Here is a 57,671-nt window from a genome sequence, read left to right on the forward strand (position 1 = left end):
CAGCCACCGTATCAAGAAATGCGCCTGGAATGACGACTATCTCATCAATGCCATCACTCATATGCGATAGCCCTGCCGTTCACGGGGAGAAGGTGCCGGCAGGCGGATGAGGGGCAGCGCGACCGCCGGTGCTCAGTTCACCGTGCGCCTTGTCCCCGGCAGATCGAGCGAGAAGGCGGGGATTGCGATGTCGAACGTCTCGCCGCGCTTGTTGCGCATCGTGTAGCGTCCGACCATGATCCCGGACGGTGTCGAGAGCGGGCAGCCGGACGTATATTGATAGCTGTCGCCGGGATTGAGCTCCGGCTGGTCGCCGACAACGCCCGGCCCGCGCACTTCCTCGACCCGGCCAGCACCATCGGTGATGTGCCAGTAGCGCGACAACAACTGCACGAACTCGTCCGACTGGTTGTCGATCGTTATCTGATAGCCCCAGACATAGCGGTTCTCCGAGGGATCCGAACGGTCCTCGAGATAGAACGGCCTGACCTGCACTTCGATGTTGCGCGTCACGGCGCGGTACATGAGCGGCTCCAAACAATCCGACGATTTTCGACGCTCCCGGTGAGCAGGTCAACGTGCGCGTCTTGTCGCGCCCAGCCTTGAAGCGCAGGTGCCGACAAAGAATGTCATTTAAGTGACACACGACAATGGTGGTGTGCACGAACCGGGCGACTCGGCGCTCTGTCGAACTGTTGAAAACGGCCATGATGCGGGCCGCCTTTCCGGAGTGACCAGATCTCGATGGAACTCACCTTCATAGCCGCCTCGCTTTCGACCGCTCTCATCTTCTCAAACGCCGCCAGCATTTCGCTTGCCGCCTCACGGCTGAAACGGCGCGGCACGATCGCCCCGCCCGCCGGCAAGTCGCAACCGGTATCGATCGTCGTCCCGTCGCGGGGCGTCGAGGCATTCACGCATGAAACGCTGGAACGCGCCTTCGCGCTCGACTGGCCACATTATGAGCTGATCTTCTGCGTCGCCCATGCGGACGACCCGGTGGTCAAACTGATAAACAGGGCGATTGCCCGGTTTTCCAAGGTGCCGGCCCGGCTGCTGATTGGCGATGACCGTGTCAGCGCCAATCCAAAGCTCAACAATTGCGTCAAGGGCTGGGAAGCGGCGCGCCACAACTGGGTCATCCTTGCCGATTCCAACGTCTTGATGCCGAGGGACTATGTCCAGCACATGATGGCGGCATGGCGGCCCGACACCGGTCTTGTCTGCTCGACGCCGATCGGTTCGCGACCCGAGGGTTTCTGGGCCGATGTCGAATGCGCCTTCCTCAACACATTGCAGGCCCGCTGGCAGTATGCCGGCGAGGCGCTCGGCCTCGGCTTTGCCCAGGGCAAGAGCATGCTATGGAACAAGCCGATGCTGAACGCCAATGGCGGCATTCGCGCGCTGGCCGCCGAGATCGCCGAGGACGCCGCCGCCACCAAGCTGGTCAACGGCCTCGGGCTGCGCGTCAATCTCGTAGCGGCGCCCTTCGAGCAGCCGCTCGGCCAGCGCACCGTTGGCGAGATCTGGTCGCGCCAGGCCCGCTGGGCGCGCCTGCGCCGCGTCACCTTTCCGCTGTTCTTCGCGCCGGAACTCCTGACCGGCGCAGCGGTGCCTCTCGCGCTGGCGCTGGTTGCGGCGGCGAGCGCGGGCGTCAGCCTCTGGGCAACCGTGATTGCCATGTTGGCGGCCTTCTACCTTCCGGAATGCGCGCTGGCCTTGTCCAAGGGCTGGCATCTGTCGCCGCGCATGGTCGCGGCGATGATCGCGCGCGACGTGATGCTCCCGTCCATCTGGGCGCGCGGCTGGCTCGGCGGCGCCGTCGACTGGCGCGGCAATGCCATGACCATCCGCACCAAGGCGGCCGAATTGGAGGAGACGCCGTCGCGCGCCTGATCGCCGCGGACGACGCTCCTAAGCAGCTTATCTAGCGGCCTGCAAAGCCTGCGCGATGTCTTCCAGCAGGTCGTCGGCGTCCTCCAGGCCGACAGACAGCCTGAGCGTGCCAGGCCCGATGCCGAGTTCGGCGCGGGCCTCGTCGCTCAAATTCTTGTGCGTCGTCGTCGCGGGATGGGTGATCAGGCTCTTGGCATCGCCGAGATTGTTCGAGATCAGCACGATGTCGAGGGCGTTCTGCAGGGCGAAGGCCGCCGGCTTGCCACCCTTGACGTCGAGGCAAATCAGCGTCGAGCCGCCCGACATCTGCTTCTTGACGATATCAGCCTGCGGGTGGTCGGCGCGGCCGGGATAGATGACGCGAGCGATCTGCGGCTGCTCGGCCAGGAAGTCGGCGATCCTGCCGGCGCTTTCCGTCTGCTGGCGCACGCGCAGCGGCAGCGTCTCGAGGCCCTTCAGCAAGGTCCAGGCATTAAACGGCGACAGGCTGGGGCCGGTGTGGCGGAAATAGTCGTGCAGGTTTTCGTCGATCCACTTCTTGTCCGATAGTATGACACCGCCCAGACAGCGGCCCTGGCCGTCAATGTGCTTGGTGGCCGAGTAGACGACGATGTGCGCGCCAAGCTGCAACGGCTTCTGCTGCAGCGGCGTAGCGAAGACGTTGTCGACGACAAGCCGCGCGCCGATCGAGTTGGCAAGCGAGGCAACGGCCGCGATGTCGACGACTTCCAGCGTCGGATTGGTCGGGCTTTCCAGGAAGAACAGCTTGGTGTTCGGCCTGACCGCCTTTTCCCAATTGGCAATGTCGGTGCCGTCGACCAAAGTCGCCTCGATGCCATAGCGCGGCGCCAGCGTCTCGACCACCCAGCGGCAGGAGCCGAACAGCGCGCGCGCCGCCACTATATGGTCGCCAGCCTTGACGCTGCACAGCAGCGCCGCCGTCACCGCCGCCATGCCCGATGCCGTGGCGCGCGCGTCCTCGGCGCCTTCCAGCGCGCACATGCGCTTTTCGAACATGTCGACGGTCGGGTTGGCGTAACGCGAATAGATGAAGCCAGGCTCTTCGCCCTTGAAGCGGGCTTCCGCCGCCTGGGCGGTCTTGTAGACATAGCCCTGGGTCAGATACATCGCCTCGGAGGTTTCGCCGAAGCCGGAACGCAGGGTTCCGCCATGCACGAGTGCCGTCTGAGGTTTCCAGTTGCGCTTCTTGGTGCTCATCGCTTTGTTCCAGACACAAAAAAACCGGCCGCGAAAGTCGCAACCGGTCCATACGGCCTTGCGGCCCGACGGTCCTTTAGCGACTTGTTTAACGTGGCTGCAAGCCGACCGGCCAAATCACCACGGGATAACGACCCTTTAGACCCGCGCCACGCTTGCGTCAATTGCCGGCTTCATTAAGAGGTTTGTACCAAGGCAGGTTCCGCAAAGTGCCCAGCGGTTTGCGGCAAGAACCTGCAACAAAGGAGACCAGTCTTGGGGCGGAGCCAGACTTTGCGGCAGACAGGCATTCTTCCCGATCAGGACATTTCGGCGCTGTTCCAGTCCGGCGCGCTGAAGTCGCCGCGTGCGCTTGATGCCGACCAGATCCAGCCGGCTAGTCTTGATCTCAGATTGGGCGAAAAGGCCTGGCGGGTGCGGGCCTCGTTCCTGCCCGGTCCCAACCACAAGGTCTCGGAAAAGCTCGATCGGCTGCAGCTGCACGAGATTAGTCTGGCCGAAGGCGCGGTTCTCGAAACCGGCTGCGTCTATATCGTGCCGCTGCTCGAAAGCCTGGCCCTGCCGGCCGACATTTCGGCCTCGGCCAATCCAAAGAGCTCGACCGGTCGCCTCGACATCTTCACCCGCGTCATGACCGACCGTGGCCACGAGTTCGACAAGATCGCCGCCGGCTACAACGGTCCGCTCTATCTCGAAGTCAGCCCGCGCACCTTCCCGATCGTTGCGCGCACCGGTTCGCGCCTGTCTCAAATCCGCTTTCGCACCGGCAACGCGCTGCTTTCAGAAGCCGAACTGCATGAATTGCACAGCGCCGAGATGCTGGTCGCCACCGAGCCGCCAAACATTTCCGGAGGCGGCATCGCGCTGTCGATTGATCTCAACGGCGACAAGGATGGGCTGGTAGGCTATCGCGGCAAGCACCACACTGGCCTCATCGATGTCGACAAGCGTGCCGCCCAGGATGTCCTCGACTTCTGGGAGCCGATCCACAAGAGCGGCGCCGGCGAACTGGTGCTCGATCCCGACGAGTTCTACATCCTCGTCAGCCAGGAGGCGGTGCATGTGCCGCCGCTCTACGCCGCCGAGATGACGCCCTTCGATCCGCTGGTCGGCGAGTTCCGTGTCCACTATGCCGGATTTTTCGATCCGGGGTTCGGCCATTCGGCGGCCGGCGGCACCGGCAGCCGCGCGGTGCTCGAAGTGCGTAGCCACGAAGTGCCGTTCATCCTCGATCATGGCCAGATTGTCGGCCGGCTGGTCTACGAACACATGCTAAAGCGCCCGCAGGCGCTTTACGGGACCGATCTCGGCTCGAACTACCAGGCACAAGGCCTGAAGCTGTCCAAACATTTCCGCCCGCGCTGAACTCCCATTACCACCGGCCGATGCTTGCCCACGGGCAAGATTTAGAGGTCGAAATGGCCTCGCCCGCCCTTCGGGCCCCACCAGGGGAGAAGGCAGAGTTGGCGCCAGTTACAGCGCCTTCACCGCCACCTTCACCGGCTTTTCGATTTCCAGCGGGTTGCGCAGCGGCAGGCCGAAATCCCCGGCCTCGATCTCGAACACGTCGCCGGCTTCGGTCGTGACGCCGTCGGCGAAGGACAGCGTGGCCGTTCCGAACATATGCACATGCACATCGCCCGGCTGGCGGAACGCCGAATACTTGAAATGGTGGTGCTCGAGATTGGCGATGGTGTGCGACATGTTCGCTTCGCCCGACAGGAACGGCTTCTCCCACATTGTCCTGCCGTCGCGCACGATGCGTGACGTGCCGCGGATGTCCGAAGGCAGGTCGCCGATCAGAATTTCGGGCCCGAACGAGGCATTGCGCAGCTTGGAGTGGGCGAGGAACAGATAGTTCACGCGTTCGGTCACATGGTCCGAGAATTCGTTCGACAGCGTGAAGCCGACACGGAATGGCGCGCCGTCATCGCCGATGACATAGATCCCGGCGATCTCTGGTTCTTCGCCGGCATCCTTGGCAAAGGCCGGTGACATGAGTGCGGCACCAGGCGCGACCGCCATGGTACCGTTGCCCTTGTAGAACCATTCCGGCTGCACGCCGACCTGGCCTTTCGCGGGCTTGCCGCCTTCCAGTCCCATGCGGAACATCTTCATGGAATCGGTAAGTTGCTCCTCGCCGTCGGTGCTGAGCTTCTTGTGCATGGAATCGCGCGTCGCGGCCGAACCGAGATGCGTTAATCCCGTGCCGGTCAGATGCAGATGCGCCGGGTCGGGGTGATTGATCGGCGACAGGAGGCGGCCCCTCTTGTAGGCGGCGTCGAGATCGACCGTCTCGCCCAGTCCCTTGCGTTCGATCAGGGCCGTCAGGCCGACGCCGGTGCGGGCGGCCTCCATCGCCAGCGAATACACGCTGCGCGCTCCGTTGATGATCCGGGTCTTCCCGCCGCTGCGGGCAACGACACGGATCGTCTCGGCGTCGTCGAGAATCTGCGAGATCAGCATGATCAGTCCTCTCTCATTTATCTGTATCCGGCTGCCAATGGGCAAACCCTGACCGGCGCGGCGCGGGAACGCGCCACGGTTGAAACGTTTCGTCCGGATTGCGTTCGCGAACCTGGTCCTTCCGCGGACTTCTTGGTGCTGACGGGCCGCCGGCAGCTTCGCGATCTAGAACCCGTATGCCTCCTAGTCCTCGCCCCAGCCCTTAAGCCTTGTTCTTGTTGTAGACGTCGAAGATGACGGCCCCGAGCAGGACCAGTCCCTTGACCACCTGCTGCCAGTCGACATTGACGCCCATGATCGACATGCCGTTGTTCATCACGCCCATGATGAAGCCGCCGACCACAGCGCCGATGACCTGGCCGACGCCGCCCATCGCCGAGGCGCCGCCGATGAAGACGGCCGCGATGACGTCGAGCTCGCTGCCGAGGCCCGCTGCCGGCACGGCCTGGCCGAGACGCGCCGCGATGATCAGGCCGCCGAGCGCCGACAGCACGCCCATATTGACGAACACCAGGAGCGTCAGGCGCTCGGTGTTGATGCCCGACAGTTGCGCCGCCTTGGCGTTGCCACCCATGGCGTAGATGCGGCGGCCAATGGTCATGCGCTTGGTGACGAAGACGAACAATGAAATCAGCACGCCCATCACCAGCAGCACGATCGGCAGGCCCCGATAAGTCGCGAACTGGAAGACCAGGAACAGCGCCAGCGCGCTGCCTACCAGGATCTTGATGACGAACAGCGTGAAAGGCTCGGCCTCATAACCGTGGCGTTCGCGCTTGCGCCGCGCCCTGAAGCCGAAATAGGCGTAGGCGAGCACCGCGATCACGCCCAGCACGATCGTCGTCATGTGCAGCGTGAGCCCGCTACCCAAAATAGTCTTGCCGGCGGCATTCACCGTCGGTGGGATCAGCGTCAGCGGGCCGATTACGTCCGGGATGAAGCCGGAACTCAATGCCTTGAAACTGTCGGGAAGCGGACCGACCGAGGAGCCACCGCCAAGCAGCGCCTGGCAAATGCCGCGGAAGATCAGCATGCCGGCGAGCGTCACGATGAAACTTGGTATGCGGTGATAGGCGATCCAGTAGCCTTGCGCCCCACCGATCAACCCACCGACGATCAGGCAGACGATCGAGACCACGAGCGGGTTGCTGAACATGCCAAGCGGCCAAATGACCATCATCATGGCGGCAAGTGCGCCGATGAAGCCGGCGACCGATCCTACGCTGAGATCGATGTAGCCGGCGACGATGACCAGCAGCATGCCGAGCGCCATCACGATGATGAACGAGTTCTGCTGCACCAGGTTGCTGAGGTTGACCGGTTTGAACAGCGTTCCCGACGTCGTGTACTGGAAGAACAGCATGATGACGATCAGCGCGATGATCAGGCCGTATTCGCGCAGGTTCGTCGTCAGCGCCGAGACGGCGATGCGAGGACCCTGCTTGACGTCCTCGGCGGTGCCGCTTTGCGGCGCGGGAGCGCTGTCTGTGCTCATGATGCTTTTCCTTCTCCGCGAACAATGGCGCGCATGATTTTTTCCTGGCTGGCGTCGCTTGCCGCCATCTCGCCGACGATGCGCCCTTCGTTCATGACATATATTCTGTCCGAGATGCCGAGCAGTTCCGGCATTTCCGATGAGATGACGATGATCGCCTTGCCCTCGGCGGCGAGGCGAGCGATGATTGTATAGATTTCGTACTTGGCACCGACGTCAATGCCGCGCGTCGGCTCGTCGAGGATCAGAACTTCCGGGTCGGCGAACAGCCATTTCGATAGCACCACCTTCTGCTGGTTGCCGCCCGAGAGATTGCCGGTCAGCTGATAGACGCTGGATGCGCGGATATTGGTCTTTTTGCGATAATCGTTGGCGACGCTCATTTCGCGCATATCGTCGATGACGCCGCCATTGGAAACGCCGGCGAGGTTGGCCAACGTCACATTGTGCTTGATGTGGTCAATGAGGTTCAGCCCATAGGTTTTGCGGTCTTCGGTGACGTAGGCGATGCCGTTCTGCACCGCCTTGCCCACTGTCGAAAGGTCCACGGGCTTGCCGTTGAGCAGCACCTCGCCGCTGATGCGCCGGCCATAGGAGCGACCGAACAGGCTCATGGCGAATTCGGTGCGGCCGGCGCCCATCAGCCCGGCGATGCCGACAACTTCGCCCTTGCGCACCTTGAGGTCGATGCTCTTGATCACTTGCCGTTCGGCATGGATCGGGTGGTAGACGGACCAGTCCTTGACCTCGAAAATGACGTCGCCGATATGAGGCTCGCGCGGCGGGTAGCGATCGTCGAGGGACCGGCCGACCATGGAGGTGATGATCCGGTCCTCGCTGATGTCCTTCCTCGGCAATGTCTCGATCGTGCGCCCGTCGCGGATGACCGTCACCTTGTCGGCGACGCGGTTCACCTCATTGAGCTTATGGGAGATCAGGATTGAGGTCATGCCCTGCCGCTTGAACTCAAGTAAAAGATCGAGCAGCGCCTGGCTGTCCTTCTCGCTGAGCGATGCCGTCGGCTCATCGAGGATCAGGAGCTTCACTTCCTTGCTGAGTGCCTTGGCGATCTCGACCAACTGCTGCTTGCCGACGCCGATATGGGTGATCAGCGTCTTGGGGTCTTCCTTGAGCCCGACTTTCTTCAAAAGCCCGGACGTGCGTGCCTCGTTGGCGTCCCAGTCGATGACGCCGTAGCTGGCGTGCTCGTTGCCGAGGAAAATGTTCTCGGCGATCGACAGCATCGGCACCAGCGCAAGTTCCTGGTGGATGATGACAATGCCCTTGTGTTCGCTGTCATGGATGCCTTTGAAATGGCATTCCTGGCCCTGAAAAATGATCTGGCCATCATAGGTCCCGGAGGGATAGACGCCCGACAGCACCTTCATCAGGGTCGACTTGCCGGCGCCATTTTCGCCGACCACGGCGTGGATCTCGCCTTCCTCTACGCTGAGGTTGACGTTCGAGAGCGCCTTCACGCCGGGGAACGTCTTGGTGATGTCGCGCATCTCCAAAATCGTCGAGGTCATCAGGACAAGCTCCTAGGAGGCCGGTAAAACCCATACCGGGGTCGCTTTCAACGAAAAGGGGCCCTGCGTTGCGCAGGACCCCTGACTTTATAACCGAAATTACTTCAGGTCTTCGGCCTTGATGTAGCCGGAGTCGACGACCAGCGCCTGGTAGTTCGACTTGTCGACTTCATGCGGCGTCAACAGGATCGAGGGAACGACCTTGACGTCGTTGTTGTAGGTCTTTTCATCGAGGCCTTCCGGCTTGCCGCCCGAGAGCACCTTGTCGACCAGCTGCACCGTGGCCTTGGCCAGTTCGCGGGTGTCCTTGAACACGGTCGAGTACTGCTCGCCCGAGATGATCAGCTTGACCGAGGCGGTCTCGGCGTCCTGGCCGGTCACGATCGGCCAGGGCTGTGCCTCCGTGCCGTACCCGACAGCGCGCAGCGAGGCGGTGATGCCGCGCGACAGGCCGTCATAGGGCGACAGGACGCCATCGACGCGGCTGCCGTCCGAGTAGTTGGCCGACAGGAGGTTGTCCATGCGTGCCTGGGCGGTTGCCGCGAGCCAGCGCAGCGTGCCGACCTTGTCCATGCCGGTCTGGCCGGACTTGATCTTGATCGAGCCGTTGTCGATCAGCGGCTGCAGGACGGAGATTGCGCCATTGTAGAAGAAGAAGGCGTTGTTGTCGTCGGGCGAGCCGCCGAACAGTTCGACGTTCCACGGCTTGGTGTTCGGGAAACGCTCCTTGAGCCCCTTGACCAGCGAATTCGCCTGGATCACGCCGACGCCGAAATTGTCGAAAGTGGTGTAATAGTCGACATTGGCGGTCTTCTTGATCAGGCGGTCATAGGCGACGACGACGACGCCCGCGTCGTTGGCCTTCTGCAGCGCATCCGACAGGGTGGTGCCGTCGATCGAGGCGATGATCAGCGCCTTCGGGCCCTTGGTGATTTCATTTTCCAGCTGGCTGAGCTGGTTGGGGATGTCGTCCTGCGCGTACTGCAGGTCGACGGTGTAGCCGAGAGCCTCGAGCTGGGATTTGACGGCGTCGCCGTCATTGATCCAGCGCTGCGAGGTCTTGGTCGGCATCAGCACGCCGACAAGACCCTTGTCGGCCGCGTGCGCCTGATAGCTCATGGCAGCGATGCCAAGGGCCGCGACGGCGGCCAGCGTTTTGATGATCTTCAACTTACTCTCCCTGGTTGATGGACGCGACACCTCGGGGCTTCGCGGGCCGCGCAGCCAGACAGGAGCGCAAACGCGCCGCTGTCGGCTTTATCGATCTCCGGTATCCTCCCAATCGGCTCCGCGATGCAGTTTCAATCGATACGATTTTGGTCGTTACCGCCCTTGCACCCCGGAACGCGCGAAGGGTGGGTCGCTTTGCCATAACTGTCAAATGCGATCTTTGGTGGTTGCTATACCGAAACCGGTATGATCTAGCATGCGAAAAGGAACCGGCGGAAGGGCTGGAAGATCATGGCGGCATTGCGCGATCCCGATGCGATTCCTGTAAGTTACGAGAAGCTCCCGGGCAATGGGGAGACACTCCTGCGCAGTGGCTTGAGCTTGCGCCACATGCGCATGATCGCCGCCCTCGACGATCACGGACGGGTGAGCGCCGCGGCCCAGGTCATGAACATCTCCCAGCCGGCCGCCTCGCGCATGATCGCCGAGATGGAGGCGGTGCTCGACGTGAAGCTGTGCGAACGGCTGCCGCGCGGCGTGACCCTCACCCCCTATGGCCAGGCGCTCGCCAGGCGGGCCCGCTCGATCCTGCTCGAGATGCGCGAAGCCGACCGCGAGATTGCCGAGCTCAAGGCCGGCAAGGGCGGTTCGGTGTTCCTCGGCGCCGTGACCGCGCCGGCGATCGAATTGGCCGTGCCGGCGATTCGCGAGATCCGCCGCATCTACCCGCGCATCGAGATCACCATGCAGGTCGAAACCTCCAATGTGCTCGCCCGCGAGCTGATCGCCTCGCGCCACGACTTCATCATCGCCCGCATTCCCGACGACCTCAATCCGCGGCTGTTCGAATCCCGCGTGATCGGCGTCGAGAAAGCCTGCCTGATCGTGCGCCGCGGCCACCCGCTCGCGAGGGGTAATGTGGTGCGTCTGGAAGACACCGCTGCCTATGACTGGGTCTTCCAGTCAGGCGGTTCGCCCTTGCGCCAGGCGATGGAGAGCAATTTCCTGAACCGCAACATCGCGCTGCCGGACCGGATCTTGAATACCAGCTCGCTGCTGCTCACGCTGGTCATGGTCGCTCAATCCGATGCCATAGCGCCGGTCTCGGTGCAGGTGGCGAAGTTCATCCAGAACCCGGACGGACTTGCCGGCGCCATCGACGTCGTCCAGACCGAGTTCGACATCGAGGTCAGGCCCTACAGCCTGATCACGGTCAGGAATCGCGTACTGTCACCGGCGGCCAAGATGCTGCATGATTTCATCCTGCGTGAAGTGGGGTGATGGAACGAGAACCACCTCCGCGCGTTCAAAACCGATCGGCATGCGCGCTGGAGCCTGTTTCGGGCGAGGGAACGAGGTGTCGGTAGTTAACAGCTCGGGAGGTTTTTATGGAACGTCGGTTGTTTCTTGCTGGAATGCTTGGCGTTGCGGGGGCGGTTGCGTTTGCAAGCGTGGCCCGACCCGGCCGCGCGCTTGCCGGTGTTCCCCAGGGCAATGGAATTCTCGATGAGTTGGACAAGCCGGATCCGGCTGTCTTCGAAGGGGATGACGAGGTCGAACTGGAGCAGGTCTCCCACCGCCGTTGGCATCGCTGGAGACATCATGGTCCCGATGGCTACTGGCGTCGGCGCCATGGACGCCGCCGCGGCTGGAGACGGGTTTGCCGCAGCTACTGGCGCCACGGACGCCGCCGCGTCCGCTGCTGGCGCGAGCGCGTCTGGCTCGGCGTCTGGCTGTAATCGCTTCTGGCTGACGTCAAAGGCGGCCACCGCAGCGTGGCCGGCCTTTGCGCGTATCTTCAGGGCTCTTCGAGCCCAAGGCGCGGCGTTGATTACCCAGTTGTAACGTGTTTGGGCCTGCATTCTGCCTTAGCCTAAGGTCGAATCGACGGAACCATATAGGCCTTTGTCCGTTGAGGCGCTGTTTAAGCGGAGCTTTGACCATGGCGGGGGACCATCAAGAAGAACGGCATTCTGCAATCGACATGACGCGGGCCGCGGATCATCGGCACGCATGAAGGGCGTCGCGATACTGACCGAAGCCCGCAGCGGCTCCGAATGGCTTGGCAGCCTCACAAACAGCACGGGATTGTTCGGCAAGTCGGCCGAGTGGCTCGACACGACCAATCTGGGGTGCAAGCCGAAATCCTTCGATGATCTGCTGTCCGCCGTGATCCATCGCGGCAGGACTGCGAACGGCACGTTCGCCGTGAAGCTGTTTCCACGGCACCTTCACTGGTCGCAGGCCAAATACGGAGCCGACTTCCTGGCGGAATGCGGCCGGCGCCATGACATGGGTCTGGTCCTGCTGGAGCGACGGGACCGTCTTCGCCAAGCGATTTCCTATTGCCGGGCAAAGGCGTCGGGCCATTGGAGAAGCACGATGGGCGGCGCGGATCTGGTTCCGCAATACGACTTCGCCGGTATCTGCCAGGCCTATTTCCTGATCGAGCAGAGCTATGCCTTCTGGGAGGCTTACCTGCGGTTGGCCGATCTGCATTACGATCGCTTTTTCTATGAGGATCTGTTGGACGATCCTCGTCCTTACGTCGCGTCGGTGGCCCGGCAGTTGTCGGTGGAAATGCCGGACGGAGAGTTCGAGACGAATTTGCGCCTGCAGCGGGACGACCTCACCGAAGATTGGGCGGAGCGGTTCCGCAACGACGTCAAATCGGAAGACCTGCTGGCGCATCTGCCCAGGAAGGTGGCGCCGCGGAATATCAACAACCTCGCCCGGTTCCTCCTCAAGAAGCAGATGCGAATCGGCCAAGCCTAGGCTCACCGACAGTGCTGCCAAATGGACGGGTTCCGCCTAGGCCAACGGACTCTTGGCTTCAGGGTGGAGCGGGTAGCGGGAATCGAACCCGCGCGTTCAGCTTGGGAAGCTGACAGGCTACCATTACATCATACCCGCGCTGCAGCCTCGTTATCATGACGGCATGGCTTGGGGCAATCGCAAACCGGTCTCACAATGCGGGCTTCGCCAGCTCACCGGTGACGGTCGGCGCCGGCTCCCTGGCCTTTGCGACATCGCCGCCGGCGGCGAAGCTCGGCCAGTATTTCGAGATGGCCAGCGTCGCGCCGGCGGAAGAGAAATGCCCATAGTCGAAATAGAGAAACTGCTTGCTAGTGGCATCCTCATAGGAACAGCCGATGGCGTCGCACAGATAGGTAAGTGGATCGATGAAGGTCGCGCCCTTGGCGAAGAGCTGCACCTGCTTGTTGATGTCGGGATCCATGGCCATCGGCCAGGATGTGTTCGCGGCGCCTTCGTGTTTAGCAAAGAAAGCGACCTTCTGGACGTCGGCGATGAACTCCGGAGACTGGCCGATGACATAGACCTTGACACCCATGTCGCGCAGGCGGTCGATCGTCGTCTGCAGTCCGTCGAAGCCCCTGGCCTGGTAGTCCGTCCATCGGCCGCTCAGGATCACCGCCTGGATCTTGGCATCGCGGATGATCGACAGCGCCCGTTCGTTGAAGCGGGTGCAGGTTGGCCTGGCGTAGGAAAAATAACTGAGGTTGGGTGGACAGCCGGCATAGGTATATTGGATGACGTTGGCCTGGATTTTCTGCGCGTTGGCCTCCAGGCCCGAAACGTAGTGAGCCGCGAAGGAATCGCCCCACAGCAGCACATTGGTGGGAAAGCCATGCGTGCGCGTGCAGTCGGCAAGGTTCCAATTCTCGATCCGGCTCGTACCCTCGTTGAAGCAGACGCCATTGCGCCAGTCGTCCACCACGATCCGTTGCGTCGAGAAATCGGGGAACCGCTGCGGAAAGCCCTTGCCGAGCACACCGGCCAGGCCGCCGACGCACAGCAGGGCGATCGCCGTCGCCGAAAAGGCAAAGATCGGCAGCGGGGCGGTGAAGGTTCGCTTCTGCCGGAAAGGCTGCTCGACATATTTCCACGAGAAGGTCGCGAGGGCGAAGCTGGCCACCGTCATCGCGACGATCGTCGGCACCGAGATGGCTTTCAGCGAGAGGTAATGGACGAAGGAATTGATCGGCCAGTGAACAAGATAGAGCGAATAGGAGATGAGGCCGACCCAGACCATCGGAGCGAATTGAAGCACACGCGTGGCGACAGGCACGGGCCGGTCCGCATGATTCTGGCCCGCGTAGATGAGCAGGGCCGTTCCGATGCAGGGAAACAGGGCATTGTAGCCGGGAAACGGATCGCTTTCCGAAATCGTGAGGAAACCGAATGCGAGCAGGGCAAAGCCTGCAAGACCGACCAGTTCCGTTGCCGTCCGGTTGGCAAGTGGCGGCGGCTTTTTCAGCATCAGCATGGCACCCAGCGCCAGCTCCCAGGCGCGTGTCGGCAAGAGGTAGAAGCCGGCGGTCGGCGCCATCGTGGTCGCCATGACCGCCAGGGCAAAACTGCCGATGGCGATCGGCAGAAGTATCGTCAACCAGCGCTTCGAGGCATACCGGTAGATCAGATACACAAGGATCGGCGCGAAGATGTAATACTGCTCCTCGACCGAAAGCGACCATGTGTGCAGCAGCGGCCGCAGTTCGGCGTCGATCGAAAAATAGTTCGTCGTCTTCCAGAAATAGATGTTCGACCAGAAGGTCGAGGCCGCAATCACGCTGAGGCTGAATTCGTGCAGATCCGACGGCAACAGGATGAACCAGGCCGCAATGCTAGCAAGCAGGATGACGAAGGTCAGTGCCGGCAGGATGCGCCGTGCACGACGCCAGTAGAAGCGTCCGATCGAGAACTGGCCGCGTTCGAGATCATCCAGCAGGCTGCCGCTGATCAGGTAGCCCGATATCACAAAGAAAATATCGACGCCGGTGAAGCCCCCGGGAATGGCGGATACGCCGAAATGGAAAAGCACCACGGGCAGCACTGCAACGGCCCGCAGACCATCGATGTCGCGCCTGTAATTCATTCGACCGGTCCGTACGCGGTGACCCGCGGTGGCCATGCGGCGCCGCCTGACATGCCCGTCATAAGGCAATCCCCATTGTGCGAAAAACCTTGGCTCGTAGGCCTCACGGACTGTGCTATGCAGCACAACTTTGCTGCAGTGCAACATCCGTGTCAAGGCGAATAGCAGGCCTTCGAACGCTGGCTACGCCGGTTTTGTGGGATCGGTGATTCAGTTGCTGGGCAGGTAGATCACGGCATAATCGTCCGCGTAGGCCCGCTTCCAGCCCAGTTCATTGAAGAAGGGGATTCGGGTGTCATCGGCCGTAAGCAATGCCCAGCCGATGGCGTATTTCTTCAACTGGGCCTCCAGCAGCGGCTTTCCGTCGCTGTGCCCCGTTGCATCATCCGTTTTCGTGAATCCGCCAAGGAACAACTGGTCCGTCCTGCCGTCGATATAAGTCTTGATGTCGTGGAAAATCAGCGTGCCGCCGAAATTGTAGGAATTCAGCACATTGCCGGACAGGTGGTGATCCCGCGCGAAAGCAAGGGCGCCGCTGGCTGATGTCGCCGGGCTCGGCGCGACCTGGTAGGCACTGCCGAGGATCGAGACCGCACCGACCAGCAAGACAGCCATCGCGCCGCAGATAGCATAGAACCGGCTGGCGAAGAGTTTTTCCAGCCCGTCGCGCTTCTCCGCCAGCCAGGCCGTGGTCGAGAGCGAAGGATATTGCTGTGCGATCTCGACCGCGATGACCAACGGAATCAGCAGGAAGGGCAGATATACAAATCGCAGATGGGCGAGATAGACATGCAAGGTGAAGACGATGAACAACGCCTTGGCCCAGCCGATCCGCGGCCTTGACACCAACAGCCCGAAAATCGCCAACAACATCGCCGCTTCCTGGAAGAGTTGCTCCTGGGCATTGAACGGGTTCCATTCCAGGATGAGCGGAACAGCCTCATTGCCATAGGCCACGGTGAGCGTGGCCAGGATGGCTTTCACGCCATAGGGATGCAGCAGGCTGACCAACGGACAGAGCAGGCCGAAAACGACCCATTTTACCAGGAGGGAGGGTTTAGAGAGACCCGCGCGCGCCAGCAGATCGAGCCCGGCAAAGGCCGCGATGATGAAGCTCAGGGTAAACGTGGCATGCAGGTTCGCCCACAATACGACTATCACGAGCAGCCACGGCGGTGGGGCTCTCTCTTCTCGCGCGGCACGAAACAGCATTGCCGTCCAGACGACGATGATCGGTAAGGTGAAGACATGGGGGCGCGCGGTATAGATCGGGGCGATCAGGAGGGCCGCGGCGAGGGCAAGCGCTATCGCCAATATCGGCTTCAGCCATGCGCTGAGGAACCATCCCATCAGGAAGACCGTCAGGCCGATCGTGGCGATGATCAGTGTGACGACGCCATTCCAGCCACCCGCGCGGTAGGCAAGGGCCAGCAAGACTTGCCCCAGCCATTCCTTGGCGATCCAGGGCTGGCCGGTAAAAGTGTGGGAATAGGGGTCGACGGTTGGAAATGTCCGGTTTTCCAGGAAATCCAGCCCGACCTTCACTTGCCACCAATTGTCGGGATCCTGCAGGATCGCGCCGGCAAAGGCCGTGAGCAGATAGGCCACGGCGCAAGCGCAGAAAAGGCAGAATATCAGCCTGATGCGTTGCGCGTCCCCGAGCGACGGCGTGGCGGTCGCGATAGCGGCGGCCTGGTTCACGTCAAGGCTCCGGGCGAACACATCCTGCCCATGCCGTTCCGTTGCATCCGGTCGACCTTCGCCTCAGCCACGCGCGGCCCTTTTCGCCATCTCCTGGAGGCGGTGGACAGGCAAATCCTGGCCTTCAGCCGCTGCCTGGCTTCGTGAGACGATCTCGTTGACGAAATAGAGCGGCCGCCGCTTCGTTTCCATGTACATACGGCCGAGATATTCGCCGAAGATGCCCAGCACCAGAAGCTGGACGCTGCCCAGGATAAGCATGATCGCGGCAAGGCTCGTCCAGCCGGGCAGAACATTGCCGACAGACCATTCCAACAGCGTATAGCCAAGCACGACCAGACCGAGCAGCCCGAACATCATTCCCAGCAGCGAGGCAAAGCGCAAAGGCACGATCGAAAAGCTGGTCATCGCGTCGACCGCCAGAAGAACCATTTTCTTCAGCGGGTAGTGGGTGGTGCCGGCAAAGCGCCGTTGCCGTTCATAAGGGAAGGCGACCTGCCTCAGCCCGATCCAGCTCACCATGCCGCGAATGAACCTGTAGCGTTCGGGCATTGCAACCAGATGGTCGAGCGCACGGCGGCTCATCAACCGGAAATCTCCGGAGTCCGACGCGATCTCGACATCGACCATCCTGCCGAGCAGACGGTAGAACATCGAAGCGGAAGCCAGCTTGAACCAGCTCTCGCCGTCGCGTTTCACCCTTTGGCCGTAGACGACGTCGAAGCCTTCATCCATCTTCGCCATCATCGCACCCAGCAGTTCGGGCGGATCCTGGAGATCGGCGTCGAGAATGAGAATGCGCTGGCCGCGGCAGAATTCCAGCCCCGCGCTCAAGGCGATCTGGTGGCCGTAATTGCGTGCAAGATCGATGGCGACCACATGGTCGTCCCTCTCGGCCAGTTCGAAAATGGCCTCGCGGGTGCCGTCGGTCGCCCCGTCGATGACGAACACGACCTCGTAGGGGAGGCCTTGCTCGTGGCATACCGCGCTGACGCGTCGATGAAGCTCCGCCACGCCGTCGCGTTCATTGTAGCAAGGCACGACGACCGACAACATGGGTGCGCGGTGCGCGCCGATTTTTCCCGTTCCCACCAAAGCCTGGCTCCCGCTTTGGAAATGGCAATAGCGGCAATTGGTTAGAAAACAGATAAGTCAGGGATCGGCGCGGCTACTGGCTGGCCGCCGCCACGCGTTTTGCGTCAACGGCCTGGGTCACGACCGAACCGGCAGTTCCATGCGGATGCGGGCACCGCGCCATGAGCCCGCCAGGATCCGGATCGTTCCCTCGTGCAGCAGCGCGATCTGTCGGGCGAGGTTCAGCCCCAACCCCGCCCCGCGCGACTGCGGCTGCAGGCGATAGAAGGGCTCGAAGACATTCTCGCGCTCTTCCACGGGAATGCCCGGACCTTCGTCGCGCACTTCGATGCCACCCGTCCTGTCGATCGCAATCGTGATGGTACCGCCGCCGCCCCCATGCTCGATGGCGTTGCGCACGAGGTTGGCGAGCGCCCGCTCGATCTGCAGCACGTTGACTTCGACGCGTGTCTTGTCGGGCGAAGGCTCGAAGGCAAGGTCGTAGCCGGCCTCGATGGCGAGCGGCGCGAAGTCGGCCGCCACCCGGCTGACGAGATCGTCGAGATCGACGATCTCGCGCTGGTCGGATGGGCCGTCGAGCAATTGGTGGTCGAGCAGTTGTTGTGCGAGGTGCGACAGGCGCTCGATATCATGCAGCAGCCGCGTGCTTTGCGGCTCCTGCCGCAGCAACTCGGCGCGTGTGCGCAGGATGGCGATCGGCGTGCGCAATTCGTGCGCCGCGTCGGTGAGGAAACGGTTGTGCCGGTCGTATCCCTGCGCGAGGCGGGCCAAAGCCTCGTTGAAAGCATGCACCAGCGGCGCGATTTCCTGCGGCACGTGTTTGACCGGCAACTGCATCGCACGGGTACCGATATCGATGCGGGCAGCCTGGCGGACGGTTTCGACAAGGCCGGCAAAGGAGCGGCGGACCACGGCCGGCGTCGTCACCAGCGTGGTGGCGCCCATGACGAGGACGATGGGCAGCAGCAGGATCGCGATGACGAGCGCAAGCGCCGGCAGGGCGCGCTCCCAATTCCTGCTGCCGTCCGGATAGCGGGCGACCTCCACCGTGGCCGAAATGTTGATCTCAAGCCCGTCGGTCTCCTGGCGCGACGACTGCGTCGCGGCAATGATCTGTACCGCGCCGGCTTTGGTCGAAGCGTTCTCGATATAGGCTTCCGGCCGCATGTCCTTGTCGGAGAATCCGATCGTGGCGTGGTCTGCTTGGCCGAGCAGGCCACCGATCTCTTTGGTGTAGACATCCGGTATCGTGCCGGAACGGACGCTCTGCCCGCTGTCGTCGCGCACGATGTACCAGACATTGGGGAAGCTCTGGCGAAACGCGGCGAGGTCTTCCGTTTCACGGACAATCAGCCTGCCGTCCTTGTCACGGTCGACGGCGTCCTTGACGGCCGCGACGGCAGCCTCGTTGTCGATAAGTAGCCTCGGATTGGCGATCCAAAGGGCTGCCGCGCACAGCACGATGAAGAGGAGCAGCGTCGCCGCCTGCAGCAGGATCAGCCGGCGGACCAGGATCCATTGCAGCGAGCGCGCGCGCACCTTCTTCACGAGGCTGCCCGCAGGAGATAGCCAAGATTGCGGATCGCCCGTATCTCGATGCCGGCGGCGACATCGTCGAGTTTGCGGCGCAGCCGCGAGACATGCGCGTCGAGCGCATTCGAGCCGATCTCGTCGTCCAGGGCGTAGACGGCCTCCTCGAGAGCGCTGCGCATGATGGTCCGGCCCGGCCGGCGGATGAGTGTTTCAAGCACCAGCCTTTCACGCCGCGGCAAATCGAGCGCCTGATCCTCGATCAGCGCCTCGCGATGGCGGAAATCATAGGTGAGGCGACCGACCATCGTCTGGTTGGCGCGCGAAGTGAACGAGCGGCGGTGCAGGGCGTGGAGCCGCGCGACGAGTTCCACCGTGGCGAAAGGCTTGACCATGTAATCGTCGGCGCCGGCATCGAGCCCGGCAACCCGGTCCTCCAACCCGCTCATCGCCGTCAGCGCGATCACCGGCACATCCAGATGCAAGGCGCGCAGGCGAGGGATCAGGCTAAGACCGTCGCCATCCGGCAGCCGGCGATCCAGCACCACGGCGTCGTGATGGCCCAGACGGGCCACCGCCTCCGCGTCGGCTAGGGTCGCGGCGTGGTCGACGATGATGTCCAGGCGCTCCAGGGCGGCCTTCAGTACGGAGGCCATTTCCGGTTCGTCCTCGATCAGCAGGACGCGCATTGGCGTTCTCCTTCGCGCGCCGCCGCAGGATTTGCGGCGCGGCGGTTCATTCGCATTCCAGCTTTGGCCGGCGGAAATTGGTGATGAACCAGCGGCCGCCGGAAGCTCGGGCATAAAAAGTGTAGAAGCATTCCTGACGCTCGATATAGCCGGGCGTTTCGGTCTCTTCATAGACAGTTCCGTGTTTTGTTTGGCGGACCTCGCCACTCGATGTCCCGGAAACCGCTGACGTAGATATCTTGCGCCACTGATAGGCGCGCTCTCCCTGGCCGAGGTCGACGATCGCCGTTGGCGGACCGTAATCCAGAACGACCGATTCGACCGGTTGTCCGACATAGTTCTTCATGATGTCGGAGGCGCAGCCCGCCAATGCGACTGCGATCGCAATGAACAATAGCTTGGACGACGGTCGGCCGGGGTGATGCGTGGACATTGCTGATTCCCATGGTGACAATTCACGCAGGGGACCTAGATTGCGAAGATTACATCGACATTGCGAAAGCATGGAATGTTCCTTGCTTCGAGCGGACGCCCGTGTCCGGCATCGACGCATCAACAACAAGATCGCGCGATGCCGTTGCGGCCATCGCGCGATTAAGGTCGGCCACTTGCCGTTCTGGTATCTAGAACCGGTAGTTGAGGCCAGCTTTCAGCTCATGACTGCCGATCGTCTCCTTGGACCTGCCAAGGGCCGATGTCGTTTCAACGCCGGGGGTGCGGACATAGTCGTACTCGACCTTGGCCGACAGGCCGCCGGCGAAGCCCTGCTCGATCCCGGCGCCGACGAGATAGCCGACCTTCCATCCGCCGCTGCTCCTCACGCCGTCGCCCCTGTCGAACCTGGTCATGGCGACGCCACCGGTTACGAACAGCAACGTCTGGTCGAAGCTCACGCCGGCCTTCGCCTTGGCCGCGCCGCGCCATTTTTCCTTGATCTTGCCGCCCCGGACATCGTGTTCGGCGCCGCCCAGATAGGAACCTTCGATCTCGGCGCCGAGGACCGCCGGGCCCATCTGCTGGTTGTAGCCGGCCTGGACGCCGCCGCTGAAGCCGTTTCGACCGGCGAACGGGTTCGGCATACCCGTGAACGCCGTGCCGCCATGGACGCCGACATAGGCGCCGCTCCACTGGAAGGCGGGGGGATCATTGTAAGCAGGCGAGAGGTCGGCGGCCATCGCCGGCCCGAGAAGGCACAGGGCGAGGGCACTCGCCGTCAGGATGATCTTTGCTTGAGGGGACACTGCATTACTCCAACACAACGCGCATCCGACACCCGATACGCTGGTTAATTGCTGAGGACCCTGGCCGTTGAGGCGGCAGGCTCCGATCGGTGTCTTTCAGGGATGGCTGCGCGGTTCTGGGGACCGGCTTTCGCCGGCTGTGGTAGGGCAGAGCGCCGCGCGGTCCGTCATCTGAAAGACGCCTGGGATCTCGCAAGTGAAAATTGCACGCACATTGCGCAAAATTGGAAAATGACGACTTTGTGCTTTATTTTCAATAAATTAAAATGAAATTGTTTACCGATATTTAAGACTTGCGGGCTTTCGCTGGCGCTCGACATCTGGCTGCGGCTTATCAGTTTCTCTGTACAGACCGTGCTGGCTTGATGGATGGCCGCCAAGCACGTATCTCTGGGCCGTGCCCATGAGTCCGGGCATCTCAATCGGGAGACGGCTTTGTCCGCACTGACGCGCTTTCTCGGCGACTCGCCGCTCAGGGTTGTCCTGAAGCTGCTGGTGGTATCCTTTCTCGTCGGCCTGGTCATGAACGCCTTCGGCTGGTCGCCCATGGATGTGTTCTACGGCATCCGGAAATTCTTCATCGATTTCTGGAATCTCGGCTTCCACGCCATCGACCGCTTCCTCGGCTATATCCTGCTTGGCGCCGCGATCGTCGTGCCGGCCTTCATCCTGCTCAGGATCGCCAACTACCGGAAGTGACGTTCAGGCGAAGCCCGAAGCGGCCTCGAACAGGATGGCGTGGCGCGCGGCAAGTGCCGGCACATCGGTGGAGTAGCCGCCGCCGATGACACCGCAGACAGGAATGCCGAGCGCCCGAAAATGGCCGATGACCATCTCGTCGCGGGCGCGCAGCCCATTGTCGGAAAGCGCCAGCCTGCCGAGCCGGTCCCCGGCATGGACGTCGACGCCTGCATTGTAGAAGACGATGTCCCAATGGGCGCGGGTGGAGAGCTCCGGCAGGATGGTATCAAGCCTTTCGACATAAGCGGCGTCGCCCGTGCCGTCGGGCAGTGCGACGTCGAGGTCCGAGGCGATCTTGCGTGTGGGGTAGTTGCGCTCGCCATGCATGGAGAAGGTGAACACGCGTGGCTCATCGCCTAGAATATCCGCCGTGCCGTCGCCCTGATGCACGTCGAGATCGACGACCAGGACCTTCTGCACCGCACCCTCTTCCAGCAGAACCAGCGAGGCGACGGCGACGTCGTTGAAGGTACAGAAGCCGGCGCCTTGCGCGCGTCGCGCATGATGGCTGCCGCCGGCGGTGTTGCAGGCAATGCCGTGACGCAAGGCAAGCCGGGCTGCCAGCACCGTGCCGCCGGTGGCAAGCTGCGCCCGCAGCGAGACGCGGGGGCCGACCGGAAAGCCGATCTCGCGTTCGATTTTTTCCGGCACGGAGCAGGAGACGACCTGGTCGACATAGGTGGCCGCATGGGCAAGCTTCAGCCACGGCGCCGGCGCGGGTTCGGCTGTGTTGAGCGCGCCGGGTCCGGCCAGGCCGCGTGCGCGCAAGGCCTCCATCAGCAGCGGATACTTGCTCATCGGAAAGCGATGGTTGGTCGCGAAGCCGGCGTCGTAGTCGGGGTGATGGACGATCTGCAGGGGCATGAGAGTGGTCCAGCGGCTTCGCGCCAGACCGGGATTTCGGTTGGCCGTCGCAGGAAGAATGATTGCGCGGTGGACGGAAAATGCGGCACATCGGCTCTCCGATCAAGCCGCAATCAGCAAGGCAGGAATCCTTGGACAAGGGTGCAATCCTAACCGACGCCAGAGCCTTTTCCGTCACCAACCGCTCGGTGCTTGCCATCGCCGTGCCGATGACGCTCGCCTATCTGACGACGCCGCTGCTCGGCCTGGTCGATACAGCCGTTGTCGGCCAGTTCGGCGATGCCGCCTTGCTTGGCGGCCTGGCGGCCGGCGCACTGGCTTTCGACGTCGTTTTCACCACCTTCAATTTTCTGCGTTCGGGCACGACCGGCCTCGTCGCCCAGGCTTTCGGGCGTGGAGACGCCCTCGAGGAACAGGCGGTGTTCTGGCGCGCCGTGCTGATCGCGGTCGTTGCCGGCGCCGTGCTGGCGGCGCTTTCGCCGCTCATCGCCGTCGGCGGCCAGTGGTTCATGGATGCCGGACCACGCGTCAGCGAGGCGATGGCCGTTTATATCAGGATCAGGCTGCTCGCCGCTCCGTTCTCGCTGATCAACTACGCCGTCCTCGGTTACGTGCTGGGGCGCGGCGAGGGCGGGCTCGGGCTTGTCCTGCAACTGGTGCTCAATGGCATCAACATCGCGCTCTGCTTCCTGCTCGGCCTTGAACTTGGCTGGGGCGTTTCCGGCGTCGCCTGGGCAACCGTCACCGGCGAATTCCTCGCCATGCTGCTTGGTCTCGCGATCGTGGTGCGCCGGTTCCGATCCAGCCCGCCCTTGCCTCGCCACCGCCTGCTCGACATGAGCGCCTTCCTGCGCATGCTGTCGCTCAACCGCGACATCATGATCCGTTCGTTCTCGCTGCTCGCCGCCTTCGCGCTGTTCACCCGCCAAGGCGCGCAGTTCGGAACGGTGACGCTCGCCGCCAATGCGGTGCTGATGAATTTCTTCCTCGTCGCCGGCTATTTCCTCGACGGTTTCGCCACCGCTGCCGAGCAACTCGCCGGCCGCGCCGTCGGCGCGCGTGCCGAGCAGCCCTTCAGGCAGGCGGTGCGGCTGACCCTGCTCTGGGGCCTTGGTCTGGCCGGTGCCGCGACGCTGGTGCTGCTCGTGGCCGGCACCAACCTGGTCGCCGTCGTGACGACGTCGCAGGATGTCCGCGCCGTAGCCGATACCTACCTGCCCTGGGCGGCGTTCACTGCGCTGAGCGGCGTCCTTGCCTTCCAGATGGACGGGGTCTTCATCGGCGCGACATGGTCGCGCGACATGCGCAACATGATGCTCCTGTCATTCCTCGTCTTTGCCGCCGCGCTGATCACGCTGGCGCCCGCCTTCGGCAATCACGGCCTGTGGGCGGCCTTGCACGTCTTCTTGCTGGTGCGGGGATTGAGCCTGCTGACGATCTTGCGGCTGCGGATGCAAACCGCATTCAGCTGAGCGGCTTCGACGCCCATCGGTCGAGATGGCTGTCGCGCAGCTCGCGCATCGAGCCGAGTTTCTCTGTCTCGGCAAAGCGGGCCATCCCCGCGACGATCCGGCCCGGCAGCGCCGGCCCGGCATAGATCATGCCGGTGTAGAGCTGCACCAGATCCGCGCCGGCGCGGACCTTTTCCAGCGCCGTCTCCGCTGAATCGACACCGCCGACACCGATGATGGCCATTTCGGGCCCGAGCAGCTTGCGCATCTTGGCCAGCACGATGGTCGAGCGCTCGAACAGTGGTTTTCCCGAAAGCCCGCCTGTCTCCCGCGCGGCGGCGCCGCTACGCAGCGCCGGACGGGAAATGGTGGTGTTGGAGACGATGACGCCGTCGATCCGCTTTTCCATGACTTCGGCGGCGATATCCTCCAACTCGGCCTCGACCAGGTCTGGGGCGATCTTGAGAAAGATCGGCGGCTGCGCGATTGCCGCGGCACGCGCGGCCATGACGCGCCACAGGAGCTCGCCGAGCTGTTCGCGCGCCTGCATGGTGCGCAGGCCAGGCGTGTTGGGTGAGGAAATGTTGACGGTGAGATAGCTGGCGTGGGGCGCGAAGCGGGCGACGCCGCGTTCATAGTCGCCGGCGCGGTCGGCGCTGTCCTTGTTCGCGCCGATATTGACGCCGACGATGCCGCCGCGCTCCTTGCGCGCGGCAAGGCGTTTTTCGGCCGTCGCGTGGCCTTCATTGTTGAAGCCCAGCCGGTTGATGACGGCTTCATCCGATGTCAGCCGGAAGATGCGTGGCTTCGGGTTGCCGGATTGCGGCAGGGGCGTGATGGTACCGACCTCGGCGAAGCCGAAACCGAGGCCAAGCAGCGCATCGGGTACTTCGGCGTTCTTGTCGTAGCCAGCCGCCATGCCAAGTGGGTTCGGGAAATCGAGACCGCAAAGGCTGACCTTCAGCCTTGTATCGCGTACCGTCCGCGCGCCAACCGGCAGGCCGCAGCGCAGCGCCGCGATCGACAGGCCGTGCGCGGTTTCCGGATCAAAGCTGAACAGCAGCTTCTGGCCGATCCGGTCGAGCACGCTCATTGGCCCTCCAGGGGTGGGAATTGGTGAGTACCGTCGGCACCGAGCGGCAGCGGCTTGATCCACAGCACGGCTTTCAGGTCGAGCACGCCGTAGAGATGCGGAAACAGCGCGCCGCCGCGCGAGACTTCGTATTTCAGCGCATCGCCCAGGCCGATCCCGTCGATGGCGACCAGCAGAAGGTCGGTCTGGCCGGAAAAATGCTTTGCCGCGGTTTCCGCAACCTGCGCTGCCGTCGAAAAATGGATGAAGCCGTCGGCGACGTCGATTGGCGCTCCGGTGAAGCGGCCATTGGCTTCGGCCTCGCGCCAAAGCGCTTGCGGAGTTATCTTGTAGATAATCTGTGACATGGTGGCGCTATAATCCGAACCAGTCGCGCGGGGAAGGCCACGCCAAGGGTCTTCCCCATTTCCGGCGCAAACATGCGATATTTCAGGCTTGGCCATGGAGGACAACATGCGTCTGCAGCACATCTTGATCCCCGCCGCGCTCGTTTCACTGGTCGCGGCCTCAGCTTATTCGGAAGAAGCCGACCGCTACCGGCTGGAAAAGTCTGATAACGGCTATGTCCGCATGGATACGCAGACCGGCGCGATGTCGATCTGCGAGGAGCATTCGGGCCAGCTCGTCTGCAAGATGGCGGCCGATGAACGCGCCGCTTACCAGGATGAGGTCGATCGCCTGCAGACCTCGATGAAGGCGATGGACGAGCGCGTCACCAAGCTGGAGAATTCGCTCTCCGCCCGCCTCGAATCGAAACTGCCGAGCGAGGAGGATTTCAACACGACGATGAGCTATATGGAGCGCTTCCTGAAGAGCTTCATGGGCATCGTCAAGGATATGGACAAGGACGGCGGCGCCCAGCTCAACTCGCAGAAGACCTGAGCGCTAGTGACGAGGGAATACGCGGCGCGCTGGCTTTGCCGCTTGAAAACAGCGCGCGGCCCCTCATAATCGTCCGACTGATCCCGCAAAAAGCAGTAAATCGGGGATTCGGGGAGGGACATCTTGCCGTCAGGCTATACTTTCGTCATCGCCGACGACCACCCGCTGTTTCGCGGCGCCCTGCGCGAGGCGCTTGCCGGCATCGGCAATGTCACCGCCATTCATGAGGCGGGCGATTTCGAAAGCGCCAAGGCGCTGGTCGTTGCCAATGAAGATGTCGATCTCGTGCTGCTGGACCTGTCGATGCCTGGCGCCAGCGGCCTCTCCGGCCTGATCTCCCTGCGCGGCATCCATCCGGCGGTGCCGCTGGTCGTGGTGTCGGCGCATGATGATCCAGCGACCATCCGGCGCGCTCTCGATCTCGGCGCCTCCGGTTTCATCTCCAAGTCGGCCAGCATGGAGGAAATCCGCGGCGCCGTGCAGTCGGTGCTTGCCGGCGATATCGCGGCACCCGTCGGCGTCGATCTCGGTGTCGAACGCGATCCCGAAATATCGGACCTGATCAAACGGCTGCAGGCGTTGACCCCGCAGCAGACCCGCGTGCTCGGCATGCTGGCTGAAGGCCTGCTCAACAAGCAGATCGCTTATGAGCTCGGCGTTTCCGAGGCGACGATCAAGGCGCATGTCTCGGCCATATTGCAAAAACTCGGCGTCGACAGCCGCACCCAGGCGGTGATCCTGCTGTCCAAGATCGGCAGCGACCCGCTGCAACCGGCGGGCTGAGTGCCGGCTGCAGCGGGTCGCGACTATTCGGTTGCCGGACTTGGCGACCATGGTACCGGCAACTCCGGTGGATTGACCGCTTCCGGCCTGGCGCTCGGGTTCGATTTGGATTCGTTTGAAGGCCGCCGTGCGCGGCCGATCGCGGCGCCAAGACCGAGCGAGGCGATTGCCACCAGCGGAATGCCGGCGATCCAGGGCAGGCGCGGCGCCAGTGCGTAGAGCGCCGTGCCGATGGACGGGCCGAGCGAATCCTTGAGGTCGACCGCCACCGACGACGCCGCCATGTAGGAAGCCCGTCGTGCCTGAGGCGCCAGCGCATTGACGGCGGTCGGTACCAGCGGGCCGACCAGCATCTGGGCGATCGAGCACAGGCTGACCGCGCCGATCAGCGCCAACATTGCAGGCGAGGCGGCCAACAGGGCGAAGGCGAGTATCGTTGCCAGGCCGGCACCGACCGTCAGCCACAAGGCGGACCGTGCCTCGACCATACGGCTTACCAGCATCTGCAGGCCGACCGTCAGGGCGGCCGCGTAGGCGAACAGCGCGCCGACGCCGGATGGTGTCAGCGTGCCGGCGTCATGCGCATAGAGCGGGATAACCGCCTCGATCCAGTTGCCGGCGACCTCGAACAGGACGACCCAGAGCAGGAGCTTCGCCAACCGGCCGTCGCGGAACGCCGGCAGCAGCGCGGACAAGCCTTCTTCCTCTTCGTACTCTTCATCGCCGTCGCCGGTGGCGCGGCCGGCGCTGATCGTCTCGTCCAGGGCCAGCAGCATCACGATTCCGCCCAGCACAAGCATCGTGCCGCCGGCGAGAAACACGCAGCGCAATGACATAAGCGCAAGCAAGGCACCACAGGCCGGCCCGAGTATCTGTCCCGCGCTCGAACTCACCCGTGCCATGCTGAACCAGCGCGGATGCGCGGACGGCTCTGTCACATCGGCGATCGCGGTCAGTATTGTCGGGTGAAGCACCGATTCGCAGATGCCGGTCAAAAGCAGCACGAGCGCGGTGGCGACGACGCCGTGTACGAAGAACAGGGCCAGAAAGCCGGCACCGACGCCGAGCGACGAGGCAATCAGCACCGGCCGCCGGCCGATGCGGTCGGCGATGCCGCCGATGAGCGGCGCTGCCAGCAGCTCGCCGCCGGCATAGCAGCCGAACAGCAGGCCGATCGCGCCGACAGGGATGCCGGCTTCGCTGCTTGCCCAGAGTGGAAAGAAAGGCACCAGCGCGCCATCGGCGAAACCGGCGCAGAAGAACAGAAAAAGTCCAAGCGTCGCCGGGCGCGGCAGCCCGCGCCAGGAGGGAATTGTGGCCATGATGATGTCACCTACGCGTCGGAGGCCCGAAGGGCCGGATTGCGCGTTGTCTGACGTTAACGCCTACGGCCGCACGAAGAGCGGCGTGCTGATCTGATCGTCGTCTATGCCGGAGTGTTCAGCCGAGCCGCATCGACAACTCCACCTCGTCGCCGAACGGCGTCGACATGTAGCCTCCCGCCGGCGAGCGCATGCGCTCGAGATAGTCAGGAGCGAAATCGGCGTTGTCGGCAATGACCAAAGCGCCGGGCCTCAACCGGCTCTCGACCAAACCGAGAATCTCCGGATAGAGCGCCTTGGCGCCGTCGAGCAGCAGCAGGTCGATCGTATCGGGCAGGTCGGCGCTCAGCGTCTCCAGCGCGTCGCCCTCGCGGATTTCGACCAGGTCGATAAGGCCGCCTTCCCTGAGATTGGCCTTGGCCCGCATCACCTTGGAGCTCTCGAACTCGGTCGTGATCAGACGGCCGCCGCCATTGTCCCGCAGCGCGGCGGCGAGATAGAGCGTCGAGATGCCGAACGAGGTGCCGAATTCGACGATGATGCGCGCACCCGTGCTGCGCGCCAGCATATACAGCAATGTGCCGGTTTCCGGCGAAACCGCGAGCCAGAGATCCTTTATGCTGCCATAGAACTCGCGATATTCGGTCTTGCTGTTGAGCAGGCGGGCCCGTTCTTCATGCGAATATCGCGCCATGGCCGGGCTTGTCGCGGCATTGGCTTCCTCGAACAGGCGCGCGAGCAGGGGAGCCAGCGGGGTTCCGGTGAGCGTGGTCATGGCAGTTCTCCAGTCGGAAATGCATGCGTCGTTGTGTTGTCTCGAAAATACGAATAATCCTTCAGGTTTCCAATTCGCATTCCCGGGTGCCGCCATGATCCAACGCCCAACCCCTTCAGTTTCCACCCGAAAACAGCCTAAGCAGGCGCGCGCCACGGAACTCGTCGCGGCGATTTTAGAGGCTGCTGTTCAGGTTCTGGCGAGTGAAGGCGCACGGCGTTTCACCACCACGCGCGTGGCCGAAAAGGCCGGCGTCAGCGTCGGCTCGCTCTACCAGTACTTCCCCAACAAGACGGCTCTGCTGTTCCGGCTACAGAGCGATGAATGGCGGCAGACGACGGAGCTCTTGTGCGGCATCCTGGAGAACGCCGAAAGTCCGCCGCTTGAGCGGACGCGCACCCTGGTGCACGCCTTCATCCGTTCGGAATGCGAGGAGGCAGCGGTGCGCGGGGCCCTGAACGATGCCGCTCCGCTCTACCGGGACGCGCCTGAGGCCGACGAATCGAGGGCCGTGGCCAATCGCGCGGTCCAGTCGTTCATCCGCGAGACGCTGCCCGATGCGCCCGATGCCGTATGCGTCATGGCCGGCGACCTGATCCGAACGACGCTGAGCTCGGTGGGGGCGGAGTTTTCGGAAAAGCCGCGAACGTCGGCGGAAATCGAAGCCTATTCCGACGCACTCGCCGACATGTTCTGCGCCTATCTCAAATGCCTGGGGACCAGGCCTGATCCAGGCGCTTAGACGTCACTCCGCCGCCCGTACCATCGGCCTGAACCTGGCCATCATCGAACGCAGGACCGCCGGCTTCAACGGCTTGTTGATCATCGGGATATCGAGGCCTGCCGCGGCTGCTCGCACCTCGTTGGAGCGGTCAGCCGTGACCAGCACGGCCGGCAGGTCGTCACCATGCGTCGCCCGCAGCCGGATGATAATGTCGAGCCCGGTCTCGCGGTCGAGATGGTAGTCGGCAAGCACGATGTCCGGACGTTGGACCGCGACCCTGTCGAGATCCCCCGAGCCGGTCACCGTGGCGACATTGCAGCCCCAGCCTTCGAGCAGCAGCCGCATGCCTTCGAGGATACGGATGTCATTGTCGATGCACAGCACATACAGCCCGGACAGCGAAGCCGCCGCGCGGGCCGGCGCCCTGGTCTCGACCTCGCGTCGCGGCTCCTGCGCAGCCGCCACCGGCAGGATGACGGAAAAGCGCGTGCCCCTGCCGGGGTTGGAGAAGATGCGGATCTCGAGCCGCAACACCCTGGCGATGCGGTCGACGATGGAGAGGCCGAGACCAAGACCTTCGGCTTCGCGTGCGCCTTCGTCCAGCCGGGTGAACTCGTGGAAAACAGTGTTGAGTTTGTCACCTGCGATGCCGATACCGGTATCGATCACCTGGATCTCGGCCAGATCGCCACGGCGCCGCACACCGACAAGGATGCGGCCCTGGCGGGTGTATTTGATGGCGTTGGAGACAAGATTCTGGATCAGGCGGCGCAACAGGTTACGGTCCGTCATCACCGTCAGCGACGACGGCATGATCGTCAGGCCAAGCTTTTTCTCCGCGGCCAGTGGCCGAAAATCATTACCGATCTGGCGCAGCAGGCCATCCAGGTTGAAGGCGGTGTCGTCAGGTTTCATGGCGCCGGCATCGAGGCGCGAGATGTCAAGCACGGCGCCGAGAATGGTCTCGACCGATTCCAGCGAGGATTCGATGTTGATGGCCGCCTTGCCTGCTGGACCCTTGCCGGCCTTCTCGATCAGCGAAGAACAATAGAGCCGGGCGGCATTCAAAGGTTGCAGGATGTCGTGACCGGCGGCGGCAAGGAAGCGTGTCTTGCCGAGATTGGCCTCCTCGGCGAGCATCTGTGCCTGTGCCAGTTCCTCGTTGACCCGGGTCAATTCCTCGTTGACCCTGGTCAGTTCGACGGTGCGGGTCTTGACGCGCTGCTCCAGCGATTCATTGGCGCGCTTCAACGCCAGGTCCTGCTCGACGCGCCCCGAGATGTCGGCATAGGTGGCGACGATGCCGCCGTCGGGCATCGGGTTGGAGCGCAGTTCCACGATGCGGCCGCTGGTCTTCAACTCCATCTGCCACGGGCTGACGAAGCTGGTCAGCCGGTTGAGCATCGTCACGCGCTGGTCGGCGGGAATGTCGCCGCGCTCGGCCAGATGGCGAAGGATCTGGTCGAGCGAAACGCCGACCTGGCCCATCTCGTCGGGCAGGTCGAACAGCGCCCGGTACTGGCGGTTCCAGCAGATCAGCCGGAAATCGCGGTCGAAAACGGTGATGCCTTGTTCCATCTGGTCGAGCGCGATCTGCAGCAGGTCGCGGTTGTGCTGCAGCGCTTCCGTGGCGTCGTCGAGCAGGCGGAAGGCGTCGCGGGATTCTCGGTCGTGGCGGCGAAACAGCAGCGACAGGATCAGACGCGCCGAGGAAGAGCCGACGGCGCTTGCCAACAGCTGCTCGGAAAAGCGGATGACGTCCATGCTGGCCTGCTCGTTGCCGTGCAGCGAGGTGCCGTTGCTCTTCTCGAAGGATTGAAAGGACCGCTCGGTGCGTTCGACACCGAGATAACGTGCGATCGTATCCTTGAGGTCGTTGACGGTGATAGCGGTGCGGAAGCGGCGCAGGCTCGGCATCGGGCCGGCTTCGCGCGGCACGAAGATCGATGCCTGGATGCGCTCCAGTGGCACCGACGCGCGCGACAGCGACCCGAAGACGAAGAACAGCGCGTTGACCGACAGGCTCCACAGCACGCCGTGGTTCAGCGGTTCGGCGACGGTGCCGAACAGTGCCTGCGGCCGCAACGCCTCGAAGCCGAACAGTCCATGCACGATGATGCCGGCATCTTGCGCGACGAGCGACGGCACCAGCAGCGTGTAGCCCCAGACCAGGATGCCGGCGACCATGCCGAGTGCCGCGCCCCGGCCGTTGGCGCCGCGCCAGATCAATCCGCCGATCAGGGCCGGCGCGAATTGCCCGATCGCCGCGAAGGACATCAGGCCGATCGACGACAGCCGGGCGCTGTTGGTGCTCTCGCGATAGTAGAGAAAGGCGATGAACAGAAGGATGAAGATCGCTCCACGCCGCACATTGAGGATAAGCGTCGACCAATCCTCGTTCTCGGAGGTGGTCGTGCGCAACAGCCGGCGCACGAACAGCGGGATGATCAGGTCGTTGGAGATCATGATCGACAGCGCCACGCTCTCGACGATGACCATGGCGGTTGCCGCCGACAGGCCGCCGATGAAGGCGGCCATGGCCAGAAAATCATGGCCGCTGAACAGCGGCAGCGACAGCACATAAAGATCGCTGCTCGTCCTTGTGCCGACCAGCGTCAGGCCGGCAAAGGCGATCGGCAGCACGAACAGGTTGATCGCCACCAGGTAGAGCGGGAACACCCATGTCGCGGTGCGCAGTTCGGCCTCGCTGCGGTTCTCGACGATGGTGACGTAGAACTGCCGCGGCAGGAGGATGATGGCGAAACCGCTGAGACATGTCAGCACCAGCCAGGTGGCGAGCGACGTCGAATAGCCCATTGCCTGCCGTACCTGGCCATTCTCGGCCAGCCGGTCGAACATGTCGCCGGGGCCGCCGAAGATCAGGAAGATGACCATCAGGCCGATGGTCAGGAAGGCGGCAAGCTTGACCACGGTCTCGACCGCCACCGCCAGCACCAGCCCGTCCTGGTGTTCGGTGGCGTCGGCATGGCGTGTGCCGAACAGGACCGCAAACAGCGCAAGCAGCATGGCGACGACCAGCGAGATGTCGCTGACGAAGGGATCGAAGGAGGGCGGCGAGCCCGTATAGTGCTCGACCATCAGGCTGACCGAGCCGGAGATCGCCTTCAATTGCAGCGCGATATAGGGCACGGCGCCGATCGTGGCGATCAGCGTGGCGATCGCGGCCACGGTGAAACTCTTGCCGTAACGCGCGCCGAGGAAGTCGGCGACCGAGGTGATCTTCTCGGTCTTGGCAAGCCGCACGATGCGGTTGAGCAAGGGAAAGCCGAACACGAACACCAGCACCGGGCCGGTATAGATGCCGAGGAATTCGAGGCCGCGTTCCGAGGAAAGGCCGACCGAGCCGAAGAAGGTCCAGGACGTGCAGTAAATGGCAAGGCTGAGCGCATAGATGAAGGGCCGCGCCCGACCGGGGCCTGACAAGGCCGAGCGGCGGTCGCCCAGGCTGGCGATGGCGAACAGCAGCGTCACATAGGCGATCGCGATGATGACGATGAACAAGCCCTGCACGCCGGCAAGATCCTCCCTGTGCCGATTTTCACCTGGCCGGGTCAGACGCAATCACAGCTTGGGCGCCAAGTCCATCGCGGCTTTCGGCGCATGCGGGCGATGATTTCCGGCGGCTGCCCCGAGGTAAGGAGAAAGCGGTTGTTTTCTTTTTTAGCCGATGGTGCAACCCAAGGTTTTTGTTATGGTGTCGCCGGGTCGGTGCCGCGGGATGGGACGGCTGCGCGACCCGCCATGACAAGGAGGGTCGAATGCTGAAAGAATTCCAGGAATTCATTTCCAAGGGCAACGTGATGGACTTGGCCGTCGGCGTCATCATCGGCGCTGCCTTCGGCAAGATTGTCGATTCGCTGGTCAACGACATCATCATGCCGATCGTCGGAGCCATCTTCGGCGGGTTGGACTTCAACAATTACTTCTTTGGGCTTTCCTCGGCCGTCAACGCCACCTCATTGGCGGACGCCAAAAAGCAAGGCGCCGTTTTTGCCTATGGCAGCTTCATCACCGTGGTGCTGAACTTCCTCATCCTCGCCTTCATCATCTTCCTCATGGTCAAAGCCGTGAACAACATGCGCAGGCGCCTGGAAAAGGAAAAGCCCGCCGCAGCGGCAGCTCCTCCGCCGGCCGATGTACAGCTTTTGACCGAAATCCGCGATCTGCTGGCCAGGCGGTAGACGGATAGAGTTCTTCTGGACCAAAACCCCGGTCGTTCGCGGCCGGGGTTTTCTGTTTTCGTATCTGGTAAGCAGCGCTTACGAACGCCCGAGACAACGGACCTGCCCAATGACCCTGATCCAGACCCTGCGCCCCGAGGCCCTGGCCGCACCTGAAAGCGGTATCGTCGCCGTCGTCAACTACGGCAGATTGCGCGAAGGCCTGATCCCGCTCTGGGCCGGCGAGGGCGACCTGCCGACGCCTGCCTTCATCACCGATGCCGCGTCGAAGGCGCTGGCCGGCGGCGAGACGTTCTACACCTGGCAGAGGGGCATCCCCGATCTCAGGCAAGCGCTGGCCCGCTACTATTCCAGGCATTTCGCCAAGACTTTCCCCGAGGAGCAATTCATCGTCACCGGCTCAGGCATGCATGCCATCCAGCTGGCGCTCGATGCGCTTGCGGGAGCTGGCGACGAAGTGATCTACCTGTCGCCCGCCTGGCCGAATTTCGACGCCGCCGCCGCGATCGCGGGTGCCGTGCCGGTGCCGGTCACGCTCGACCATTCCGGAAATGGCTGGTCCTGCGACGTCGAGAAGATCGCGGCGGCGGTCACGCCGCGCACGAAGGCGCTGTTCATCAACACGCCGTCCAATCCGACCGGCTGGACCGCCGACCATGAGACCCTGCGGGCGATCCTCGATCTCGCCCGCGCCAGGGGTCTGTGGATCATCGCCGACGAGATCTATTCGCTGTTCCACTATGGTCATGGCCGCGCGCCATCCTTCCTCGACGTCGCGGAGGCGGAAGACCGCATCCTGTTCGTCAACAGTTTTTCCAAGAACTGGGCCATGACCGGCTGGCGCGTCGGCTGGATCAAGACCCATCCAAGCCTGCAGCAGGTGTTCGAAAACCTGATCCAGTATTCGAACTCGGGTGTCGCCCAGTTCATGCAGCGCGGCGCGGTCGCGGCGCTCGACGAGGGCGATGCCTTTGTCGCCGAACAGGTGGAGCGGGCGAGGGAAGCCCGCGACCTGGTCTGCGGCATTCTCGGCGAAACCGGCAAGGCGCGCTTCACCGTGCCGCAGGGCGCCTTCTACCTGTTCTTCACCGTCGATGGCATCACGGATTCGCGGGCAGCCGCTTTCGAAATCGTCGACAGGGCCAATGTCGGCCTGGCGCCCGGCACCGCCTTCGGCCCCGGTGGCGAAGCGTTCCTGCGGCTGTGCTTCCACCGCCGCCTCGATCAGCTCGAGGAAGCGGCAAACCGGCTGGCTAGCTGGATGAACACTGTTTGAACAGGTGGCGGCCTTAGCCGCCTGACTTCGGCACCAGAAGCGGAATAATGCGGTCACTTTTCGCGACGGCTGGCCGTCCCGCAGACCCGTAAGGAATGCCGAGCGCGTCCCATGTCTCGACCAGCGCGTCCTGCAGTTCGGCGATCAGCGCGTCGGAATGGAACGGCGTCGGTGTGATGCGCAGCCGCTCGGTGCCGCGCGGCACTGTCGGGTAGTTGATCGGCTGGATGTAGATGCCGTGCACGCCGAGCAGGCGGTCGCTGGCCATCTTGCAGAGCTCCGGATCGCCAACCAGCAGCGGCACGATGTGGGTTGGCGACTCCATCACCGGCAGGCCGGCGGCGGACAGGATCTGCTTGGTTCGGCTCGCCTGCTGCTGCTGGGCGTCGCGCTCGGCCTGCGAGCGCTTGAGATGACGGATCGATGTTGTGGCCGCGGCGGCGATCGCCGGCGGCAGCGCCGTGGTGAAGATGAAGCCCGGCGCATAGGAGCGCACCGCGTCGATGACGGCGCTGGTGCCGGTGATGTAGCCGCCCAGCGTGCCGAACGCCTTGGCCAGCGTGCCTTCGATGATGTCGATGCGGTCGGCCAGGCCTTCGCGCTCGGTGATGCCGCCGCCGCGCGGCCCGTACATGCCCACCGCATGGACCTCGTCGATATAGGTCATGGCGTTGTAGCGTTCGGCAAGTTCGACGATCTCTTTGATCGGCGCGATGTCGCCATCCATCGAATAGACGCTTTCAAAGACGATCAGCTTGGCGCGTTCGCGGCCGGCCGTCTGCAAAAGGCTTTCCAGATGCGCGACGTCATTGTGGCGAAAAATCTTCTTTTCCGCACCCGAGCGCCGCACGCCTTCGATCATCGAGGCATGGTTCAGCTCGTCCGAGATAATCAGACAATTGGGCAAAAGCCGTGCGATGGTCGAGATCGAGGCTTCGTTGGAGACGAAGCCGGAGGTGAAGACGAGAGCCGCTTCCTTGCCGTGCAGGTCGGCGAGCTCATGCTCCAGCTCGACCAGCGGGTTGGACGTGCCGGAAATATTGCGGGTGCCGCCGGCGCCGGAGCCCATCTTGCCTGCCGCGTTCTGGAACGCGGCGATCACGTCCGCGTGCTGGCCCATGCCGAGATAATCGTTGGAGCACCAGACGGTGATTTCCTCGGCGCGGCCGTTGGCACGCCAGATGGCGCGCGGGAACTTGCCCGCGATGCGCTCGAGGTCGGCGAAGACGCGGTAGCGACGCTCGGCATGGAGCTGGTCGATCGCCTCCTCGAAGAAACGCTGGTAATTCATCTCGACTTCCCAATTTTGGGCGGGATCATAATCATTGGCCTTTTGGTCGTCCACCGGGCCGATTTGGTCAAAATGCCACGCCCCGGACCTGTTCCTAACGACGGCGGATCGTGGCCTATTCCCAATCCGTGGCACGCTCTTTGGTTCACTTTTGTTTCCGCATGATGCCACATCAAGTGAACGCTGGTTACATCGGGTTTTAATGGGCAGACGGCAGACTTTCCAGTAAGGCGGTTGTTGAGACAGTTTCCGATAAATCTAGGGTAAGCGAGGATGCGGATGACGGTTTTGGTGACAGGTGGCGCAGGCTATATCGGCAGCCATATGGTCTGGGAATTGCTGGATGCGGGCGAAAGCGTGGTCGTTCTCGACCGGCTTTCCACCGGCTTCGAATGGGCGGTGGCGCCGGAGGCAAGGCTGGTCGTCGGCGATGTCGCCGACAAGGAACTGGTCGGCTCGATCATCCGGGAGAACAAGGTCGACGCGATCATCCATTTCGCCGGTTCCATCGTCGTCCCGGAATCGGTCGCCGACCCGCTCGCCTACTATGAGAACAACACCTCGAAGACACGCACGCTGATCGAAACCGCGGTGCGCGAAGGTGTGCCGAATTTCATCTTCTCCTCGACAGCCGCCGTCTATGGCGGCGCCGGACTGGAACCGGTGCGCGAGGATGCCAGCCTGGCGCCGGAATCGCCCTATGGCCTGTCTAAGCTGATGAGCGAATGGATGCTGCGCGATGCAGGCCTTGCGCACGACATCCGCTACACGGCGCTACGCTATTTCAACGTCGCCGGGGCCGACTCGAAGGGCCGCACCGGCCAGTCGACGCCGGGCGCCACCCATCTGATCAAGGTCGCCTGCGAGACCGCGCTAGGCAAGCGCCCGTTCATGCAGGTCTTCGGCACCGATTATCCGACGCCGGATGGCACCTGCATGCGCGACTATATCCATGTCAGCGATCTGGCCGCCGCGCATCGCCTTGCGCTGCAACGGCTACGCGCCGGCGGCGCCAGCCTCGTCGCCAATTGCGGCTATAGCCATGGCTATTCGGTGCTCGAGGTCATCGACAGCGTGCGCCGCGCCTTTGGCCATGACTTCGAGGTCAGGATGGGCGACCGGCGTCCCGGCGATGCCGCGGCGGTGGTTGCCAATTCCGATCTCGCGCGGTCCGAACTCGGCTGGACCCCGCAGCGCGACGATCTCGACCAGATCGTCAACGACGCGCTGGCCTGGGAGCGCATCCTGACCAGCAAGAACTCCGCGCGGAGCTGAGCGCGCTTTCCCAGGGGCTCACAAGCCCCAAGGGCTCGCAAGGTGCGCGGCGACGCGCTATGCAAGCATTCGCGATACGGCGTGGAGGCGCCGTGCCGCGAGAGCTTGGGGGATGGCATGAAGATAACGGTGCTTGGAGCCGGCGTCGTCGGTACGGCGGCCGCCTATTACCTGGCCGCCGACGGTCACGAGGTCACCGTGATCGAGCGCCATCCGGCGCCGGCGCGGGGCACCAGCCAGTCGAATGCCGGGCTGGTGTCTCCGGGGGATGCCACCGCCTGGGCCTCGCCGGCGGCACTTAAGACGTTCCTGCGCGGGCTCTACAATCATGATCTCGGCATCAAGGTGCGGCTGCGCTTCGATCCTTATTTTCTCGCCTGGAGCCTGCGCTTCCTGCGCCAGTGCACGGTGACCCGCCTGCGCGCCAACAGCCAGGTCAAGCTGCGGCTGGCGCTCTATTCGCGGGACTGCATCAATGCCATTTCAGCCGATACCGGCATCCACTATGACGAGCGCAAGAAGGGCATCCTCTATTTCTTCCGCTCGCAGCACAGTCTCGACACCGGCACCGACAACTATCGCTATCTGGCCGAGCATGGCCTGCCGATCGAGATCGTCGGCCGCGACCGGCTGGTCGAGCTTGAACCAGGTCTTGCCGGGGTGAAGGAAAAGATCGTCGGAGGCGTCTACTCGCCGATCGACCAGACCGGCGATTCCCGGCAGTTCGTGGAAAATTTGGCCGCCTACGCCGCCGAAAAGCTCAGCGTGACCTTTCTTTACGGCACGACGGTCGAGGGCCTCGATATCGAGGGCGACCGGGTGCGGGGCGTGATGACCTCGGCCGGACCGATCGTCGGCGACGCAGTGGTCATCTCGATGGGGCCGGAGAGCGGTTTGCTCGGCCGGCGCTACGGCATCGACCTGCCAGTCTATCCGGTGAAGGGCTATACGGCAACGATTCCGCTGGAGGACGAGAGCAAGGGCCCGACCATGGGCGGTGCCGACGAGGATCAGCTGATGGCCTATTCGCGCCTCGGCAATCGCTTGCGGTTGGCTTCCACCGCCGAATTCACCGGCTTCGACCGCACCCACAAGCCCAGCGACTTTGCCACCATGTTCAGGACCGGCAAGGACCTGTTCCCCGGTGCCTTCGACGAGAAGAAGGCGGAGCTGTGGGCAGGTTTGCGGCCAATGATGCCAAACTCGGTGCCGGTCATCGGCCAGGCGAAATACCGCAACCTTTACCTCGACACCGGCCACGGCCATGTCGGCTGGACAATGGCCTGTGGCTCGGGAAAATTCCTCGCCGACCTCGTCGCCGGCCGCAAGCCCGAGATCGACCCGCAGGGACTTGTCTACAGGGGATAAAATGTCCGGACCGCAAGTCGCCATCGACCTTGGCCGCATCGAGCGCAACGCGCGTACGATCGTCGAGCGCTGCGCGCTTTCGGGCATCAAGGTTTTCGGCGTCACCAAGGGCACCTGCGGCATGCCGCAGGTGGCGCGCGCCATGCTGCGCGGCGGCGTCTCCGGGATCGCCGAGTCGCGTTTCGAAAACATCCGCCGGCTGCGCGACAGCGGTATCAGCGCGCCGATCATGCTGTTGCGCAGTCCGCCGATGGCGCGTGTGGAGGAAGTGGTGCGCACCGTCGACGTCAGCCTGCAGTCGGAGCTGACGATCATCCGCGAAATCTCGCGCATCGCCGAGCGCATGGGCCGCGTACACGACATCATGCTGATGATCGATCTCGGCGATCTCCGGGAAGGCATCTGGCCGAACGACCTCATCCCCACGGTCGAGCAGATTCTCGATATGAAGGGCGTGCGCATCGCCGGCATTGGCACCAATCTCGGCTGCTTCGGCGCCATCATGCCGACGGAGGAAAATCTCGGCCAGCTCGTCGCCCATGCTTACAAGACCGAGCGGCTGTCCGGGAAAAGCCTGGACTTCATCTCCGGCGGCGCCTCGTCGTCCCTGCCGCTGCTGCTCGAAGGCAAATTGCCGGCCGGTATCAACAATCTGCGCGTCGGCGAGGCGATCCTGCAGGGTGGTGTGGAAACCTTCCGTGACGTGCCATGGGCCGAACTCGAACCCGATGCCTGCCGGCTGACCAGCGACGTCATCGAGGTCAAGCTTAAGCCGTCACGGCCGATCGGCACCTCCGGTTACGACGCCTTCGGCAACCAGCCTGTCTTCCCCGACGAAGGCGACAGGTTGCGCGCCATCGCCAATATCGGCCGGGAGGATGTGCTGGTCGAAGGGCTGAGCCCGATCGGCAAAGGGATAAGGGTGCTCGGCGCCTCCAGTGACCATCTGCTGCTCGATGTCCAGGACGCCGACCCGCCGCTCGCCGTTGGCGATCGCGTCGCCTTCCGCATGAGCTATGGCGCCATGCTTTTGGCAATGACCTCGGAATATGTCGAAAAAGCACCAATGCACGATGTCGCGGATTTCTCCGGCCGCAAGATGGTGTCGATTTCGGCCGAAGCGGAAGCGGCCCGCATCCTCGCCCGGGAGGGAACCGGCGCCCGGCTGGAGGCGATGAATTTCGATGTCGTCGAACTGGCCGATATCGATCGGCCGCCCTCCGGACTGATCCGTCTGACTGCAGGCGCCGATCGTCGTGTCGCTCACAAGGCGCTGACGGCGACGGCGGGCGCGACGCACTCCTTCGGCCTGATCTGGATCGATTCCATCGCCGCGCTGATGCCCGAGGACGAGGACGGCATCGACCTGCCGGAAGTGTCGGTACTGGCGCGCTCGCTTGGCCTCGACCACAAGGCCGGCGCGCTGCAGCCGCAGCTGTCGCCGGAAAACATTGTCATCATCGGACTGCGCCATGCCGACCCGGCCGAAGTGCGGGTGCTGAAGGATTCGCGCGTCTCGGCCTTCACCATGACCGACATCGACGCCATGGGCATGCGCGACCTGATGCACGAGGCGATCCGCATCGCCACCTCGGGCACGCAAGGATTTCACGTCAGCTACTCGCCTGATGTGACCGAATTCGCCGGCTGGGCGGCTGGTTCCGGCGGCCTCACCGTGCGCGAGACGCATCAGGCGATGGAGGCGATCGCGCTTTCCGGCGGACTGCTGTCGATGAATGTCTCCGGTTTGAGTGCCGATCTGGAGCCCAGGATCGGCACCGATACCATCAACTTCGTCATGTCGGCCTTCGGCAAGCGGATCCTCTGATCAGCCAATAGCCTCGACGGCCGCCCGCCACGCGCGCGCATACTCCGCCCAGGCCGGATCGGCCGGCGGCTCTTGTGTCTGGCCCTTGCCATGCGCGGCACTCTGGTCCGATGCCAGCAGGGCGGCCCCGATGCTGGTGCCGGTAGCGGCTTCCGATGCGATGACCGCGCGGCCGGTCCTGGCGGCAAGCATCCGCGTGAACAATTGGTTGCGCGCGAAAGGTCCCTCGACTGTCGTCGGGCCATCGCCGCCGATCAGGTCGAGGCAAGTGGCGGTCATTAGCGCCAGGTAGAAGGAGATCGCGGCAAAGCGCTGGCCGGGAGGGATGGCCTCGCCCTTGCGCCATGCGGCGGTGTGATGCGGAAACGGCCCCGAGCCTTGCTGGATCGAAGGCAAAAGCAATGTCTTGCGCGCCAGCACCGCGGTGACATCGCTGTCGTTCCAGTTCTGCGCCGAGCCTTCGGTCAGCAGCGAGAATTCGCGGCCGCCCATGAACCGCGCCGAGGGCACGGGGTTGCCGAGGGCATTGACATTGACCAGCGTATCCCTTGCTGGATCGAGCGCGACCGCCTTGCCGCCGACCGCCATCGATACCACCCAGGTGCCGGTCGAGACCACCGAGAAGGGCAGCGCATCGGACAGGAGATGCGGCAGCAGGGAGGCGTTGGAATCGTGCAGGCCGCAAAAGACCGGCGTTTGTGGGTCAAGCCCGGTCCGCTCCGCAAGCTCGGGCAGGATCGAGCCAAGACGGTCGCTGGCCGGCCGCACGGGCGCCATCAGGTCGCGCCAGCCCAAGCGGTCGACCAGCGCCGAAAAATCCCCCGTCCAGGGGTTCCACAGATCGGTGTGGCAGCCGAGCGAGGTGACCTCGTTGGCGACGATACCGGTCAGGCGCAGCGCCCAGTATTGCGGGTACATCAGCATCTCGGCGGCCCTGGCGAACTCCGTCGGGAAGCTTTGCTGCTGCCAAAAGAATTGCGCGCCGAGATTGAGGCCGAGCGGCAGGCGCGGCGTGCCGGTCTCGGAGAAGGGCGGGCGGATCGCACCATAGCCTTCCGCAAGCTCGTCGGGCCCGTCGAATTCATAGTCGAGAACAGGCAGCACGAGTTCGCCGGAGGCATCGACCAGCACGCCGGTCGCGCCATGGGTGGTGATCGAAATGGCGTCGATGCGCTGTTCGCGGTTGAGCGCCGCAAGGCTGTCGAGGATGAAAACCCACAGCGCTTCGACATCGTGATGCGGATAGGGCGCCTGTCGCACCGGCGCATTCGCCCTGCGGCGCAGCGCTACCTCGCTCAATGTGGCGAGATCGACCAGCGCCACCTTGGCATTGGTCTTGCCGATATCGATCACGGCGACGTTGCGGATCGCGCTCATTCCATATGGAACATTATTTCCAGGGGCACCGCCACCGGTTCATTGTCCGGCTTGGTCTCCATGATGTCGGCCATTTCAGCCCACCAGCGCTGCATCACCGGATGCTTCGGCAGATCGTCCATGCCGTGACCATCGCGCCGCCACAGCACCCCAAACAGGATATTGATCTCTTCGTCGAGATGGATCGAATAGTCGGAGACGCCGGCCTGCTTGAGCAACGCGACCAGCGCCGGCCAGATTTCATCGTGGCGCTTCTTGTACTCGGCCTTCATGCCGGGCTTGAGCATCATCTTGAATGCGTATTTCTCGGGCATCAGGCCAGGCGTCCCCCGCGCAGCCGCCGCCAGACGATCGGCAGCGCAATGACGATGATCAGGAGCAGGCCTATGAAGATCGACATGACGATGCCGGGCACGTTGAGCAGGCCGAGGCCGAAGGTCACCAGCCCCATGATGAAGGCGGCGAGCACGACGCCCAGAATGCTGCCGGCGCCGCCAAGGATGCTGACGCCGCCCAACACCACCATGGTGATGACTTCGAGCTCATAACCTTGGGCGATGGACGGCCGTGTCGAGCCGAGCCGCGAGGTGATCAGCACCGAGGCGATGCCCGACATCAGGCCGGTCAGGCAAAACAGGATGAATTTTATGCGGCCGACGCGCACGCCGGAAAACTGTGCCGCGACCGGATTGTTGCCGATGGCGAAGACACGACGGCCGAAACTCGTGCGGTGGAGCATGAACCAGTAGACGACAGCCGCGATGAGGAAGAGCACCAGTTCGAACGACACCACCCACCAGACGTAACCCTGGCCGAAGAAGGCGAAGCTTTCAGGATAGCCCTTGTAGGCCTGGTCGCCGAGGATGATGAAGGCGATGCCGCGAAACAGGCTCATCGTGCCGATGGTGACGACGATGGAAGGCAGGCCGAGGCGCGTGACCAGCAGCCCGTTGAAGGCGCCGCAGCCGAGGCCGACGACGATGCCGATCAAGACAAGCACTGGCGTGCCGGCGCCGGCCTGCACCGCCATGCCCATCATGGTCGATGCCAGCGCGATGATGGCGGCCACCGACAGATCGATCTCGCCGGAGATGATCAGCAATGCCATTGCAAAGGCGATCAGACCCTTTTCGGTGAAGTTGAAGGTGAGATCGGAGAGCGAATAGGGGTCCAGGAAATAGGGTGAGGCGAAACTGTTGATGGCAAAGATGGCGATAGCCACCACGACCAGCAGCGCTTCCCAGGAAATGATCGCCGAAGAGAGCGGCTTGTCGAGCCGGTCGGGAATGTGGCGAGGGGCGGGGACGTCGGTCATGCCGCTTCCATCTTTCTCAGGATGATGCGGCCCTGCTGGCGTTCGCCGCGCGCGTTGAGCACGACGGCCAGGATGATGGCGCTGCCCGAAATCGCCATCTGCCAGAAGGGCGAGATGTTGATGACCGGCAACGCGTTGGAGATGATGCCGAGGAACAGCGCACCGAGCACGGCACCCCCGACCGAACCGATGCCGCCGGCGATCGAGATGCCGCCGATGACGCAAGCGGCGATGATGTTGAGCTCATAGCCGTTGGCGACCTCGACCGAGGCAATGACGTAGCGCGAAATCCAGAGATAACCGCAGAGGCCACCGATCATGCCGGAGATGCAGAAGACGATGAATTTCGTGCGCCCGACATCGATGCCAGTATAGACCGACGCCGTCGGATTGACGCCGATGGCATAGATCGAGCGGCCGAGCGCGGTGCGTGTCATCAGCACGAAGAACAGTCCGATGACCAGTATGGCGATCAAGGACAGCACGGGAATGCCGAGGAAAGCAGCGCGCTGGAAACCGATGAAGTCCGGGCTCATCTTGTCGGCATTGACCCAGGCGCCGCCGGACAGGACGAAAGTAGCGCCGCGATAGATGGTCAGCGTGCCCAGCGTCACCACGATCGAGGGGATGTTCAACCGCCACACCAGCAGGCCGTTGATGGCGCCGAGCATCAGCCCGACGGCGAGCGCGATGACGATCAGCAGCGGGATCGGGATTGCCGGATGGGCGGCGTTCAGCATCGCCACCACCATGCCGGTGAAGCACAGATTGGAGGCCATCGACAGGTCGATGGAGCGGGTCAGGATAACGACCATCTGGCCGAGCGCCAGGATCATCAGGATCGAGGTGTCGTTGAACACCTGGCGCAGGTTGCCTGCATCGGCAAAGGCCGGAAAGCGCGTCGAGATCAGCCCGATCAGCACGACGATGGCTGCGAGCAGCCAGATTTCGCGGTATTTGAGGAATGCTTTCATGCCGCGATCCCCGCTGCCGTCCTGACCAGCGTCTCGGCGTCCAGTCCCTTGTTGTCGTAGACCGCCGCGACGAGACCCTCGCGCATGACGACGACGCGGTCGGACATGCCGAGGATTTCGGGCAGTTCGGACGACACCATGATCACCGACAGGCCCTGCGCCACAAGCTCCGCCATGAAGCCGTGCACGGCGGCCTTGGAGCCGATGTCGATGCCCTTGGTCGGCTCGTCCAGGATGATCACCTTGGGTGTCGTCGCCAGCCATTTGGCGATGACCACCTTCTGCTGGTTTCCCCCCGAAAGCGTTCCGACATCCTGGCTGAGCGAGGAGGCCCTGAGGTCAAGCCTCTCTGTAAAGGAACGGGCCAGCGAAAATTCCTCCGCCAGCCGAAGCATGCCGGATTTGGAGGTGCGGGCGAGCGAAGGGAGAGAAACATTCTGGAAGATCGGCAGGCCGATCACCACGCCCTGCTTGCCGCGTTCCTCCGGCACGTAGACAATGCCGGCCTCGATCGAATCCGCCGCCGATTTCGGCGCGATCGCCTTGCCTTCCAGCGTGATCGTGCCGCTGCTGGTGCGCGTGATGCCTGAAATCGCCTGCATGACCTCGCTGCGCCCGGCACCGACCAGGCCGTAGAAGCCGAGGATTTCGCCCTTGTGCAGCTCGAAGCCGATGTCGTTGAATTCGGTCGGGTGCGACAGGCCGGAAACGGAGAGCACCGGCGCGCCGATCTCGGCCTTGCGCTGCGGAAAGATATGGTCGACCGCGCGGCCCACCATCATGCGCACGATCTGGCTCTGGCCGGCATCCCTGATCAGGCCTTCGCCGACCATCTCGCCGTCGCGGAATACGGTGTAGCGGTCGGCGATGCGATAGATCTCGTCGAACTTGTGGCTGATGAACAGGATCGCCTTGCCCTGTTCCTTGAGGAACTCGATGAGCAGGAACAGCTCCTCGATCTCCTTCGTCGAAAGGGCGGCGGTCGGCTCGTCCATGATGACGATCTGAGAATCGATCGACATGGCGCGCGCGACCGCGACGAGATGCTTGTTGGCGATGCCGAGATCCCTGAGCCGCGCATCGGCGTCGATATGGCCGGCATGCATCGTGTCGAGCACTTCCCGCGCATTCTTGCGCATCGTGCGCCAGTCGATGGTGCCGAAGCGGCTGCGCGGCGCATGGCCGAGGAAAATGTTTTCGGCGACGCTCAGATCGTCGAACAGAACCGTCTCCTGATGGATGGCGGTGACGCCGATTCCGAAGGCCGCATGCGCGCTGGGCAAGGTGACGGGCTGTCCGTCAATGCTGATGATCCCTGCGTCGGGCTGGTAGATGCCGGTCATGATCTTGACCAGCGTCGACTTGCCGGCGCCGTTTTCACCGATCAGCGCGGTCACCTGGCCTGGATAAAGCGAAAGGCTGACATTGTGCAGCGCCCGCACGCCGGGAAAGCTCTTGGAGATGCCGGACAGCGTCAGGCGTGGAGCCGAGGCTGTAGGCCGCTCCTTTGTCTCGCTGCGTTGGGCTGTCGTGTCCATATCCGTATCAAGCCCCGAAACTAGGTCCGTTTGAAGTCGCGGCGGGACGAAAGCCCCGCCGCGCCATTGAAGGGCGCCAGGATCAATAGATCTTGGAGAACTTCTCGATGTTGCTCTTGTCGAACTGGAAGGGCGGAGCCATCGCGGCCGAATTGGTGTCGTCGAGCGTCACCTTGCCGACGCGGCCGATCGACAGCGTCGCACCCGGCTTGGCCTCTTCCTTGTTCACCGCCAGGTCATGGGCGAGGTAGACGGCGGAGTAACCGAGGTCGATCGGGTTCCACAGCGCAACGGCCTGGCTGGCGCCATTGTCGATGAACTTCTTGAACTCCGACGGCAGCGCCAGGCCGGTGACGTTGACCTTGCCGATCAGGTTCTCGTCGGTGACGACCTGGGCGGCGGCGACGACGCCGACGGTGGTCGGCGCGATGATCGCCTTCAGGTTCGGATAGGACTTCAAGAGGCCTTTGGCCTCATCGGTGCTCTTGGCCGAGTCGTCATCGCCATAGACGGTGGCGACCAGCTTGATCTTGGGGAACTTCTCCGGCAGCACCTTCTTGGCCGCTTCGATCCAGGAATTCTGGTTGGTCGCGGTCGAGGAGGCCGACAGGATGGCGACATCGCCGCCTTCCGGCAGATAGTCGGCGGCCAGCTTGATGATGGTCTCGCCGATCAGCCCGGTGTCGGATGGGTTGAGGTGAAGCTGGCGGCCTTCCTTGGCGACGCCCGAATCCCAGGAGATGACGGTGATGCCACGCTCCATGGCCTTCTTCAGCACCGGCACCAGCGCGTCGGCGTCATTGGCGGAAATCGCGATGGCGTTGACCTTCTGCGCGATCAGCGAATTGACCACTTCGATCTGCGCCTCGGCGGTCGCCTTGGTCGGGCCGGTGTAGATGATGTCGACGTCGCCGAGTTCCTTGGCCGCCTCTTGCGCGCCCTTGTTGGCGGCATCGAAGAAGCCGTTGCCGAGCGACTTCACCACCAGCGCGATCTTGACGTTCTCCGCGTAGGCGGCATTCACGAACATGGCGGCCGAGAAGGCCGCCGTCACCATCAATTTCTTTAAGAAGCTCATCGTTTTCCTCCCTTGAGCGTTGCATTCCATCGCCGCTGCGGGCGTGAGGTGTCTCAGGCCTGCAGTGAAGATTCTTCCTTTGTCGACTTGCGGGCGACGATCAGCGTCACCCCCGCGGTTTCCAGCATCTTTGCCTCGCGGTCTTCGATGCCGTCGTCGGTGATGACGGTGGCGATGCGCGAAAGACCGCACAGGATCAGGCTGGAGCGTTTGCGGAATTTCGAGGAATCGACCAGCACCACCAGTTCGTCGGCCTGGTCGATCAGCTTCTGCTCCGCCTGGATCAGCAGCGGATCGCCTTCCATCAGGCCGAGAGGCCCCAACCCTTGGGCGCCCATGAACATGCGGCGCGCGTAGAAATTGCGCGTCACATCGTTGTCGAAAGGCGACAGGATGATGTTCTGCTCGCGATAGATCGTGCCGCCCGACAGCATCACCGTGTTCTTGGAGTGCTTGAGCAGGTGCTCGGCGATCGGGAACGAATTGGTGAAGATCGGCATGCGGCGGCCGGTCAGGAAATGCACCATCTGGAAGGTGGTGGTGCCGCCATTGATGATGATCGGCTCGCCGTCCTTGCACAGTTCGACCGCTTCGCGTGCGATCGCCCGCTTCTGCGCGGCGTTGAGCGTTTCGTTGACGGAGAAGGGGCGGCCCGCCAGCCCGATGAACTGCGGCGGCGAGATCGCCTCGGCGCCGCCGCGCACCCGGCGCAGGCGTTTCTGGACATGGAGAGCAGCGATGTCGCGCCGGATCGTCGCCTCGGAGGATTCCGTCAGGTCGACCATCTCCTGCACCGTGACCACAGGTTTTTCCTGGACGGCGGACAGAATGATCCTGTGGCGCTCTTTTTCGTGCATGGTTCCTCCCTGCCTCAGCATCTAGGCACCCAAAACGAGCAGTGTCAATCATTTCCGATCATATAATTTCATTGTGCAGTGCAATATGATTGATGTTGATCGTTTGTGATTGACAAGCTCGCCTCTTGCGTAGACATTCCTGGGCGAAAAAGGAGCGCATCGTCCGCGCTCCAAGGGAGGATTACCTATGCTCGACAAGCGCTCCGGCTCGCGCCTCGCCAATCTGTGGGATGATGCGAAGGCACAGGGGATGAGTGAGCCCGAGCTTCTGGTCTATCGCTCGAACACGCTCGGCTCCGACAAGCGCGTCACCAACTATGGCGGCGGCAATACCTCCTCGAAGATCTGGCAGAAGGATCCGCTCACCGGCGAGAATGTCGAGGTGCTTTGGGTCAAGGGCTCGGGCGGCGACAGCGCCTCGATCAAGCTGGACGGCTTCGCCACCCTCTACATGGACAAGTTGCGGGCGCTGAAGGGGCTTTACCGCGGCGTCGAGCATGAGGACGAGATGGTGGGTTATCTGCCCCACTGCACCTTCAACCTCAATCCACGCGCGGCCTCGATCGACACGCCGCTGCACGCCTACGTGCCGAAGCCCTTCGTCGACCACATGCATCCCGATGCCATCATCGCCATCGCCGCCGCGAAAGATTCCAGGGCGCTGACCAAGGAGATCTTCGGCGACGTCATTGGCTGGCTGCCATGGAAACGGCCGGGCTTCGAGCTTGGCCTGTGGCTGGAGAAATTCTGCCTCGAACACCCAACCGCCAAGGGCGTCATCCTCGAAAGCCACGGCCTGTTCACCTGGGGCGACACCCCCAAGGAATGCTACGAGACGACGATCTCGGTGATCAACCAGGCGATCGAATGGTTCGAGCGCCGCTCCGAAGGCGTGGCGATTTTCGGTGGTGAGGTGGTGAAGTCGCTCGACGCCGCTGACCGCCGTGCCATTGCCGCCAAGCTGATGCCGAGAATCCGTGGCCTGATCTCGGAAAAGAGCCACAAGCTCGGCCATTTCGACGATTCGGCCGCCGTGCTCGAATTCGTCAATTCGAAAAATTTGCGCCCGCTGGCCGCACTCGGCACCTCGTGCCCAGATCATTTCCTGCGCACCAAGATCCGCCCGCTGGTCATCGAATTCGACCCGGCAAAGCCTGACATTGATGCCGTCATCGCGCGCCTCGCCGACGACATTGCCGAATATCGTGTCGGCTACCAAGCCTACTACGACAGCTGCAAGCATGCGGATTCGCCCGCCATCCGCGATCCCAATGCGGTGGTCTATCTGATGCCCGGTGTCGGCATGTTCACCTTCGCCGGCGACAAGGCGACCGCACGCATCTCGGGCGAATTCTACGTCAATGCCATTAACGTCATGCGCGGCGCGTCCACCGTCTCGTCCTATGTCGGCCTGCCCGCGCAGGAGGCTTTCGACATCGAGTACTGGCTGCTCGAGGACCTGAAGCTGCAGCGCATGCCGAAGCCGAAGTCTCTCGCCGGCCAGATCGCGCTGGTCACCGGCGGCGCCGGCGGCATCGGCCGGGCTACGGCCAACCGCCTGCTGCGCGAAGGCGCCTGCGTGGTGCTGGCCGATATAGACGAGGCGGCGCTCGCCAGCGCCAATGAGGAACTGGCCAAGGTCTTTGGCATGGATTTCGTCCGGCCGGTCCTCATCAACGTCACCTCGGAGGATCAGGTCGTCGCCGGCTTCGCCGAGACCGCGGTCGAGTTCGGCGGCATCGACATTCTGGTCTCCAATGCTGGGCTTGCGTCCTCGGCGCCGATCGAGGAGACGACGCTGGCGCTGTGGAACAAGAACATGGATATCCTGTCGACCGGCTATTTCCTGGTCTCGCGGGAAGCGTTCCGGCTGTTCCGGGTACAGAAGATCGGCGGCAATGTCGTCTTCGTCGCCTCCAAGAACGGCCTTGCCGCGTCACCCAATGCCGCCGCCTATTGCACCGCCAAGGCCGCCGAAATCCATCTCGCCCGCTGTCTCGCGATGGAAGGCGCGGAAGCGCAGGTCAGGGTCAATGTCGTCAATCCGGACGCCGTGTTGCGTGGCTCGAAGATCTGGACCGGCGAGTGGAAGGAACAACGCGCCGCCGCCTACAAGATGTCGACCGACGATCTCGAAGAGCACTACCGCTCGCGCTCGATGCTGAAGCGCTCCGTCTTCCCGGAAGACATCGCCGAAGCGATCTATTTCCTGGCCTCCGACATGTCGGCCAAGTCGACCGGCAACATCATCAACGTCGACGCCGGCAACGCACAGAGCTTTACGCGCTGAGCTAACCTCGAAGCGCTCCCTTCTCCCGTCACTATACGGGGAGAAGGTGGCCCGAAGGGCCGGATGAGGGGCAGCGCTCACCGAATGCATTCTGGGAGGAACAGCAGTGTCCGAATCCATCATCTCCGCCGACATCGTCGATAAGAGCAATGCCGCGCGCAAGGCCCACCTCGAGCGCGACTACGCCTCGCTCGGCGAACGCCTCGACCGGCGCGGCATTGCCATCAATGCGATCAGGGACAAGGTCGAGAAATTCGCCGTCGCGATCCCCTCCTGGGGCGTCGGCACCGGCGGCACCCGCTTCGCCCGCTTCCCGGGCGCTGGCGAGCCACGCGACATCTTCGACAAGATCGAGGATTGCGCCGTCATCAAGCAGTTGACGCAGGCGACCCCGACCGTCTCCCTGCACATCCCGTGGGACAAGGCCGATCCGAACCGGCTGAAGCAGGCGGCTTCCCGCTTCGGTCTCGGTTTCGATGCCATGAATTCCAACACCTTCTCGGACACGAAGGATCAGAAGCTCTCCTATAAATTCGGTTCGCTGTCGCATTCCGATGCCGGTACGCGCCGGCAGGCGGTCGAGCACAATCTCGAATGCATAGAGATCGGCAAGACGCTGGGCTCCAGGGCATTGACGGTGTGGATCGGCGACGGCTCGAATTTCCCCGGCCAGGTCAATTTGGCCAAAGCCTTCGAGCGCTATCTCGATGCCATGAGGCAAGTCTACGCCGGCCTGCCGGCCGACTGGAAGCTGTTCACCGAGCACAAGATGTACGAGCCGGCCTTCTATTCCACCGTCGTGCAGGACTGGGGCACCAACTACATCATCGCCAAGGAATTGGGTGACAAGGCGTTCTGCCTCGTCGACCTCGGCCACCATGCGCCCAACGTCAACATCGAGATGATCGTGTCGCGGCTGATCCAGTTCAAAAAACTCGGCGGCTTCCACTTCAACGATTCGAAATATGGCGACGACGATCTCGATGCCGGCTCGATCGATCCCTACCGGCTGTTCCTCGTCTTCAACGAACTGGTCGATGCCGAGCTTTCCGGCGCCGAAGGCTTTGATCCCGCCCATATGCTCGACCAGAGCCACAACGTCACCGATCCGATCGAAAGCCTGATGCTGTCGGCGGTCGAGGTGCAGCGCGCCTATGCGCAGGCGCTGCTGGTCGACCGCAAGGCGCTTGAAGGTTTTCAGGACGGCAATGACGCGCTGATGGCGACGCAGATGCTGAAGGCGGCTTACCGCACCGATGTCGATCCGATCCTTGCCATGGCGCGGCTGAAGACCGGTGGCGCCATCGATCCGGTCGCCGCTTACCGGGCAGCGGGCTACCGCGCCAAGGTCGCGGCCGAACGGCCAGCCGTCGCAGGCGGCTCCGGCGGGATCGTTTGAGGTAGAGCCGATCTCCCCTCTTGCGGGGAAGATGTTCGGCAGGACAGAGGGGGGCGCTGTCCCGCCGACGTCTCAGCTGATTGAGCTGCCTCACAATCAAACCTGGATGAACAAACGTCTGAAGGTTGGCGATCCCTCGCGCCCTGTATCTCCCCACAAGCGGGCAGTCACCAACCCGTGAATGTCTTCATTGAAGATGGACTCGATCGCTCCAAGTAGCTCTTCTTAGCAAGCACCATCTGGAGAACCCGCCATGCACCTCACCCGCCGGACGCTGATCGCCCTCAGCCTTTCCATCACTTTCGCCTTTTCGCCATCGGCCTTCGCCGCGTCACCAGCACCGGCCAAGGGCGAGAACGGCATGGTCGTCACGGCCCAGCATCTGGCTTCCGAAGTTGGCGTCGAGGTTCTGAAAAAGGGCGGCAATGCCGTCGATGCGGCTGTCGCTGTCGGCTATGCCTTGGCCGTGGTCTACCCCAACGCCGGCAATATCGGTGGCGGCGGCTTCATGACCATCCGCTTCAAGGACGGCAAATCGACCTTCCTTGATTTTCGTGAGCGGGCGCCGCTTGCCGCGACCAAGACCATGTATCTCGACAAGGATGGCAACCCGGTGAAGGGCGCCAGCCTCGACGGCTACCTCGCGGTCGGCGTACCGGGTTCCGTCGCCGGTTTCGAGATGGCGCGCCAGAAATACGGCACCTTGTCCAGGCAGGATTTGATGGCGCCGGCGATCAACTATGCCAAGGACGGGTTCATCCTCAACCAGGGCGATGCAGCCTCATTCGCCGGCGGCGCTGAAAGGTTGGCGAGGGACCCAGCGGCGGCCGCCGCCTTCCTCAAACCCGGTGGCAAGCCCTACGGCATCGGCGAGAAGCTGGTTCAGCCCGACCTTGCCGCGTCGCTCTCAGCCATTTCCGAGAAAGGTCCCGATGCCTTCTACAAAGGCGCCATCGCTGACGCCATCGTCAAGGCGAGCGGCGCCAGGGGCGGTATCCTGGCCAAGGGTGATTTCGAACACTATGCGGTGCGCGAGCTGAAGCCCGTCACCTGCTCCTATCGTGGCTACGAGATCATCTCGTCGCCGCCGCCGAGCTCAGGCGGCGTCATCATCTGCGAAATCCTCAACGTGCTGGAAGGCTACCCGCTGTCCTATCTCGGCGCCGGCTCGGCCGAAACGGTGCATGTCATGGTCGAGGCGATGCGCCACGCCTATGTCGACCGCAACTCGGCGCTCGGCGATCCCGATTTCGTCGACAACCCGATCTCCAAGCTGCTGGATAAAGTCTATGCCAAGGACATCCGCGACAAGATCGATCCGTTCCGGGCCGGTGTGTCGCAGGACCTGATGCCGAAGGGTTTTGGCGAATCGAAGGAGACGACGCATTATTCGATTATCGACAAGGACGGCAACGCGGTCGCGGTCACCTACACGTTGAACGGCTCGTTCGGCGCCGGCGTAGTGGCGGACGGCACCGGCATCCTGCTCAACAACGAGATGGACGACTTCACCCAGAAACCCGGCGTGCCAAACCTCTATGGCCTCGTCCAGGGCGAAGCCAACGCTATCCAGCCGAAGAAGACGCCGCTGTCCTCGATGAGCCCGACAGTCGTGGCCAGGGACGGCAAGCCGTTCATGGTCATCGGCAGCCCCGGCGGCTCGCGCATCATCACCATCACGCTGGAAGCGATCGTCAACGTCATCGACCACGGCATGAACATCCAGGAGGCGATCGATGCGCCGCGCATTCATCACCAATGGCTGCCCGACACCGTCTACATCGAGCCGTTCGGCCTTTCGCCCGACACCGAAAGGCTGCTGGCCGGCATGGGCTATCACCTCGATCTCGCTGACCAGAGCTGGGGGCAGGCGGCCGGAATCCTGGTCGGCGGCAAGAGCCTGGCGGAAATCAAGAAGGGCGGCGGCGCGCGCTACAATGGCGCAATCGACAGCCGCGCGGCATCGGGCGAAGCGCTTGGATATTGACAGGCCGCAAACCTGTTCCTTGCCTGACGAGGCCGGATTCCGCCTTTCGGGACCGGCCTCCGCCTCATGGCCCGGCAGGAGCCGTCAGGTCACCAGCGTGACGGTCGATGCAATCAGCATCAGGGCAGCGATGCCGACGAACAGCGCATAGATGCGTGGCCGGTCGAGCAGCAGCGCGTTACCCGATATCCAGGCCGACGTGGCGCCGCCCAGCGCGAAGAGGAAGCCGTTGCGATGGCCGAAAGTCATCGACGCTGCCATAAGCCCGCCGATGATCAGGGCGCCGAACACGATGATCACGGCGACCGCGTATTTCTCGAAGTCGTTACTGCCGATCCCCGGTCCGATCGCATTCAGATTGGGCAGGTCGTCCGGATCGAAAGGGTTCGCCGACCCATATTCGTCTTGACCGATCGATTCTCGCATCACTCGTTCTCCGCAGACCGGCAACAAACCATCAACACTTGCCGAGTGCAACCCGATCGCACATCCCTCTCTGTGTCGACTGTCACCTTCAACACGTTCCGGCGGCGCTTGTCACCGATTTTTCCGGCCGCGTGGGTCGAATGCAACAACGTGTCCGCGTTTGGATGGCGCGCCACCATCCTATTCTATTTGGACTATGTTCGCGGGAAAAAGATGATGCCGCGCGTCAATTTCAGCGCCGCAACGTCCTGCGCGACCGCGGCGGGGAGCCGCGGCGCTGGGCGTGAGGCGGGCAATTGTTGACTGGGAAGGCGTCGCGGTGCGGGAAAGGAACACCGCCCTTGCTGCACGCCTGCCTCGGTATGATGGTGGGCACCTCGCGCCCTCATTCCTGTGAAGGGGAGGCGCTCAATCGACGATAGGGCACGCCATCGAAGCTTGCCGTCACAAAATCCGTGACGGACATCTTGCGCTTGCGTCCGTCGCTGCAGGCGTATACCGGCCAACCGGCATCGCTGCATTCGCTGGCAGCGCAGATGCGCGCTAGGCAGTTACCGAGGGTCAATCGGAAGCCGCCCTTGCCGGCGAAGCCTTGCAACAAGCTGCCGTCCGCCGACCGCCAGGTCCGCGCACGGAATTCCGCCCGCAAAAGCAATGGTTCGAGAGAGACCGCATGATTGGTTTCGCCGGCACGTCCTGCGAACCGCAGACGGAAGCGCGCCATTGCGGTCGTGTATGCGGTCACAATATCCGATTCGCGAAGATAGGAGATCGGCAGGTTGGAGCGGTCAAGCAGATGGGACATGCGCTCGCTTGCCTCTACCGGCGCCAGCAAGACAACAAAGGTAAGAACGGCGAAGGAGGCTCGCGACATTTCCAGCAGCCATATCGATCTCGGCCTGCCGGTTTGGTCCCGGTTGCCCTCAGTAACATCTCGCCAATCGTCGCCTAGTGCAAGCCGCTTGCTGAGGCAGTCCAAGGCGGCCGAGAGTGCAATTCGCAAGGCCACCGAGGCGCTTGGAGCCGAAGAGGTGACCGCATCGACGAATTTGCGCGGGCGATGGCGAGGTATGCTCAGCGGCAAGGAGGAACACCTGCCGCCAGCCGGGGTTCCTTAGCTGGCGTGGGCCGGCGGCAGTTCGAACAGCTTGGCGCCGTTCTCCTGGCCGCGTTCGACATAGCCGATAATGCCGAACCATCTGGCGACATCGGGCCCCTTGAGCCAGCTGCGCGAGTGGATGGGAAGGTTGCCGGCGAGCGCTTGGATATGCCTGATATGCCGCTTGCAGAAACGGACGGTCGAGCCGCGGAAGAAATCCTCCTGCGCGGCAAACAGCGTGTCGGCGGCGTCGCTGTTTTCATGCCAGGCGATGATCGCCACGGCCTTCTCGCCCTCGACAAGCGCGTGCGCCCGGCCCTCTTTCAAATTCATCATCAGATTGTCGTAGGCGATCTTGCTGTCCTTGCCAGCCGCCGCGTACTCGTCCGACATCCGCTTGGACAGGCCATGGAAGACGTCCTCGAGATCCCCCAGCGTTGCTGCGCGTGCTCTCATTTCACCTCCTGCAGCCCCGGCAGGGAGTTTGCCCTAGGGATTGTGGGGCGCCAAGCAAATTGAATCCGACAGAAGCGCGGTGAGAGCAAAGTCGTTCCGTCAATCGATCTTTGTGACAGGGCGGGCATGCCGGCGGAAGCCTAGTCCCGATAAATTCCGAAATCAGAGGGTTGGAAAACTGCCTTCACCAGCGCCGCGCCTGCTATGACCGGCAGGTAAATAGATTTACGTGAGCACGAAACGTGCTGCTGACGAGTTTCCCGGCGCCTTGTCCACGCCAACAAGTGTGGCGTCGACTGGCGAATGCGCCGGCCCGGCTGCCTCTGCGGCCGGGCCTGTTGTTTCGCGGACCGTGCTGTCACCTAATGATTATGGGACTGCTGGAAGCCGGCCGCGTCGTATTGAGATACGCTCTTCGGATTTTTCGAGTTTTGTGGCTGGGTGCCGGCGTAATGTGTTCCGGCATTCCCATCCGGGTTGAAGGCTGAGCCCGGAGCAGAGCTGGCGTGGCCGGGGGTCGCACTTCCTGTTTGAGCAGTTCCGATTTCTTGGCTGGGCTGACCTGTTGTGCCCGTCACCGTGTGGACATTGGTGGCCAAAGCCATGCTGGTGGAACCTATGAGCAAGCCTGCCATCACCGGAATGAGGAGATGTTTCATGGTCGTTCTCCCAAAAGCATTTGATTTTGGGTGCTCGGGGTTCATGTGAGCACCCGGCGAACTAAAGTTAGAACGCTCTTCGGGGCACCATTCATCCCGACTATCGCAAACTGTGATCTGTTTGTTTCACCGTGACACGCTTTTGGCGGCTTCGGTCTCCAGGTCCTTTAAGGCATCGGGTTCTTTTAAGGCATCAGGGAACAAGAGCCTGTGGATTCCAGTTAACCGGATATGCCAGCCAAGATCAAAGAACCGCAGCCGAAGCCCGGCCCGCAGCCACCCGTCAGTCGGCCGGACAAGGAAGCACCGTCAGAGCTTGAGCACATCGATCCGCCACCGCGAGACGTGCGAGAGGCGCCGGCGCCAAATCCCAATGGCGACAAGAAAGCCTAAGCGCCGACACGCGAACGCGCCTGCAACAGGCGCATGCGATATGACAGCAACCAGGGATCGCGTCATAAGGACTTGATTGTAGCATTGCCCTCTGGCCCAGATGGTCCCCGGTCATGCCATTCGATGCGGGGGATCGAGTCGCCAGAGCGCTACCGCCTTTCCCCCCCACTCGGAGAGCATGCGATATTTTCTACAGTGTCGGGCGTGATGGGCCTGTCTCGGTGCTGCAAAGACCGGTAGGGAGCGGGAGAGTCTGACCCGAAAGCTATCCACGACGCGAACGGCAGCTTTGCGCCGCAACTCAGACGTAGAGCCCGCCTTTACGACATCCCATAAGCGGACACATGCGCGCGGTATGAGGTGGCATACTGCCAGAGCGGAGACCGACGCCCCCACCGTGCAGACCACCGCGATGACGGTTAGGTCGCGATGCTGGTGAACCATGGCTTCGGGCTTCCCGTCGAGCAGTAACGGCTTTGGCAGCACCTTCATTGGCGATCCGTCGCAGGCCGGGATCAACCAACAGATGCTGCTCGGCGTACCCCAACACGTGTGAACGTCCTCCTGGAACGAAGGACGTTTGCCTCGACTAGGACAACGATTTGGATCATTTTTTTGGCGCGGGCTTCGGGTCAGCGATGCGTCCAGGCTTGCAAGAAGAGTTCGACCGCAGACCATCTTTTGGGTGGGACGATGGCCAGCGGCCGACCAGCATGGGAGGATTGTCGCATATCCAAGAAATCGCTAATATAGCAATCTCACCCCCGGGGAGCCGCCGATGTCGATCCACGAGGAACTGCAGGTTTTCTGTAATGCCTATGTAGCTGCCTATCGTGCCGGCGACGCCAAAACATGCGGCGCGATGTTTACGGCCGATGCTGAATTGCATTCGCCCTACGCGCCTCCGGCTAGAGGCCGAGACGCGATCGAAGCTCTCCACACAACCTGGACGAACGGGCACAGCGAGGCGACCGACAAGAAAATGGAAGTGATACATGCGGGCGGATCCGGTGACCTGGCT

General features: G+C 62.9%; 50 protein-coding genes, 1 tRNA gene and 1 riboswitch (1 of these 52 running past the window's edge). Of the genes, 18 read left to right on the top strand and 33 right to left on the bottom strand.

Annotation, left to right across the window (positions count from 1 at the left end; genetic code table 11):
* Positions 1–132 precede the first annotated feature (132 nt).
* Entirely contained in the window at positions 133–525 is a 393-nt protein-coding gene (apaG, locus tag FJ492_RS25975) for a Co2+/Mg2+ efflux protein ApaG (RefSeq protein WP_027146773.1), read from the bottom strand.
* A gap of 219 nt (positions 526–744) precedes the next feature.
* Here apaG and FJ492_RS25980 point away from each other — a divergent pair, with 219 nt between their 5' ends.
* The gene (locus tag FJ492_RS25980) at positions 745–1,896 is read left to right on the top strand and encodes a ceramide glucosyltransferase (RefSeq protein ID WP_140752743.1); all 1,152 of its coding nucleotides are present in this window, start codon (positions 745–747) and stop codon (positions 1,894–1,896) included.
* 27 nt (positions 1,897–1,923) lie between these two features.
* Here FJ492_RS25980 and FJ492_RS25985 read toward each other — a convergent pair whose 3' ends face one another.
* Complete coding sequence (locus FJ492_RS25985) at positions 1,924–3,114, bottom strand: O-succinylhomoserine sulfhydrylase (RefSeq protein WP_140507551.1); 1,191 nt, start codon at positions 3,112–3,114, stop codon at positions 1,924–1,926.
* A 56-nt stretch (positions 3,115–3,170) separates the two neighbouring features.
* A riboswitch (SAM riboswitch) is annotated at positions 3,171–3,248 on the bottom strand.
* Positions 3,249–3,387: 139 nt separating this feature from the next.
* On the opposite strand from FJ492_RS25985, the gene FJ492_RS25990 reads away from it, so the two are divergent.
* Positions 3,388–4,479 (top strand): 2'-deoxycytidine 5'-triphosphate deaminase, encoded by a 1,092-nt coding sequence (locus FJ492_RS25990; RefSeq protein WP_140773053.1) that lies wholly within the window; start codon positions 3,388–3,390, stop codon positions 4,477–4,479.
* Between the two features lie 108 nt (positions 4,480–4,587).
* Here the strand turns inward: FJ492_RS25990 and araD1 are convergent, their stop codons facing one another.
* The 4 genes from araD1 to chvE form a co-directional block, all read right to left on the bottom strand.
* Positions 4,588–5,580, bottom strand: a complete 993-nt coding sequence (araD1, locus tag FJ492_RS25995; protein WP_140507549.1) for an AraD1 family protein — start codon at positions 5,578–5,580, stop codon at positions 4,588–4,590.
* A gap of 202 nt (positions 5,581–5,782) precedes the next feature.
* On the bottom strand, positions 5,783–7,075 hold the full coding sequence (gene mmsB / locus FJ492_RS26000) for a multiple monosaccharide ABC transporter permease (RefSeq protein ID WP_027145661.1): 1,293 nt from the start codon (positions 7,073–7,075) through the stop codon (positions 5,783–5,785).
* Complete coding sequence (gene mmsA, locus FJ492_RS26005) at positions 7,072–8,604, bottom strand: multiple monosaccharide ABC transporter ATP-binding protein (protein ID WP_027145662.1); 1,533 nt, start codon at positions 8,602–8,604, stop codon at positions 7,072–7,074. The genes mmsB and mmsA overlap by 4 nt, the downstream gene beginning before the upstream one ends.
* A 99-nt stretch (positions 8,605–8,703) precedes the next feature.
* Positions 8,704–9,774 (bottom strand): multiple monosaccharide ABC transporter substrate-binding protein, encoded by a 1,071-nt coding sequence (gene chvE / locus FJ492_RS26010; RefSeq protein WP_140773007.1) that lies wholly within the window; start codon positions 9,772–9,774, stop codon positions 8,704–8,706.
* 291 nt (positions 9,775–10,065) lie between these two features.
* Here chvE and FJ492_RS26015 point away from each other — a divergent pair, with 291 nt between their 5' ends.
* Complete coding sequence (locus FJ492_RS26015; protein ID WP_140507545.1) at positions 10,066–11,055, top strand: LysR family transcriptional regulator; 990 nt, start codon at positions 10,066–10,068, stop codon at positions 11,053–11,055.
* Positions 11,056–11,141: 86 nt separating this feature from the next.
* On the opposite strand, the gene FJ492_RS28920 is transcribed toward FJ492_RS26015, so the two are convergent.
* On the bottom strand, positions 11,142–11,636 hold the full coding sequence (locus tag FJ492_RS28920) for a hypothetical protein (RefSeq protein ID WP_181166762.1): 495 nt from the start codon (positions 11,634–11,636) through the stop codon (positions 11,142–11,144).
* Between the two features lie 151 nt (positions 11,637–11,787).
* Between FJ492_RS28920 and FJ492_RS26025 the strand changes: the two genes are divergently transcribed.
* Positions 11,788–12,549, top strand: coding sequence for a Stf0 family sulfotransferase (locus tag FJ492_RS26025; protein WP_140752737.1), 762 nt, complete (start codon positions 11,788–11,790; stop codon positions 12,547–12,549).
* A gap of 64 nt (positions 12,550–12,613) precedes the next feature.
* On the opposite strand, the gene FJ492_RS26030 is transcribed toward FJ492_RS26025, so the two are convergent.
* The 8 genes from FJ492_RS26030 to FJ492_RS26065 form a co-directional block, all read right to left on the bottom strand.
* A tRNA-Gly gene (locus FJ492_RS26030) sits at positions 12,614–12,687 on the bottom strand.
* Between the two features lie 52 nt (positions 12,688–12,739).
* Entirely contained in the window at positions 12,740–14,671 is a 1,932-nt protein-coding gene (locus FJ492_RS26035) for an acyltransferase family protein (protein WP_140716193.1), read from the bottom strand.
* Between the two features lie 210 nt (positions 14,672–14,881).
* Positions 14,882–16,372, bottom strand: coding sequence for a hypothetical protein (locus tag FJ492_RS26040; RefSeq protein ID WP_140773010.1), 1,491 nt, complete (start codon positions 16,370–16,372; stop codon positions 14,882–14,884).
* A gap of 63 nt (positions 16,373–16,435) precedes the next feature.
* A complete protein-coding gene (locus FJ492_RS26045; protein WP_210241554.1) occupies positions 16,436–17,464 on the bottom strand; it encodes a glycosyltransferase family 2 protein in 1,029 nt (342 codons plus the stop codon).
* A 120-nt stretch (positions 17,465–17,584) separates the two neighbouring features.
* The gene (locus FJ492_RS26050) at positions 17,585–19,015 is read right to left on the bottom strand and encodes a HAMP domain-containing sensor histidine kinase (protein WP_140773012.1); all 1,431 of its coding nucleotides are present in this window, start codon (positions 19,013–19,015) and stop codon (positions 17,585–17,587) included.
* Complete coding sequence (locus FJ492_RS26055; protein ID WP_140507534.1) at positions 19,012–19,686, bottom strand: response regulator transcription factor; 675 nt, start codon at positions 19,684–19,686, stop codon at positions 19,012–19,014. The genes FJ492_RS26050 and FJ492_RS26055 overlap by 4 nt, the downstream gene beginning before the upstream one ends.
* Before the next feature lie 46 nt (positions 19,687–19,732).
* Positions 19,733–20,119: a hypothetical protein gene (locus tag FJ492_RS26060; protein ID WP_027145672.1), complete on the bottom strand. Its 387-nt coding sequence runs from the start codon at positions 20,117–20,119 to the stop codon at positions 19,733–19,735.
* A gap of 190 nt (positions 20,120–20,309) precedes the next feature.
* Positions 20,310–20,927 (bottom strand): outer membrane protein, encoded by a 618-nt coding sequence (locus FJ492_RS26065; protein WP_140773015.1) that lies wholly within the window; start codon positions 20,925–20,927, stop codon positions 20,310–20,312.
* 435 nt (positions 20,928–21,362) lie between these two features.
* On the opposite strand from FJ492_RS26065, the gene FJ492_RS26070 reads away from it, so the two are divergent.
* Positions 21,363–21,626, top strand: a complete 264-nt coding sequence (locus tag FJ492_RS26070) for a DUF6460 domain-containing protein (protein ID WP_140773017.1) — start codon at positions 21,363–21,365, stop codon at positions 21,624–21,626.
* Positions 21,627–21,629: 3 nt separating this feature from the next.
* Here FJ492_RS26070 and FJ492_RS26075 read toward each other — a convergent pair whose 3' ends face one another.
* Positions 21,630–22,532, bottom strand: a complete 903-nt coding sequence (locus FJ492_RS26075) for a histone deacetylase (RefSeq protein ID WP_140507528.1) — start codon at positions 22,530–22,532, stop codon at positions 21,630–21,632.
* Between the two features lie 131 nt (positions 22,533–22,663).
* Between FJ492_RS26075 and FJ492_RS26080 the strand changes: the two genes are divergently transcribed.
* A complete protein-coding gene (locus FJ492_RS26080; protein ID WP_140773019.1) occupies positions 22,664–24,004 on the top strand; it encodes an MATE family efflux transporter in 1,341 nt (446 codons plus the stop codon).
* Here the strand turns inward: FJ492_RS26080 and FJ492_RS26085 are convergent.
* Positions 23,997–25,076, bottom strand: coding sequence for a quinone-dependent dihydroorotate dehydrogenase (locus FJ492_RS26085; RefSeq protein WP_140773021.1), 1,080 nt, complete (start codon positions 25,074–25,076; stop codon positions 23,997–23,999). The two genes, FJ492_RS26080 and FJ492_RS26085, sit on opposite strands and share 8 nt — an antisense overlap.
* Positions 25,073–25,423 carry a DUF952 domain-containing protein gene (locus FJ492_RS26090; RefSeq protein WP_140507523.1) on the bottom strand — a complete coding sequence of 117 codons (351 nt, stop codon included), beginning with the start codon at positions 25,421–25,423 and terminating at the stop codon, positions 25,073–25,075. The genes FJ492_RS26085 and FJ492_RS26090 overlap by 4 nt, the downstream gene beginning before the upstream one ends.
* Before the next feature lie 106 nt (positions 25,424–25,529).
* Here FJ492_RS26090 and FJ492_RS26095 point away from each other — a divergent pair, with 106 nt between their 5' ends.
* Both FJ492_RS26095 and FJ492_RS26100 read left to right on the top strand, forming a co-directional pair.
* A complete protein-coding gene (locus FJ492_RS26095) occupies positions 25,530–25,958 on the top strand; it encodes a hypothetical protein (protein ID WP_140773023.1) in 429 nt (142 codons plus the stop codon).
* Between the two features lie 123 nt (positions 25,959–26,081).
* On the top strand, positions 26,082–26,741 hold the full coding sequence (locus tag FJ492_RS26100; protein ID WP_027145680.1) for a response regulator transcription factor: 660 nt from the start codon (positions 26,082–26,084) through the stop codon (positions 26,739–26,741).
* A gap of 23 nt (positions 26,742–26,764) precedes the next feature.
* Here the strand turns inward: FJ492_RS26100 and FJ492_RS26105 are convergent, their stop codons facing one another.
* Both FJ492_RS26105 and FJ492_RS26110 read right to left on the bottom strand, forming a co-directional pair.
* Entirely contained in the window at positions 26,765–28,063 is a 1,299-nt protein-coding gene (locus tag FJ492_RS26105; protein WP_246676126.1) for an MFS transporter, read from the bottom strand.
* A gap of 118 nt (positions 28,064–28,181) precedes the next feature.
* Entirely contained in the window at positions 28,182–28,838 is a 657-nt protein-coding gene (locus tag FJ492_RS26110; RefSeq protein WP_140773025.1) for an O-methyltransferase, read from the bottom strand.
* A 94-nt stretch (positions 28,839–28,932) separates the two neighbouring features.
* On the opposite strand from FJ492_RS26110, the gene FJ492_RS26115 reads away from it, so the two are divergent.
* Positions 28,933–29,580 (top strand): TetR family transcriptional regulator, encoded by a 648-nt coding sequence (locus tag FJ492_RS26115; RefSeq protein ID WP_140773027.1) that lies wholly within the window; start codon positions 28,933–28,935, stop codon positions 29,578–29,580.
* A 3-nt stretch (positions 29,581–29,583) separates the two neighbouring features.
* Here the strand turns inward: FJ492_RS26115 and FJ492_RS26120 are convergent, their stop codons facing one another.
* On the bottom strand, positions 29,584–33,093 hold the full coding sequence (locus FJ492_RS26120; RefSeq protein ID WP_140773029.1) for a PAS domain-containing hybrid sensor histidine kinase/response regulator: 3,510 nt from the start codon (positions 33,091–33,093) through the stop codon (positions 29,584–29,586).
* Between the two features lie 248 nt (positions 33,094–33,341).
* Between FJ492_RS26120 and mscL the strand changes: the two genes are divergently transcribed.
* Positions 33,342–33,764: a large conductance mechanosensitive channel protein MscL gene (gene mscL, locus FJ492_RS26125; RefSeq protein WP_027145683.1), complete on the top strand. Its 423-nt coding sequence runs from the start codon at positions 33,342–33,344 to the stop codon at positions 33,762–33,764.
* A 109-nt stretch (positions 33,765–33,873) separates the two neighbouring features.
* Complete coding sequence (locus tag FJ492_RS26130; RefSeq protein WP_140773031.1) at positions 33,874–35,040, top strand: pyridoxal phosphate-dependent aminotransferase; 1,167 nt, start codon at positions 33,874–33,876, stop codon at positions 35,038–35,040.
* Between the two features lie 13 nt (positions 35,041–35,053).
* Here the strand turns inward: FJ492_RS26130 and hemA are convergent, their stop codons facing one another.
* Positions 35,054–36,331 (bottom strand): 5-aminolevulinate synthase, encoded by a 1,278-nt coding sequence (hemA, locus tag FJ492_RS26135; RefSeq protein WP_140773033.1) that lies wholly within the window; start codon positions 36,329–36,331, stop codon positions 35,054–35,056.
* Positions 36,332–36,610: 279 nt separating this feature from the next.
* Here hemA and galE point away from each other — a divergent pair, with 279 nt between their 5' ends.
* The 3 genes from galE (at position 36,611) to FJ492_RS26150 (ending at position 40,802) form a co-directional block, all read left to right on the top strand.
* Positions 36,611–37,606 (top strand): UDP-glucose 4-epimerase GalE, encoded by a 996-nt coding sequence (gene galE, locus FJ492_RS26140; RefSeq protein WP_140773035.1) that lies wholly within the window; start codon positions 36,611–36,613, stop codon positions 37,604–37,606.
* Between the two features lie 117 nt (positions 37,607–37,723).
* Complete coding sequence (locus tag FJ492_RS26145) at positions 37,724–38,974, top strand: D-amino acid dehydrogenase (protein ID WP_140773037.1); 1,251 nt, start codon at positions 37,724–37,726, stop codon at positions 38,972–38,974.
* A gap of 1 nt (position 38,975) precedes the next feature.
* A complete protein-coding gene (locus FJ492_RS26150; RefSeq protein ID WP_140773039.1) occupies positions 38,976–40,802 on the top strand; it encodes an alanine racemase in 1,827 nt (608 codons plus the stop codon).
* Here the strand turns inward: FJ492_RS26150 and FJ492_RS26155 are convergent, their stop codons facing one another.
* From FJ492_RS26155 to FJ492_RS26185, 7 genes are all read right to left on the bottom strand, one after another.
* Positions 40,803–42,179 (bottom strand): FGGY-family carbohydrate kinase, encoded by a 1,377-nt coding sequence (locus FJ492_RS26155; RefSeq protein ID WP_140773041.1) that lies wholly within the window; start codon positions 42,177–42,179, stop codon positions 40,803–40,805.
* Positions 42,176–42,493 (bottom strand): L-rhamnose mutarotase, encoded by a 318-nt coding sequence (gene rhaM, locus FJ492_RS26160; RefSeq protein ID WP_140510751.1) that lies wholly within the window; start codon positions 42,491–42,493, stop codon positions 42,176–42,178. Before rhaM ends, FJ492_RS26155 begins: the two co-directional genes overlap by 4 nt.
* Entirely contained in the window at positions 42,493–43,494 is a 1,002-nt protein-coding gene (locus FJ492_RS26165) for an ABC transporter permease (RefSeq protein WP_140773043.1), read from the bottom strand. The genes rhaM and FJ492_RS26165 overlap by 1 nt, the downstream gene beginning before the upstream one ends.
* The gene (locus tag FJ492_RS26170) at positions 43,491–44,468 is read right to left on the bottom strand and encodes an ABC transporter permease (RefSeq protein WP_140713274.1); all 978 of its coding nucleotides are present in this window, start codon (positions 44,466–44,468) and stop codon (positions 43,491–43,493) included. The genes FJ492_RS26165 and FJ492_RS26170 overlap by 4 nt, the downstream gene beginning before the upstream one ends.
* The gene (locus FJ492_RS26175) at positions 44,465–46,006 is read right to left on the bottom strand and encodes a sugar ABC transporter ATP-binding protein (protein WP_140713275.1); all 1,542 of its coding nucleotides are present in this window, start codon (positions 46,004–46,006) and stop codon (positions 44,465–44,467) included. The genes FJ492_RS26170 and FJ492_RS26175 overlap by 4 nt, the downstream gene beginning before the upstream one ends.
* An 82-nt stretch (positions 46,007–46,088) precedes the next feature.
* Positions 46,089–47,084: a rhamnose ABC transporter substrate-binding protein gene (rhaS, locus tag FJ492_RS26180; protein WP_140510758.1), complete on the bottom strand. Its 996-nt coding sequence runs from the start codon at positions 47,082–47,084 to the stop codon at positions 46,089–46,091.
* 53 nt (positions 47,085–47,137) lie between these two features.
* Positions 47,138–47,941: a DeoR/GlpR family DNA-binding transcription regulator gene (locus FJ492_RS26185; protein WP_027145694.1), complete on the bottom strand. Its 804-nt coding sequence runs from the start codon at positions 47,939–47,941 to the stop codon at positions 47,138–47,140.
* Between the two features lie 187 nt (positions 47,942–48,128).
* Between FJ492_RS26185 and FJ492_RS26190 the strand changes: the two genes are divergently transcribed.
* From FJ492_RS26190 to ggt, 3 genes are all read left to right on the top strand, one after another.
* Positions 48,129–50,231 (top strand): bifunctional rhamnulose-1-phosphate aldolase/short-chain dehydrogenase, encoded by a 2,103-nt coding sequence (locus FJ492_RS26190; RefSeq protein ID WP_140510759.1) that lies wholly within the window; start codon positions 48,129–48,131, stop codon positions 50,229–50,231.
* 106 nt (positions 50,232–50,337) lie between these two features.
* Positions 50,338–51,630 carry an L-rhamnose catabolism isomerase gene (gene rhaI / locus FJ492_RS26195; protein WP_140773045.1) on the top strand — a complete coding sequence of 431 codons (1,293 nt, stop codon included), beginning with the start codon at positions 50,338–50,340 and terminating at the stop codon, positions 51,628–51,630.
* A gap of 253 nt (positions 51,631–51,883) precedes the next feature.
* Positions 51,884–53,617, top strand: coding sequence for a gamma-glutamyltransferase (gene ggt / locus FJ492_RS26200; protein ID WP_140773047.1), 1,734 nt, complete (start codon positions 51,884–51,886; stop codon positions 53,615–53,617).
* An 84-nt stretch (positions 53,618–53,701) separates the two neighbouring features.
* On the opposite strand, the gene FJ492_RS26205 is transcribed toward ggt, so the two are convergent.
* The 4 genes from FJ492_RS26205 to FJ492_RS26220 all read right to left on the bottom strand — a co-directional run bounded on the left by FJ492_RS26205 (position 53,702) and on the right by FJ492_RS26220 (position 56,257).
* Positions 53,702–54,043 carry a hypothetical protein gene (locus FJ492_RS26205; RefSeq protein WP_140713283.1) on the bottom strand — a complete coding sequence of 114 codons (342 nt, stop codon included), beginning with the start codon at positions 54,041–54,043 and terminating at the stop codon, positions 53,702–53,704.
* 385 nt (positions 54,044–54,428) lie between these two features.
* Entirely contained in the window at positions 54,429–55,127 is a 699-nt protein-coding gene (locus FJ492_RS26210; protein ID WP_246676127.1) for a hypothetical protein, read from the bottom strand.
* A gap of 30 nt (positions 55,128–55,157) precedes the next feature.
* The gene (locus FJ492_RS26215) at positions 55,158–55,598 is read right to left on the bottom strand and encodes a hypothetical protein (RefSeq protein WP_140752890.1); all 441 of its coding nucleotides are present in this window, start codon (positions 55,596–55,598) and stop codon (positions 55,158–55,160) included.
* Positions 55,599–55,960: 362 nt separating this feature from the next.
* On the bottom strand, positions 55,961–56,257 hold the full coding sequence (locus FJ492_RS26220) for an adenylate cyclase (RefSeq protein ID WP_140510765.1): 297 nt from the start codon (positions 56,255–56,257) through the stop codon (positions 55,961–55,963).
* A gap of 1,171 nt (positions 56,258–57,428) precedes the next feature.
* Between FJ492_RS26220 and FJ492_RS26225 the strand changes: the two genes are divergently transcribed.
* Positions 57,429–57,671 carry the 5' portion of a nuclear transport factor 2 family protein gene (locus FJ492_RS26225; protein WP_140752891.1) on the top strand. It continues 123 nt past the right edge of the window, so 243 of the gene's 366 nt are visible here — the first part of the coding sequence; it begins with the start codon at positions 57,429–57,431; its stop codon lies beyond the right edge, outside the window.

The sequence above is a fragment of the Mesorhizobium sp. B2-5-4 genome, from assembly GCF_006441095.1.
Classification (GTDB): Bacteria; Pseudomonadota; Alphaproteobacteria; order Rhizobiales; family Rhizobiaceae; genus Mesorhizobium; species Mesorhizobium salmacidum.

What these genes read in the sequence shown, in the direction of transcription:
- FJ492_RS26145 (WP_140773037.1), top strand. Translation starts at nt 37,724, where the DNA reads ATGAAGATAACGGTGCTTGGAGCCGGCGTCGTCGGTACGGCGGCCGCC.
- FJ492_RS26055 (WP_140507534.1), bottom strand. Translation starts at nt 19,686, where the DNA reads ATGCGCGTCCTGCTGATCGAGGACGAACCGGAAATGGCCTCCGTACTG.
- mmsB (WP_027145661.1), bottom strand. Translation starts at nt 7,075, where the DNA reads ATGAGCACAGACAGCGCTCCCGCGCCGCAAAGCGGCACCGCCGAGGAC.
- FJ492_RS26170 (WP_140713274.1), bottom strand. Translation starts at nt 44,468, where the DNA reads ATGAAAGCATTCCTCAAATACCGCGAAATCTGGCTGCTCGCAGCCATC.
- FJ492_RS26075 (WP_140507528.1), bottom strand. Translation starts at nt 22,532, where the DNA reads ATGCCCCTGCAGATCGTCCATCACCCCGACTACGACGCCGGCTTCGCG.
- FJ492_RS25980 (WP_140752743.1), top strand. Translation starts at nt 745, where the DNA reads ATGGAACTCACCTTCATAGCCGCCTCGCTTTCGACCGCTCTCATCTTC.
- ggt (WP_140773047.1), top strand. Translation starts at nt 51,884, where the DNA reads ATGCACCTCACCCGCCGGACGCTGATCGCCCTCAGCCTTTCCATCACT.
- FJ492_RS26175 (WP_140713275.1), bottom strand. Translation starts at nt 46,006, where the DNA reads ATGGACACGACAGCCCAACGCAGCGAGACAAAGGAGCGGCCTACAGCC.
- FJ492_RS26115 (WP_140773027.1), top strand. Translation starts at nt 28,933, where the DNA reads ATGATCCAACGCCCAACCCCTTCAGTTTCCACCCGAAAACAGCCTAAG.
- hemA (WP_140773033.1), bottom strand. Translation starts at nt 36,331, where the DNA reads ATGAATTACCAGCGTTTCTTCGAGGAGGCGATCGACCAGCTCCATGCC.
- FJ492_RS26015 (WP_140507545.1), top strand. Translation starts at nt 10,066, where the DNA reads ATGGCGGCATTGCGCGATCCCGATGCGATTCCTGTAAGTTACGAGAAG.
- mscL (WP_027145683.1), top strand. Translation starts at nt 33,342, where the DNA reads ATGCTGAAAGAATTCCAGGAATTCATTTCCAAGGGCAACGTGATGGAC.
- apaG (WP_027146773.1), bottom strand. Translation starts at nt 525, where the DNA reads ATGTACCGCGCCGTGACGCGCAACATCGAAGTGCAGGTCAGGCCGTTC.
- FJ492_RS26150 (WP_140773039.1), top strand. Translation starts at nt 38,976, where the DNA reads ATGTCCGGACCGCAAGTCGCCATCGACCTTGGCCGCATCGAGCGCAAC.
- FJ492_RS26190 (WP_140510759.1), top strand. Translation starts at nt 48,129, where the DNA reads ATGCTCGACAAGCGCTCCGGCTCGCGCCTCGCCAATCTGTGGGATGAT.
- FJ492_RS26025 (WP_140752737.1), top strand. Translation starts at nt 11,788, where the DNA reads ATGAAGGGCGTCGCGATACTGACCGAAGCCCGCAGCGGCTCCGAATGG.
- rhaS (WP_140510758.1), bottom strand. Translation starts at nt 47,084, where the DNA reads ATGAGCTTCTTAAAGAAATTGATGGTGACGGCGGCCTTCTCGGCCGCC.
- FJ492_RS26090 (WP_140507523.1), bottom strand. Translation starts at nt 25,423, where the DNA reads ATGTCACAGATTATCTACAAGATAACTCCGCAAGCGCTTTGGCGCGAG.
- FJ492_RS26060 (WP_027145672.1), bottom strand. Translation starts at nt 20,119, where the DNA reads ATGTCCACGCATCACCCCGGCCGACCGTCGTCCAAGCTATTGTTCATT.
- FJ492_RS26035 (WP_140716193.1), bottom strand. Translation starts at nt 14,671, where the DNA reads ATGAATTACAGGCGCGACATCGATGGTCTGCGGGCCGTTGCAGTGCTG.
- galE (WP_140773035.1), top strand. Translation starts at nt 36,611, where the DNA reads ATGACGGTTTTGGTGACAGGTGGCGCAGGCTATATCGGCAGCCATATG.
- FJ492_RS26205 (WP_140713283.1), bottom strand. Translation starts at nt 54,043, where the DNA reads ATGCGAGAATCGATCGGTCAAGACGAATATGGGTCGGCGAACCCTTTC.
- FJ492_RS26085 (WP_140773021.1), bottom strand. Translation starts at nt 25,076, where the DNA reads ATGAGCGTGCTCGACCGGATCGGCCAGAAGCTGCTGTTCAGCTTTGAT.
- FJ492_RS26095 (WP_140773023.1), top strand. Translation starts at nt 25,530, where the DNA reads ATGCGTCTGCAGCACATCTTGATCCCCGCCGCGCTCGTTTCACTGGTC.
- rhaM (WP_140510751.1), bottom strand. Translation starts at nt 42,493, where the DNA reads ATGCCCGAGAAATACGCATTCAAGATGATGCTCAAGCCCGGCATGAAG.
- FJ492_RS26185 (WP_027145694.1), bottom strand. Translation starts at nt 47,941, where the DNA reads ATGCACGAAAAAGAGCGCCACAGGATCATTCTGTCCGCCGTCCAGGAA.
- FJ492_RS28920 (WP_181166762.1), bottom strand. Translation starts at nt 11,636, where the DNA reads ATGCAGGCCCAAACACGTTACAACTGGGTAATCAACGCCGCGCCTTGG.
- FJ492_RS26130 (WP_140773031.1), top strand. Translation starts at nt 33,874, where the DNA reads ATGACCCTGATCCAGACCCTGCGCCCCGAGGCCCTGGCCGCACCTGAA.
- FJ492_RS26215 (WP_140752890.1), bottom strand. Translation starts at nt 55,598, where the DNA reads ATGAGAGCACGCGCAGCAACGCTGGGGGATCTCGAGGACGTCTTCCAT.
- FJ492_RS26220 (WP_140510765.1), bottom strand. Translation starts at nt 56,257, where the DNA reads ATGAAACATCTCCTCATTCCGGTGATGGCAGGCTTGCTCATAGGTTCC.
- FJ492_RS26110 (WP_140773025.1), bottom strand. Translation starts at nt 28,838, where the DNA reads ATGACCACGCTCACCGGAACCCCGCTGGCTCCCCTGCTCGCGCGCCTG.
- mmsA (WP_027145662.1), bottom strand. Translation starts at nt 8,604, where the DNA reads ATGACCTCGACGATTTTGGAGATGCGCGACATCACCAAGACGTTCCCC.
- FJ492_RS26155 (WP_140773041.1), bottom strand. Translation starts at nt 42,179, where the DNA reads ATGAGCGCGATCCGCAACGTCGCCGTGATCGATATCGGCAAGACCAAT.
- FJ492_RS26105 (WP_246676126.1), bottom strand. Translation starts at nt 28,063, where the DNA reads ATGGCCACAATTCCCTCCTGGCGCGGGCTGCCGCGCCCGGCGACGCTT.
- araD1 (WP_140507549.1), bottom strand. Translation starts at nt 5,580, where the DNA reads ATGCTGATCTCGCAGATTCTCGACGACGCCGAGACGATCCGTGTCGTT.
- FJ492_RS26165 (WP_140773043.1), bottom strand. Translation starts at nt 43,494, where the DNA reads ATGACCGACGTCCCCGCCCCTCGCCACATTCCCGACCGGCTCGACAAG.
- FJ492_RS25985 (WP_140507551.1), bottom strand. Translation starts at nt 3,114, where the DNA reads ATGAGCACCAAGAAGCGCAACTGGAAACCTCAGACGGCACTCGTGCAT.